General features: G+C 43.4%; 54 protein-coding genes (1 of these 54 running past the window's edge). 29 read left to right on the forward strand and 25 right to left on the reverse strand.

Features of this window, described 5'->3' with window-relative positions:
* Positions 1–601: 601 nt before the first annotated feature.
* Positions 602–1216 (forward strand): trimeric intracellular cation channel family protein, encoded by a 615-nt coding sequence (locus tag MHN30_RS18900; protein ID WP_039492969.1) that lies wholly within the window; start codon positions 602–604, stop codon positions 1214–1216.
* Between the two features lie 17 nt (positions 1217–1233).
* Positions 1234–2754, forward strand: a complete 1521-nt coding sequence (locus tag MHN30_RS18905) for a YifB family Mg chelatase-like AAA ATPase (protein WP_130165077.1) — start codon at positions 1234–1236, stop codon at positions 2752–2754.
* Between the two features lie 43 nt (positions 2755–2797).
* Here the strand turns inward: MHN30_RS18905 and MHN30_RS18910 are convergent, their stop codons facing one another.
* Positions 2798–3493, reverse strand: coding sequence for a response regulator transcription factor (locus tag MHN30_RS18910; protein ID WP_017219015.1), 696 nt, complete (start codon positions 3491–3493; stop codon positions 2798–2800).
* Positions 3494–3718: 225 nt separating this feature from the next.
* Positions 3719–6172 carry a prolyl oligopeptidase family serine peptidase gene (locus tag MHN30_RS18915; protein WP_130165076.1) on the reverse strand — a complete coding sequence of 818 codons (2454 nt, stop codon included), beginning with the start codon at positions 6170–6172 and terminating at the stop codon, positions 3719–3721.
* Between the two features lie 166 nt (positions 6173–6338).
* Between MHN30_RS18915 and MHN30_RS18920 the strand changes: the two genes are divergently transcribed.
* Positions 6339–7466, forward strand: a complete 1128-nt coding sequence (locus tag MHN30_RS18920; RefSeq protein ID WP_010605959.1) for a hemolysin family protein — start codon at positions 6339–6341, stop codon at positions 7464–7466.
* Here MHN30_RS18920 and MHN30_RS18925 read toward each other — a convergent pair.
* Positions 7450–8658: an EAL domain-containing response regulator gene (locus MHN30_RS18925; RefSeq protein WP_102055961.1), complete on the reverse strand. Its 1209-nt coding sequence runs from the start codon at positions 8656–8658 to the stop codon at positions 7450–7452. The genes MHN30_RS18920 and MHN30_RS18925 overlap by 17 nt on opposite strands.
* A gap of 210 nt (positions 8659–8868) precedes the next feature.
* Between MHN30_RS18925 and MHN30_RS18930 the strand changes: the two genes are divergently transcribed.
* Positions 8869–9879, forward strand: coding sequence for a site-2 protease family protein (locus MHN30_RS18930; protein WP_069020130.1), 1011 nt, complete (start codon positions 8869–8871; stop codon positions 9877–9879).
* A gap of 30 nt (positions 9880–9909) precedes the next feature.
* Here the strand turns inward: MHN30_RS18930 and MHN30_RS18935 are convergent, their stop codons facing one another.
* Positions 9910–11223, reverse strand: a complete 1314-nt coding sequence (locus MHN30_RS18935) for a short-chain fatty acid transporter (protein ID WP_239360754.1) — start codon at positions 11221–11223, stop codon at positions 9910–9912.
* A 220-nt stretch (positions 11224–11443) separates the two neighbouring features.
* On the opposite strand from MHN30_RS18935, the gene MHN30_RS18940 reads away from it, so the two are divergent.
* A complete protein-coding gene (locus MHN30_RS18940; RefSeq protein ID WP_010376621.1) occupies positions 11444–11671 on the forward strand; it encodes a hypothetical protein in 228 nt (75 codons plus the stop codon).
* Positions 11672–11674: 3 nt separating this feature from the next.
* Here MHN30_RS18940 and MHN30_RS18945 read toward each other — a convergent pair whose 3' ends face one another.
* Positions 11675–12619, reverse strand: coding sequence for an AEC family transporter (locus tag MHN30_RS18945; protein WP_239360757.1), 945 nt, complete (start codon positions 12617–12619; stop codon positions 11675–11677).
* 62 nt (positions 12620–12681) lie between these two features.
* Between MHN30_RS18945 and MHN30_RS18950 the strand changes: the two genes are divergently transcribed.
* A complete protein-coding gene (locus MHN30_RS18950; RefSeq protein ID WP_010376624.1) occupies positions 12682–13050 on the forward strand; it encodes a YacL family protein in 369 nt (122 codons plus the stop codon).
* 232 nt (positions 13051–13282) lie between these two features.
* Here MHN30_RS18950 and MHN30_RS18955 read toward each other — a convergent pair whose 3' ends face one another.
* The gene (locus MHN30_RS18955; protein WP_239360760.1) at positions 13283–13984 is read right to left on the reverse strand and encodes a 2OG-Fe(II) oxygenase; all 702 of its coding nucleotides are present in this window, start codon (positions 13982–13984) and stop codon (positions 13283–13285) included.
* A gap of 29 nt (positions 13985–14013) precedes the next feature.
* Here MHN30_RS18955 and MHN30_RS18960 point away from each other — a divergent pair, with 29 nt between their 5' ends.
* Complete coding sequence (locus MHN30_RS18960; RefSeq protein ID WP_045990510.1) at positions 14014–14412, forward strand: thioesterase family protein; 399 nt, start codon at positions 14014–14016, stop codon at positions 14410–14412.
* Here the strand turns inward: MHN30_RS18960 and MHN30_RS18965 are convergent.
* Together MHN30_RS18965 and uvrA are read right to left on the reverse strand one after the other, a co-directional pair.
* A complete protein-coding gene (locus MHN30_RS18965) occupies positions 14393–15487 on the reverse strand; it encodes a hypothetical protein (RefSeq protein ID WP_239360763.1) in 1095 nt (364 codons plus the stop codon). The genes MHN30_RS18960 and MHN30_RS18965 overlap by 20 nt on opposite strands.
* Positions 15488–15537: 50 nt before the next feature.
* Positions 15538–18360, reverse strand: a complete 2823-nt coding sequence (gene uvrA / locus MHN30_RS18970; RefSeq protein WP_010605951.1) for an excinuclease ABC subunit UvrA — start codon at positions 18358–18360, stop codon at positions 15538–15540.
* 180 nt (positions 18361–18540) lie between these two features.
* Here uvrA and MHN30_RS18975 point away from each other — a divergent pair, with 180 nt between their 5' ends.
* The 3 genes from MHN30_RS18975 to ssb all read left to right on the forward strand — a co-directional run bounded on the left by MHN30_RS18975 (position 18541) and on the right by ssb (position 21465).
* Positions 18541–19287: a transporter substrate-binding domain-containing protein gene (locus tag MHN30_RS18975; RefSeq protein ID WP_130165070.1), complete on the forward strand. Its 747-nt coding sequence runs from the start codon at positions 18541–18543 to the stop codon at positions 19285–19287.
* A 139-nt stretch (positions 19288–19426) separates the two neighbouring features.
* The gene (locus MHN30_RS18980; protein ID WP_039492994.1) at positions 19427–20794 is read left to right on the forward strand and encodes an MFS transporter; all 1368 of its coding nucleotides are present in this window, start codon (positions 19427–19429) and stop codon (positions 20792–20794) included.
* A gap of 17 nt (positions 20795–20811) precedes the next feature.
* Positions 20812–21465 carry a single-stranded DNA-binding protein gene (gene ssb / locus MHN30_RS18985; RefSeq protein ID WP_010376633.1) on the forward strand — a complete coding sequence of 218 codons (654 nt, stop codon included), beginning with the start codon at positions 20812–20814 and terminating at the stop codon, positions 21463–21465.
* 105 nt (positions 21466–21570) lie between these two features.
* Here the strand turns inward: ssb and MHN30_RS18990 are convergent, their stop codons facing one another.
* Together MHN30_RS18990 and MHN30_RS18995 are read right to left on the reverse strand one after the other, a co-directional pair.
* Positions 21571–22794: a M56 family metallopeptidase gene (locus MHN30_RS18990; RefSeq protein WP_130165069.1), complete on the reverse strand. Its 1224-nt coding sequence runs from the start codon at positions 22792–22794 to the stop codon at positions 21571–21573.
* Positions 22787–23161, reverse strand: a complete 375-nt coding sequence (locus MHN30_RS18995; RefSeq protein ID WP_130165078.1) for a BlaI/MecI/CopY family transcriptional regulator — start codon at positions 23159–23161, stop codon at positions 22787–22789. Before MHN30_RS18995 ends, MHN30_RS18990 begins: the two co-directional genes overlap by 8 nt.
* 374 nt (positions 23162–23535) lie before the next feature.
* Between MHN30_RS18995 and MHN30_RS19000 the strand changes: the two genes are divergently transcribed.
* Together MHN30_RS19000 and MHN30_RS19005 are read left to right on the forward strand one after the other, a co-directional pair.
* On the forward strand, positions 23536–23979 hold the full coding sequence (locus tag MHN30_RS19000; protein WP_130165068.1) for an energy transducer TonB: 444 nt from the start codon (positions 23536–23538) through the stop codon (positions 23977–23979).
* A gap of 910 nt (positions 23980–24889) precedes the next feature.
* Entirely contained in the window at positions 24890–26476 is a 1587-nt protein-coding gene (locus MHN30_RS19005) for an EAL domain-containing protein (RefSeq protein ID WP_130165067.1), read from the forward strand.
* 27 nt (positions 26477–26503) lie between these two features.
* Here MHN30_RS19005 and MHN30_RS19010 read toward each other — a convergent pair whose 3' ends face one another.
* Positions 26504–27409: a pyridoxal-phosphate dependent enzyme gene (locus MHN30_RS19010; protein WP_130165066.1), complete on the reverse strand. Its 906-nt coding sequence runs from the start codon at positions 27407–27409 to the stop codon at positions 26504–26506.
* A 299-nt stretch (positions 27410–27708) separates the two neighbouring features.
* On the opposite strand from MHN30_RS19010, the gene MHN30_RS19015 reads away from it, so the two are divergent.
* The 9 genes from MHN30_RS19015 to tldD all read left to right on the forward strand — a co-directional run bounded on the left by MHN30_RS19015 (position 27709) and on the right by tldD (position 40375).
* Positions 27709–29721: a formylglycine-generating enzyme family protein gene (locus tag MHN30_RS19015; protein WP_130165065.1), complete on the forward strand. Its 2013-nt coding sequence runs from the start codon at positions 27709–27711 to the stop codon at positions 29719–29721.
* Positions 29722–29788: 67 nt separating this feature from the next.
* Positions 29789–30832, forward strand: coding sequence for a rod shape-determining protein (locus MHN30_RS19020; RefSeq protein WP_010376642.1), 1044 nt, complete (start codon positions 29789–29791; stop codon positions 30830–30832).
* Positions 30832–31674, forward strand: coding sequence for a rod shape-determining protein MreC (mreC, locus tag MHN30_RS19025; RefSeq protein WP_010376644.1), 843 nt, complete (start codon positions 30832–30834; stop codon positions 31672–31674). Before MHN30_RS19020 ends, mreC begins: the two co-directional genes overlap by 1 nt.
* Positions 31664–32146 carry a rod shape-determining protein MreD gene (mreD, locus tag MHN30_RS19030; RefSeq protein ID WP_026001073.1) on the forward strand — a complete coding sequence of 161 codons (483 nt, stop codon included), beginning with the start codon at positions 31664–31666 and terminating at the stop codon, positions 32144–32146. Before mreC ends, mreD begins: the two co-directional genes overlap by 11 nt.
* The gene (locus tag MHN30_RS19035) at positions 32146–32712 is read left to right on the forward strand and encodes a Maf family protein (protein ID WP_130165064.1); all 567 of its coding nucleotides are present in this window, start codon (positions 32146–32148) and stop codon (positions 32710–32712) included. Before mreD ends, MHN30_RS19035 begins: the two co-directional genes overlap by 1 nt.
* 3 nt (positions 32713–32715) lie before the next feature.
* Positions 32716–34188, forward strand: coding sequence for a ribonuclease G (gene rng, locus MHN30_RS19040; RefSeq protein WP_010376650.1), 1473 nt, complete (start codon positions 32716–32718; stop codon positions 34186–34188).
* Positions 34189–34201: 13 nt separating this feature from the next.
* Positions 34202–38131 (forward strand): YhdP family protein, encoded by a 3930-nt coding sequence (locus tag MHN30_RS19045; RefSeq protein WP_239360765.1) that lies wholly within the window; start codon positions 34202–34204, stop codon positions 38129–38131.
* Positions 38124–38939, forward strand: a complete 816-nt coding sequence (locus MHN30_RS19050; RefSeq protein ID WP_193521902.1) for a carbon-nitrogen hydrolase family protein — start codon at positions 38124–38126, stop codon at positions 38937–38939. The genes MHN30_RS19045 and MHN30_RS19050 overlap by 8 nt, the downstream gene beginning before the upstream one ends.
* Complete coding sequence (gene tldD, locus MHN30_RS19055; protein ID WP_039492936.1) at positions 38936–40375, forward strand: metalloprotease TldD; 1440 nt, start codon at positions 38936–38938, stop codon at positions 40373–40375. The genes MHN30_RS19050 and tldD overlap by 4 nt, the downstream gene beginning before the upstream one ends.
* 277 nt (positions 40376–40652) lie before the next feature.
* On the opposite strand, the gene yjgA is transcribed toward tldD, so the two are convergent.
* Complete coding sequence (yjgA, locus tag MHN30_RS19060) at positions 40653–41171, reverse strand: ribosome biogenesis factor YjgA (RefSeq protein WP_010376654.1); 519 nt, start codon at positions 41169–41171, stop codon at positions 40653–40655.
* 136 nt (positions 41172–41307) lie between these two features.
* Between yjgA and pmbA the strand changes: the two genes are divergently transcribed.
* Positions 41308–42657, forward strand: a complete 1350-nt coding sequence (pmbA, locus tag MHN30_RS19065; RefSeq protein WP_130165061.1) for a metalloprotease PmbA — start codon at positions 41308–41310, stop codon at positions 42655–42657.
* Positions 42658–42718: 61 nt separating this feature from the next.
* Here pmbA and mgtE read toward each other — a convergent pair whose 3' ends face one another.
* The 12 genes from mgtE to MHN30_RS19125 all read right to left on the reverse strand — a co-directional run bounded on the left by mgtE (position 42719) and on the right by MHN30_RS19125 (position 52351).
* Positions 42719–44077 carry a magnesium transporter gene (gene mgtE, locus MHN30_RS19070; protein WP_039492930.1) on the reverse strand — a complete coding sequence of 453 codons (1359 nt, stop codon included), beginning with the start codon at positions 44075–44077 and terminating at the stop codon, positions 42719–42721.
* Positions 44078–44599: 522 nt separating this feature from the next.
* Positions 44600–44869, reverse strand: coding sequence for an HPr family phosphocarrier protein (locus MHN30_RS19075; RefSeq protein WP_010376658.1), 270 nt, complete (start codon positions 44867–44869; stop codon positions 44600–44602).
* A complete protein-coding gene (gene rapZ, locus MHN30_RS19080) occupies positions 44870–45736 on the reverse strand; it encodes an RNase adapter RapZ (RefSeq protein WP_010605937.1) in 867 nt (288 codons plus the stop codon). It abuts the gene before it with no gap.
* On the reverse strand, positions 45729–46187 hold the full coding sequence (ptsN, locus tag MHN30_RS19085; RefSeq protein ID WP_010605936.1) for a PTS IIA-like nitrogen regulatory protein PtsN: 459 nt from the start codon (positions 46185–46187) through the stop codon (positions 45729–45731). The genes rapZ and ptsN overlap by 8 nt, the downstream gene beginning before the upstream one ends.
* A gap of 1 nt (position 46188) precedes the next feature.
* The gene (gene hpf / locus MHN30_RS19090) at positions 46189–46476 is read right to left on the reverse strand and encodes a ribosome hibernation promoting factor (protein WP_010376661.1); all 288 of its coding nucleotides are present in this window, start codon (positions 46474–46476) and stop codon (positions 46189–46191) included.
* Positions 46477–46505: 29 nt separating this feature from the next.
* Positions 46506–48005, reverse strand: a complete 1500-nt coding sequence (locus MHN30_RS19095; RefSeq protein WP_039492928.1) for an RNA polymerase factor sigma-54 — start codon at positions 48003–48005, stop codon at positions 46506–46508.
* Between the two features lie 46 nt (positions 48006–48051).
* Positions 48052–48777, reverse strand: coding sequence for an LPS export ABC transporter ATP-binding protein (gene lptB, locus MHN30_RS19100; RefSeq protein ID WP_039492925.1), 726 nt, complete (start codon positions 48775–48777; stop codon positions 48052–48054).
* Positions 48777–49319 (reverse strand): lipopolysaccharide transport periplasmic protein LptA, encoded by a 543-nt coding sequence (gene lptA / locus MHN30_RS19105; protein ID WP_039492922.1) that lies wholly within the window; start codon positions 49317–49319, stop codon positions 48777–48779. The genes lptB and lptA overlap by 1 nt, the downstream gene beginning before the upstream one ends.
* Complete coding sequence (gene lptC, locus MHN30_RS19110; RefSeq protein ID WP_017219042.1) at positions 49309–49863, reverse strand: LPS export ABC transporter periplasmic protein LptC; 555 nt, start codon at positions 49861–49863, stop codon at positions 49309–49311. The genes lptA and lptC overlap by 11 nt, the downstream gene beginning before the upstream one ends.
* On the reverse strand, positions 49860–50411 hold the full coding sequence (kdsC, locus tag MHN30_RS19115; protein WP_239360766.1) for a 3-deoxy-manno-octulosonate-8-phosphatase KdsC: 552 nt from the start codon (positions 50409–50411) through the stop codon (positions 49860–49862). The genes lptC and kdsC overlap by 4 nt, the downstream gene beginning before the upstream one ends.
* Positions 50411–51382, reverse strand: coding sequence for a KpsF/GutQ family sugar-phosphate isomerase (locus tag MHN30_RS19120; protein WP_343224352.1), 972 nt, complete (start codon positions 51380–51382; stop codon positions 50411–50413). Before MHN30_RS19120 ends, kdsC begins: the two co-directional genes overlap by 1 nt.
* A 9-nt stretch (positions 51383–51391) precedes the next feature.
* Complete coding sequence (locus tag MHN30_RS19125) at positions 51392–52351, reverse strand: calcium/sodium antiporter (protein ID WP_010376669.1); 960 nt, start codon at positions 52349–52351, stop codon at positions 51392–51394.
* Between the two features lie 174 nt (positions 52352–52525).
* Between MHN30_RS19125 and MHN30_RS19130 the strand changes: the two genes are divergently transcribed.
* Genes MHN30_RS19130 through murA form a run of 7 tightly spaced genes read left to right on the forward strand, consistent with a single transcriptional unit; the run spans position 52526 to position 57183 of the window.
* Complete coding sequence (locus MHN30_RS19130; RefSeq protein WP_010376674.1) at positions 52526–53326, forward strand: ATP-binding cassette domain-containing protein; 801 nt, start codon at positions 52526–52528, stop codon at positions 53324–53326.
* Between the two features lie 2 nt (positions 53327–53328).
* Complete coding sequence (gene mlaE / locus MHN30_RS19135) at positions 53329–54108, forward strand: lipid asymmetry maintenance ABC transporter permease subunit MlaE (RefSeq protein ID WP_010376675.1); 780 nt, start codon at positions 53329–53331, stop codon at positions 54106–54108.
* 13 nt (positions 54109–54121) lie between these two features.
* On the forward strand, positions 54122–54667 hold the full coding sequence (gene mlaD / locus MHN30_RS19140) for an outer membrane lipid asymmetry maintenance protein MlaD (protein WP_010376676.1): 546 nt from the start codon (positions 54122–54124) through the stop codon (positions 54665–54667).
* Between the two features lie 2 nt (positions 54668–54669).
* Positions 54670–55356, forward strand: a complete 687-nt coding sequence (locus MHN30_RS19145; RefSeq protein WP_045987633.1) for an ABC transporter substrate-binding protein — start codon at positions 54670–54672, stop codon at positions 55354–55356.
* Positions 55343–55648 carry an STAS domain-containing protein gene (locus MHN30_RS19150; RefSeq protein ID WP_039492913.1) on the forward strand — a complete coding sequence of 102 codons (306 nt, stop codon included), beginning with the start codon at positions 55343–55345 and terminating at the stop codon, positions 55646–55648. Before MHN30_RS19145 ends, MHN30_RS19150 begins: the two co-directional genes overlap by 14 nt.
* A gap of 5 nt (positions 55649–55653) precedes the next feature.
* Positions 55654–55911, forward strand: a complete 258-nt coding sequence (locus MHN30_RS19155) for a BolA family protein (protein WP_039492911.1) — start codon at positions 55654–55656, stop codon at positions 55909–55911.
* Between the two features lie 12 nt (positions 55912–55923).
* Entirely contained in the window at positions 55924–57183 is a 1260-nt protein-coding gene (gene murA / locus MHN30_RS19160) for a UDP-N-acetylglucosamine 1-carboxyvinyltransferase (protein WP_017219046.1), read from the forward strand.
* Positions 57184–57244: 61 nt separating this feature from the next.
* Here the strand turns inward: murA and MHN30_RS19165 are convergent, their stop codons facing one another.
* On the reverse strand, positions 57245–57671 hold the end of the coding sequence (locus MHN30_RS19165) for a trypsin-like peptidase domain-containing protein (RefSeq protein ID WP_039492907.1). Its footprint extends 653 nt past the window's final position; 427 of the gene's 1080 nt are visible here — the last part of the coding sequence; its start codon lies beyond the right edge, outside the window; the stop codon is at positions 57245–57247.

Below are 57671 nucleotides of genomic sequence, written 5' to 3' on the forward strand. Positions count from 1 at the left end.
CCCCATGCCGAACTCAGAAGTGAAACAAAACAGCGTCGATGATAGTGTGGATTACCCATGTGAAAGTAGAACATCGCCAGGGCCAAATAAGAGAAACCCGTTGCAGTAATGCGACGGGTTTTTTGCTATTTGGGGTAAAGCACTTCCATGTAGCATCTCCCCTTCGCGGGTCCTTGCGCTCACTTCCTCGAACTGCGAAGCGGTGCTTCGGTTTCTCGTCACCCAAACTCAGAAGTGAAACAAAACAGCCGAAGGGTCGGCCCCGGTCAATGATAGTGTGGATTACCCATGTGACTCTCTATTTAAAAAATGAGAACATCCCACTTCGTAGCGAGCCAGGGCCAAATAAGAGAAACCCGTTGCAGCAATGCGACGGGTTTTTTGCTATGTGTGATTTGAAAATCTCGCGAGATGAACTCACTCCTACCACACTATCAGCACAGTACAACATGGTAGATGGTTTATCCGCAAGCATTCATCCTAAACATTTCATAAAATCACTTTTCTCACCACATTGAAAACTGTAAATATCGGCGATCCTACTACCTTTTGTGTGAGATCTTCGTTATGATTTTGCTTTTGTTTCACAACTAATTACGAAATGTCAGAACTCTATCATTGGTTTGATCTCTTGGGTGTTATGGTTTTTGCAATCTCGGGAACTTTAATTGCGCATAGTAAACATATGGATGGCTTTGGTGTGATTGTCCTTGCGACTGTAACTGGTATCGGAGGGGGAACATTACGAGATTTGATTTTAGATCAACCCGTTTTTTGGCTTCATGATACTAGCTATATTTACGCTATTTTATTTGCTGTCGCTGTGAGTATATGGTGGCTAAATCGGCATCAAAATATTCCAAGAACTGTACTGCAGGTTGCTGATGCTATTGGGCTTGCTTTTTTCGCTGTAATGGGAGTACAAAAGGCTTTAAGTATTGGGATGCCTGATACTACAGCCGTGATCATGGGCGTATTGACCGGGTGTTTTGGTGGAGTCATCAGAGACGTATTGGCCAGAGAAATCCCCCTTCTTCTAAAAGGAGAGTTATACGCGATCACCTGCATTTTTGGCGGGGTAGTCTATACTCAAGCAATTAAATTGGGCATGGCAACTGAATACGTAATGGTATTGTCCATGGCGGCAACCTTGTTATTGAGATTAGCAGCTATGCGATACCATTTGGTGTTACACGTATTTAACTATAAATATTAAGTAAGCAGGAGACATGGATGTCTTTAGCAAGAGTCTTCACTCGAGCACAAGTTGGTATTACCGCACCCGAGGTAATTGTTGAGGTACACCTTAGTAATGGTTTACCTGCCTTTAGTATTGTTGGGTTACCCGAAACCTCAGTTAAAGAAGCCAAAGAGCGCGTCCGTAGTGCCCTTGTTAATGCTGGCTTTTTATTTCCAGAACAGCGTATTACAGTAAACTTAGCACCAGCAGATCTACCCAAAGACGGTGGCCGCTTTGACTTTGCAATCGCACTCGGTGTTCTCGTCGCATCAGGGCAGTTAGATAGCCATGCTATTGCTGATAAAGAGTTTTATGGTGAGCTTGCGTTAAATGGTGAGCTGAGGACGGTCACTGCGATTTTGCCATCTGTTATTGCAGCAGCGAAGGAGGGGCGAACTGCTTACCTACCTACTGGTAACGATGCAGTTGCGAGCCTTGCCGCTGATGCTAATCGTGTTGCTATAAGCTGCTTGCGTACAGCATGGTTAGGCTTAAGCGGCCAGCAATCACTTAGGTTTAATCAACTCTACCCAGACGATCTAAATATACAAGCTTCAGGTGGGAGCTTGCTGGATATGGCTGAAGTGAAAGGGCAAGAGGGGGCGAAGCGAGTACTAGAAATAGCTGCGGCAGGTGGGCATAACGTTTTATTTCTTGGTCCTCCGGGCACTGGAAAATCGATGCTTGCTCAGCGCCTGCCCACGATAATGCCATTAATGACGGATAATCAGGCGTTAGAAACGGCTTCTATCTATTCCATACTGGGAAAAACAATCAGCCAATCAAACTGGAAAACAAGGCCTTTTAGAGCTCCACATCATACTTGCTCTGCGGTAGCCTTGGTTGGAGGCTCATCGAACCCTAAGCCAGGGGAGATATCATTGTCAAATAATGGTGTTCTATTTTTGGACGAGTTACCAGAATTTGATAGGAAGGTACTGGATTCATTACGTGAGCCGATGGAAACGGGCATGGTAACGATTTCGCGCGCAGCTCGGCAAGTTGATTACCCTGCAAACTTTCAACTGATCGCAGCATTAAACCCCAGTCCTACAGGTTGTTACACTGACAAAAGAGCGTCTCCAGATCAAGTATTGCGCTATTTGGCTAAGATTTCAGGCCCATTTTTAGACCGAATAGATCTACAGGTAGAATTACCTCGTCTAAAAACAGAAGAGCTACAATCCCAGAGTAATGGAGAGTCTAGCTCGACAATAAGGGCTAGGGTGGAACAGGCCTATAAAACAGCTTTAGCACGTCAGGGAAAATGTAACGACCAACTGAGTGTAAAAGAGCTAAATCATATCTGCTATCTTGCTGATGCTGAACGCTTATTTCTAGCAAAGGCAGCAGAAAAACTAAAGCTATCACCACGTTCATATCATCGAATAATCAAGGTTGCACGTACCATTGCAGATCTGAGCTCTACACCTAATATTGGCTTATCACATTTAAAGGAAGCGCTTAGTTATCGCGCGTTGGAGAGGTTGTTAGCTCAGTTAACACAGTATTAGCTATCGGCATTTCAATAGAGAGGGAGCGTATTATTGGTAAAGATTAAGCTGACAACATATAACCTTTACCACGAACCGTCACAATGCGTTTTTGCTCTTTTTCATCGCCGAGTTTTTTGCGTAGTCGGCCAACTAAGACATCAACCGTTCTGTCACTTGGGCTCCAATCAGGTTGCCCAATGTCTTCTGAAATACGCTCTCTGGATGTTGCCCTTCCTGCATTGGAAATAAGACAAATTAACACTTTATGCTCTGCTTCGGTAAGTCGAGACTCAATACCATGTTGATTGATTAAGGTACGGTTATCAGGGTGTAGTTTAAAGTCAGCATATTCGATAAACTCTTCCGATTCATCGTCTTTATTACCAACTAAACGTTTGTATAAGGCACGCATACGCAGTTCAAGCTCAAGCGTATCAACAGGCTTACAAACGTAGTCATCAGCACCTTGCGCAAGACCTGCGATTCTGTCGGCTTGAGAGTCTCGGCTAGAAAGCATGATGACACCAAGGTCTGATAAGGTATTAATCTCTTTCGCAAGTTGCAGGCCATCGGTGGCGGGTAAAACAACATCAACAATAGCAAGTGCAAATGGGTTTTGGGTTTGAGATTGAATAAGCTCAAGCGCAGTAGCCCCAGTATTGTCTACAGTGATACTGAACTCGGTATTTTCAAAGTGACTACACAGTCGCTTTGCTAAGAGTTCATCATCTTCAACTAATAAAACCTTTATGCTCATGTTTTCACTGTTAATTGTTGTTTAATTGTCGTTAATATAACACTGAGAGATCGCTGCTTGGAAGTGCATGAAACGAATTCTTACAACTCTGTATCTGGCACGTTAACCTGACAACCTAGTTCGATCAAGGGGAAACCTAGCTTTATTATTAAATTATATACAATGATGTGTTTGATTGCTGCTTCGCTAAACAAAAAGGCGACACAGAGTGCCGCCTAGCGTTGATTACTTACCGTATAGATGTTCCCACCATTGTGGCTCTTGCTTTAAATGTTTGTCGAAATAAGCCAGCATGGTGTTCCACCAATGGAAGCGCTTGTCACGAGCAAAAATTTGATGATCTGCGCCTTTATATTCGACCAATTCAACATCTTGGCCAAGGATCTTCAATGCGGTATACATATTGTGACTTTCACCTGGCGGCACATTGGTATCCGCGTCACCGTGAATTAACAATAATGGTGTTGTTACTTTGTCTGCATTAAATACCGGGCTATGTTGTGAATAAAGCGTTGGATTGTTCCAGGGGAAACTTCCTTTTGAGGCCTCGCCAGAATACAAATAACCCCACCAGCCTTGGCCCCAGTATGAAGTAATATTAGAAATACCAGCATGTGAAATAGAAGCTGAGAATAAATCAGTTTTTGTTGTCAGCAGCATAGTCATGAAGCCGCCGTAAGAAGCACCTAAATTACCTAAACGCTTGTCATCAACGAAAGGGTAGGCTTTCACAAACTCTTTGGTACCCATGATGATATCGTTAGCGGTGTGTTCGCCCCAAGCATTGACGTGCTCTGCTGAGAATTTCTGACCGAAACCTGTCGCACCGGTTGGTTGCAAGACATAAACCACATAGCCTTTGGCTGCCCATAAGTTAAATGGATAACGTCCAGTGAAGCCACGAGTCACTGGAGACGTGCCGCCGTAGTAATAAACAAGTGCTGGGTATTTTTTAGCTTTGTCTAAATCGTGAGGTAGATACACGCGGCCTTTAATCTCCACGCCTTCAGTATTAGTAAAATTAAACTCTTCTAGGTTGGCAATTTCTGCATTCTGGTATGCGATATTTGTTGAGTCCCAGAGCGTGTCAGCTCGCTTATCTGAGGTTGACATGGTTTTTAACTGTTGTGGAGTTGATGCTGTAGTTCCCGTGAATAAGATCTCTGGATTACGTTCACTCGACACAGAATAGTTGGCGACAACATCCAGCCCAGTGTTTAAGCGTTTGAAAGTAGACTTACTTTCGTCAAAGAGGAAAAGCTGTTGACGATCTTGGTCAGTCGCTTTTAGTACCACATCGCCATTACTGAGTACGGTAAAGCTGCCTATGGCTGGGTCAAAGTTTTTACTCAGTGCTTTTACATTGTTGCCTTTGCGATCTAACCAATAGAGTTGGCCATCATAGTTATTCGCGAGCATACCTTCAGGTAAGTTGCGCCCCGCACCTTCGGCAAAATCAGGACCTGCAGTTACATAAATACCATTTTTAGTGTATTGAGCGCCGCTAAATGTACGATACTGGCCAATGACACTTTGCTGATTGTTTGATAGATCAATTTCTATTAACTCTGTCAACATGTGAGGAGGCTGCGCGTAGTCTTGCTTATTACGCGTTGCTAAAACCGTGTTTGTTTGTGCGTCAAAGTCGGCCAAGCTATGGCTTTGTGCGCCAACTGTCACAGGATTAAGTAGCCCACTTTTGATATCAAGTAAGAAGATTTGCGACTGGGTGCGGGCATATGACCATCTATCTTCCAATCCTTGATAATGTTTAGTCAGTTTGCCTTCTTCTTTGCCGCTGTTGGTCCAAGCAAAAATAAGCGTGTCATTATCAAAAAACTCGATACTATTCGCGCCATTGAGCTTAGTAGCAACTTGAGTGCGTTTAAAGGTTTTTACATCAAGGATGTACGCTTTATTGTCTTCTAAATAGGTGAGTTTGCTGCTGTCATCACGCCATGCAAAGCTAGTTGCGCTCATGCCATCGAAACTGTAAAGCATGTCACCATCTTCATTGTATAAAGCTGTTTCGGTGATTGCTGCGTTGCCTTTTTCATCATCGTAGTGGCGTACGGTAGAAATGTAATATTCGCCGTTAGGTGCAAGTGAGATAACACTCACCGTTGGAGCATCAAACAACTGCTTTGCAGACAGCGCTTTGGTTTGTTTTTCTGTTAGCGTGATAACGTCATGTGCTGCTTCGCCTTCAAAGCTAAGATCAACTTTATTCCAGTCATTTACCTGCTCAGCGATAACGAGGATTTGATGATCGCCCTTGACGACATCAAGCTGAACCTCTTTAACACCGGAGACCGGCTCTCCATTTAGAAATATTTTGGCTTTCTCAATGCCCTCAAGCTTGAGTTTACCTGAGACAAAGCGTTCAGTAGTGAAATTAAACTTCAGAGCTTGTAGTCCAGGTATCGTTAATTGAGATACTTTATTCAGTGCTTGCCATTTGCTTTCATTATTGAATAGTGTTACCTGTTTGGCGTCTTGTTGTAATGATGGTAGCAGGTTTTCAATAATTGCATCACGATGGGCTGTATCCGCTGGCTTTATTGTTGATTCGCCAGCGATGGGACCCAAAAATTGTATTTTTGATTCGTCTAATGGGCTTGCTGAAAGTTGTGCTGAGACTGCCGTAAATAGTAGGGTGACGGCTGTACGTAATTTCATTTATTTGCGCCTATTGTAGGTAATTATATGATAAAACTATATCATAGTATTTTGAACTGGTTGTATTGCTGCGATAGACGTCCTAAATTTAATAGTCTGTGTTGATGAGCAACATAACGTATGCGGTTAAGCAAACACTTAGCGTTGAATAAAGAGGAGAATTTACTTGGTTTTATTATTAACCTACATGTTTTTGGCAATAGCTATCTCTTTTATCTGTTCGGTGATGGAAGCAGTGCTACTTAGTATTACGCCAAGCCATATAGGGATCTTAAAGCAAGACAATGATGCATTAGCATCGCGAGTTCAACGCCTTAAAGACAATATTGATCAGCCTTTATCTGCCATTCTAACGTTAAACACCGTTGCGCATACCGCCGGTGCTGCAGGGGTTGGTGCACAAGCTGCTGTGGTATTTTCAGATGCAGCTGTCGGTATAGCGTCAGCGGTGATGACGCTACTGGTTTTGGTGCTGTCGGAAATCATTCCAAAGACCTTAGGAGCGACTTATTGGCGCGGATTAACACCTATCGTTTCAAGTGTGTTGGTATGGCTAGTTCGAATATTGAAGCCATTTGTGTGGATGTCTGATCAGTTAACAAAAGTGATAGGCCGTAAAGATGATGAGGCTCACTATATTCGTCAAGAAATCGAAGCGATGGCGGAGATTGGCTCTGAAGCTGGTGCACTGCATCAGGACGAGACTGAAACCATTCGTAGTTTATTACGTTTTCGTCATGCCAAACTAGAAAGCATCATGACACCAAGAACGGTGCTATTTAAAGTGCATAAAGATATGACAGTACACGAGTATTTGTCTGAGCATGGTTCGGTTGCTTTTTCTCGGGTGTTGGTATTCGATAAAAACACAGATGACATCATCGGCTTTGTGCACAAAAATGACATTATGCTTGCTTATCATAGGCTTGGAGAAGAATATAAAATTGGTAAGCTATCTCGCCCTCTTTATACCGTACCGGAAACGCTAGCTGCGCCAGAGTTATTCAAAGCGTTACTGGCAAAGCGTCTACACATTGCGCTTGTCATTGATGAGTATGGCGATGTACAAGGCATAGTGACATTAGAAGATTTGCTTGAATCATTAATGGGAATGGATATTGTTGATGAGCGAGAGCAAACCACCAATATGCAAGCTGCTGCTAAGCAAAAGTGGCGAGAGCGCGTTGATAATCATGATAATTTGATTGAAGACAGCGACGAAGCTGAAGATGTGTCTGAAACGCAAAGCGACGGAGAGGAAACTGCCTCTCCAGAGGTTAAGGGTTCGAATTAATCATACGCTGCCAAGAGTGTATCCACCCGACTAGGTCTGTTAGTGGTTTAGGTTTACTGATTAAAAAGCCCTGCATTAACAGGCTATGCTTGTAGCGGTCAAGGTATTGTAGCTCTTCAATCCGCTCTATACCTTCAGCTACTATGTCTAACTGTTGATTTTGTGCGATGTCGATTAAGCTGTCGATAAGTACCTGTGAAAAGCGATCGGATTCCACATGGGTTATCAAAGAGCGGTCGATTTTGATCTCTGTAAACGGTAAAGATTTTAATTGCTGAATATTAGTAAACCCAGTACCAAAGTCGTCTAACGAAATATCAAACCCCCGGATCCGTAAGCGATTCATTGTTTCCAATTGGATAGACTGATTCATCGGTTGGTTTTCGGTAATTTCTAAAATGATATCACTAGGCTTTAAACGGTTTATTTCTAGAATAAGTGCCAGTTTATCTGGGCAGCTCAGATCATTTAATTGCACGGGTGATAAGTTGAACGCCATTTTAATCGGGTAATTAAGCTCAGACTTGATTGCTTTGAATTCATCCGTCGCCTTTTCAAAAAGCTGGAAGGTAATGATATTAATTAGATCGGTATCTTCGGCCACACCAATGAAATGATCTGGTAAAATAACCTGCTCGGTATTTTTAGACACGATACGAGCAAGCACCTCGACACTTTTTATCTTTTTGTCACCACGGTGAACCTTTGGCTGATAGTAAGGCGTAATTTCATTGTGACTAATGGCGTGCAAAAGATCACTTTCGGTTACCTTTTCAATACGGCTACGTTTAACAGTGGTATACGTCTCCATTTTTTTGAGCATGCGCTCGACATCAACCAATTGTACGGGCTTGGAAATATTGCCGATAAGATGTGCATTGGACTGTCTGGCAAGGTTGGTTGCTAGATCAATAATCTTTTCGTCCATTTCGGAAATAATAATAATGCCGCCAGAGAACCTTAGCTCTCCCAATTGGCGAATAAATTCCATGCCATCCATTTCGGGCATATTGAGATCTGTAAAAATGGCGTCAAATTGATGAGGAGTCTGCCGTATTTTTTCTACAGCATTCACCGCACTTGAGCAGGTTGTGACATGCTCAATGCCAAGCTCAGTCATAATAGCTTGCATTACGACGAGGATCGCGGGTGAATCATCTACTACCATTATCCGATGTTTTGCTAATGACATTAACAATTCCTTCGTATACCTTACCTCCTTAAAGTCTAGTACAAATAATTTAAAGTGCTCAAATCTCAAAATGCTTTAAAAGGTGATTTTTACTCAATTTGAAGCGCAATAATGACACTTTACCTGCATTTTTCTAATTCAGATTCCGACAGAACTTTATGAAGCGGACGCTTTTAGCGATAATGCCCCAAATGACCTTTGGATCTGAATATGAATAGAGTCGAGCTTTCGCTAGCGGACAAAGCGGTATCTATCTTTTTTAACCAACAACAAGTAGTACAGCTTTTTGTCGAGCAGCAAGCGATTACCTTTGAAGAGCAACATAATGGCATTTTCGCGACCATTGATGGACAAGCACTGGCGGTAAATACAGAGCAGTTACCTCAGGGATTACTTGGTATTGCAGTAAATGGAGCTGAGCTTCAGTGGCTCGAAGTGAGCACTGAAACACCTAAAGAAAAACGCAGCTTATTTGGTTTGGCAGCATTGGGCTTAAAGTTATTTAAAAGTGCAAAGGTGGTTAAAGCTGCCTTGGCTGGCGCATCCGTGGCAGGGTACGCATGGCTATTTTCTTGGCAGTTTGCGCTTATGCTTGTGGCTTGCTTAGTCGTTCATGAATATGGCCACGTCCGCGCGATGCGCTATTTTGGGATTAAAACAAAAGGCATCTATTTGATCCCTTTCGTTGGTGGCCTGGCTGTAAGTGATGATAAGATCACGACCCGCTGGCAAGACGTAGTTATTTCGTTGATGGGACCGGCATTTGGTTTGATAACCTCAATCCTTGGAGTGGTGTTGTATTATGCGACAGAGATGGAAATCTTTGCTGGTGTTGCAGTATTAAGTGCGCTGTTGAACTTATTCAATTTACTACCTATTTTGCCGTTAGATGGTGGGCATGTTCTAAAAAGCATAAGCTTTTCAATGCGCTCTTGGGTGGGGTTATTGGCGTGTATGGCAGGAGTATTATTCGGCCTTTGGATAAGTTACACCTTTGGCTTAATCTTACTGGTGATATTCATTTTGATTGGTAGTTTTGAAATCCTGATTGAGTGGCGTGGCCGTAATTACAGTCACTTATTACCCCTTGACCGATATGGGCAAGTGGTCAGCGCCATTATGTATATAGTTGTTATTACAGGTCATGTTGCGGTAATGATGCATTTTGCTGATTCAGAGAATCCAATCCTAAGCTTACCAATGAAAATTTTATCAAGTTAATTTGTGTAATAAGGTGCATTACGCACCTTCTTACAGGGGCAGCAACAATAAAGTTGCGATAATTACACCCGTTACCAGCAATTGTACTAGGCAAAACCCCATAATATCTTTGGCTTTAAGGCCTGCAATTGCAAGTACCGGGAGTGCCCAAAATGGCTGGATCAGGTTAGTCCAAGCATCACCCCATGCAACGGCCATCGCGACTCTGGCTATGTCTGCATTAAGCGCTTCTGCTGCGGGAATGATAATTGGTGCTTGTACCGCCCACTGACCGCCGCCTGAAGGCACAAATATATTTACAAGGCCTGCACTTAAAAAGCTCCACAGCGGTAATGTCCATTGACTGCTAATAGAAACAAATCCTTGAGATATTTGTTGTGCTAGTCCTGTTTCGACCATCATAGCCATGATCCCAGCATAAAAAGGAAACTGGATCACGATACCGGCACCACCTTGAATTGCTTGTTGTAGGCTATTGAGAATATTTGCAGGGGTTTTGTGTAGCAGCATGGCTAAGAACATAAACAGGGCTATGACGATATTCAATGTCAATGTGCCTGCATTAAAAATAAAGTAAAAGCCCAAGTAGCTAAGACCGATTGCTCCTCCTAACATACCAAGCCATGAGGCATTTTCTAATTTTGCAGCCGGAGTATTGTGGGTACTGATATCATTACTTTGTTCAATGAGCTTTTCTTTATCAACAATAACTGCGTCATCATCTTTGGGAAGCATTAGTTTATTTATAAGTGGTAAAACGATAAAAATACTGAGTACGATGAGTAGGTTAAATGGTGCAAAGATTGTCTCTGAAGTGGTAACAATACCTATGCTCTTTTCACTAAAGTGCCCCGGAGTTGCGATAGTCAGGGGGACTGAGCCTGATAGGCCTGCGTGCCAAACAACAAAACCAGAGTAAGCACTAGCCACTAACAGGCGATAATCAACTTTCACTTTTCGAGCGATGGCCTTTGCGAACAAAGCCCCGACTACTAAGCCAAACCCCCAATTTATCCAGCTGGCGCTCATCGCAACAAAGGTGGTGAGTATAATTGCTTGAGAGGGAGTTTTAGCTAGGCCTGCGATACGGTCTAGCGCTTTCGCTATTGGAGGGGTAACAGCAAGCATGTGACCACATAATAAAACTAACAACATTTGCATCGCAAAAGTAAGCAGCTTCCAAAAGCCATTACCCCATGCCTCAAGCACCATGACAGGCGTTGCTGGAGTAAACAATGTAGCGAGTACCATCACCAAAAAAGTGAGTAAAAGTACAATCACAAATGGATCGGGTAGATACTTGTCGACTAATTTTGTTAGCGGGGTGGTAAACTTGCCAAGCATAAGACATCCTGTTTTCATTATTATTTTATGTAAATCAAAGTGATTGAGTTACGCATCATAATATAGCTAAACTTTAAGCTAAAAGTTAGTGGTTTAGGCTAACTTATAGTGAACAGAAAACAATGAGCTTCATTGGTTTCCTTTAAAATCAAAGTGTTAGGATTGGCATGAAATCTGATATATTAAAAAGAAAGACTTTAAGTAACTAAGAGAGGTAACTATGTCTGGACAAGGTTCTGGTGGTAATGTAATTGCAGCGATTTGTAACGTCTTTTTCCCTGGCCTTGGTCAGTTGGTTCAAGGTCGTATATTGGCGGCTTTAATCTTCGCAATTGTTGTTGTAGGTGGGTATGCACTGTGGTTTTTATTGGTTCCACCTGTGATTGCAGCCGTTTTCCATTTGTGGGCTATTATTGATGCTGCTAAGTATACGCCGCCTAGGTATTAACGGTTATACCAAAAAGTATAACCACCCAGTCAGGCTGACCATACTCAGCACAGTAGACAGCACAACGGTAGCCGCAAGCGTTGCTTGTTGGCTGTCGAGCTGTCTAGCAACAAGATAGGCATTTACTCCTAAAGGAGAGGCACTCATTAAAGTCACCACCTGAACTTGCTGAGTTGCCAATCCTAAATAAGTGGCAAAGAGATAAACCAATCCTGGTAGTAGCGTCAGTTTTACTGCACTCAGCCATAGTGCACCGTGTAACTTTCCTCGCACGCCGTACTGTACCAAGCTCGCACCCAGAATAAATAGCGCCCCTGGAATGGCAGGTTTTGCCAACCAGCTAAAGCTTTCAAGTATTAAGCTTGGTAGCTTTAACCCAACAACGTTTAATATCAAACCACTCGTAATACTTATCACTATTGGGTTTAACAGCAGGGGTTTGACAATATCTACCTTATTTTTGTGTCTTGCTGCCAGTAAAAAAGTCATAAAAAACAGCATCGCACTGTGGAATGTAATAATCATAAATACCATGGCAGCGGCTTGCTCACCGAGCGCCATTAGGATAATCGGTAATCCGACTAACACGGTATTAGAGTAGGTGCCACTTAAGGCTAATGCTGCACTGTCTGCTTTTGAGCGATGTTGTGCCTTGAAAAGAAATAGGTATAGGCCTGCATAAGTCAGAGCGACTGGGAGATAAAAGGATAATAACAAGGAGCCTGTTGCGAGGCTTTTCAGATCTGCTTGAACCATACTGCTAAATAACAGCACAGGAATACATAAATTAAAGATAAAAGTACGCAAGCCATCAAGCTGATTGATGGCAATAAAGCTTATCTTTGCACTCAAAAACCCAGAAATAACGATAAAGATGAGAGGAAATAAGATCTCAACAGGCGACATGCGTTGACCAACAATCGAGTGGTTAAAAGGTAATTCTATCAATGAATGCTTAGCGGACGCCACTTAGGTATAATAAAAGAAGGTGATTTAGTTAAGAAGTAAAGATGGAATACCAGTTTATTCGTGACCCACTTTCTGGGTTTCGAGCTCGCTTAAATGACGAGCATGCGTTGATAGGTCGGTGGCTGAGCGAAGAGCTTGCACATGAGCGTATTGTCAGCCTGCTGACACAGCTTGAAAACCTGCCAAATCAAAAAGAAGAGCTTGTGTTGGCTGGAAAAGAGATCCGCGCCACGTTCACGCCGCAAGAAGCATTATTTGAAAGCCACGCTCTGTTTCATGAAAGTGATGACATAGCGCAGTACCAAGAAGACGCATTGGCTTTAGATGAGTCGGGTATGATGGCAGTGTGTGGCTATGAAGATTTTTTACCCATGCTGATAGAGTGGGCTGAATTTACCAAAGCTAAATAACCTGAGCTGCGTAAATTCGCCTTGCCTACAGGATGTAGGTACCTTAGCGAGAGCAGGACGCGGAAGCGGAGTTATCCCCAAAACTCTCTGGCTAGATAAGAAGATAGTTTAAGGTGATTAAAAAAACAGTGAGTTAGCTCATTCCTTATCCAAACCTCAGGTTAAATAAGTTCTGTGGGGCTTGTTGATCTTGCATGCTTGAGTTCAACAGCCCCTGAAGTATAGAGATAGCTTATTTGGGTGTACCATAGAGTTGCTCTGCTCTATTAAATAACACCCACGAAGTGAGTATATACTTATCATTAGAAACCGGAATATTGCCTCTATGTGTATGTGTAAAATACCCTGGCGCTATCACCATAGAGCCTTTTAGTGGGGCAATTTTACGCTGCTGATAATAAAACTCGGTCTCGCCACCTTCCTCGACATCATTAAGGTAGAACATAAATAACAGCACTCGGTGTAAGGCTTCATTATGGTCATGTTGAGGGTAGACTTCGCTGTGCCAGTAGGGGTAGCCGCCTTTATTTATTTGATAGCGCTGAGCTTGGATAGCGCCCAAACGAAACAGCTGTTGAGCAAGGACCGGGAGTTGTGGCTTGCCGACTTCTTCAAAGTTATCCGCAGTGAGATCGACAGGCTCACCAGTTTTGGGGTGATACACTTTAAGTCCAAATGCACCGATGATCATAAAGAAATGCTCTTCAAGGTATTCAAATAAGTGCTTTGCCGTAACCTGTTGAATGTGTTGTAACTGTTTGGCATAGTCAGGATAGGAATTTAAATAAAGGTCGTGACTGACTTTTTTACTCAAGTCGACACCACCAGACGTAGTCCCCTGTTTTAAATGTGGGCTTTGATCGAAGGTCTTTACGAATTCATCGCAAAAGTCTGAACTGAGTGCGTTATCGTAAACGCGAATAAAATCACTCATGTTTTTCCCTAGTTTTTATTGGAGTTATTATGCTGTCTGAAAAGCTTATGCCGCGTTTTTGCGACACAGATGTGCTTGGACATATCAACAATACCGTACTCCCTGTGTGGTTTGAAGCCGCGCGCACACCTATTTTCAAAATATTTACACCAGATTTAAATCCAAAAGAGTGGAAATTGATTGTTGCTAAAGTCGAAGTTACCTTTAAAGGAGAGCTATTTTATGGTCAGGAAGTCGAAATAAAAACGGCTGTTGAACATATCGGCAACAGCTCATTTGTGATTTTGCAGCAGGCTTGGCAGCATGGAGAGTGCTGTGCTGAAGGTAAAACCATTATGGTGCGATATGACTTTGCGGTTAAGCAATCTCAACCGCTGAGTCAGCAAGAGCGCGATGCGCTAGGCACCTTTATGGTTGCTGCGGTTTAAACTGATGACCAATTGCCGCTGAGATACAAGGCTTTACCGTATAGGTATAGCCGTATTCTGCGGCGTTATCCGGCATTATCTCTAAGATCTCATAATCATTTAATTCAACAATATTACTGCCTTCGCTATGTTCACAACGTGAGTTTCCGTCAGACTCAAAGCGAAAGATAAAGTAAGCCAGTATTTGGTTAAGCACATCGTTATAGTTTTTGCCTTGCTCATGCAAATCGGGGTTGGGATCGTTATTAATAGATACCGTTAACGACTCCGGCTCATCTGCCGTGGGCTGTGCTTCATCTTGTTGTGGAGTATCGCCACTCATGTCGGCCACTTGTGGTTGAGTTTCCGATGCTCCTTCGTTTTCTTCTGCGGAGTCTGCTGAGCGCGATTCTTTCGCGTTGGCTTGGAAAGAAATTCCGTCCTTATCTACTTTGAAATCAGAAGAAAACTCAGTAAATGCGGTTGAAGCACCTGATTTAGCGATGCCAAGCACCAAGAACGCCAATAAAACAAAACACATGATCAACCTGATGATCGCTGTTGTTGCCGGATAACGATAGTGATTCTGATGCCAAAAAGGCTTTATACGTAATGGTTTAAGCAGGAAAAGTACAACGACATAGCAGGTCATAAAGAGTTGCGCGAGAATTAATAAGAAGGTACTGGTAATAAAAAACCAAGTAGGTAACGACAGCAACACACTCAAATTATGTGTGTAAGGGAAGTTATCTGTGCTGACGCCAGTTAAATCATTGATACGGCCATCAGCTTGCACTAACACAAAGTTAGCGATAAAGGCGTAAAATAACAGTATTAGTGCTTTACCTGGCACACTTTCCCAAAAGGTCATGATCCTTGGCCAGAATTCATAACATAGCGCGGTTACTGTGGTTATTAAGATCAAAAAAGCGGTGAAGTTATTATCTTCAGTTTCACTCAAGCTGAACATAAAAATGATAAAACTGACCAAATAATAGCGTTGAGCCAGCGTTAGGCTTTGCCAAAATTGGCCGATGGAAAAGCGCAATCTTGCTAGGTATGCGGTTAAGTTTTTTGGCGCGAGAAGTTGGTGCATAATAAATGAATTTGTAATTATTATGCACCAATAATAGAGACTTTTAGAAATTAAGACAATAAGGGCTTAAGGTACTTACCCGTATGCGAAGCCGCAAAGTCAGCCACCGTTTCAGGTGTACCTGAGACGAGTATTTGACCACCTCCTGCTCCTCCCTCTGGACCTAAGTCCACAATCCAGTCCGCGGTTTTGATGACGTCTAGATTATGCTCGATAACCAGCACCGTATTACCATGATCGCGCAGACGATGTAATACTGCGAGTAGCTGCTGAATATCATGGAAGTGCAGACCTGTGGTTGGCTCATCGAGAATGTAAAGTGTTTTACCGGTATCTCGTTTTGATAGTTCACGAGCGAGCTTAACACGCTGCGCTTCACCACCGGACAAAGTCGTGGCGGCTTGCCCTAAGCGAATGTAGGAGAGGCCAACGTCCATTAAAGTTTGTAGTTTGCGATTGATCGCGGGAATTTTATCAAAAAATTCTCGAGCGTCTTCAACGGTCATTTCCAACACTTCGTGGATATTTTTACCTTTATACAGCACTTCCAGTGTTTCACGGTTATAGCGCTTACCAGTACAGACATCGCAAGGAACATAGACATCCGGCAGGAAGTGCATTTCTACCTTGATCACCCCATCGCCTTGACAGGCCTCACAGCGACCGCCTTTAACGTTAAAACTAAAGCGGCCAACCTTATAACCGCGTGAACGCGACTCTTGCGTCCCCGCAAATAGTTCACGGATAGCAGTAAAGATCCCGGTATAAGTTGCAGGGTTTGAACGTGGTGTGCGACCGATAGGACTCTGATCAATATCGATAACTTTATCGAAGTGATCTAGCCCATGAACTGATTCATATGGTGCAGCTTCTTGCGTTGTTGCACCGTTTAATTCCTGATGGGCAAGCTTGAATAGGGTGTCATTAATGAGAGTAGATTTACCCGAACCAGATACCCCAGTTACGCAGGTCATGAGCCCAACAGGCACTTTTAAGTCGACACTTTTTAGGTTGTTGCCCGTTGCGCCTTTAAGCTCAAGCCATTTGTCATCACATTGATGGCGTTGCGCTGGAACTTCAATACATTTCTCGCCACTGAGATATTGACCCGTTAATGAGTCTTTACTTTGCATTATCTCATCGCGAGTTCCCTCAGCGACGACATAGCCGCCGTGTACGCCGGCGCCTGGACCGATATCGATGATGTGATCGGCTGCACGAATGGCATCTTCGTCGTGCTCTACCACAATCACGGTGTTGCCAAGATCTCTTAAGTGCGTGAGTGTTTTAAGTAACCGGTCATTATCACGCTGATGTAGACCAATTGAAGGCTCATCCAGTACGTACATTACCCCCACGAGACCGGCGCCAATTTGGCTTGCAAGACGGATCCGCTGAGCTTCACCGCCAGATAAAGTATCAGCGCTACGCTCCAAAGAGAGATAGTTTAGGCCAACATTGATCAAGAAAGATAAACGGTCACGGATCTCTTTGAGTATTTTGTCCGCAATTTGTGCTTTTTGACCTGTGAGTGCTAAGTCGATAAAAAATTGACTGGCTTCGCCGATACTCATCGTTGTTACAGTTGGCAGATTGGTCGAGCCGATAAATACATGGCGCGCTTCTTCGCGCAGGCGTGAGCCATGGCAACTTGGACACGCTTGGCTGGTTTGATATTTGGCGAGCTCTTCTCTTACTGAACTGGACTCCGTTTCCCGATAACGGCGATTCATGTTGTTTAACACGCCTTCAAACTCGTGATTGCGGGTGATAAGATCGCCTCTGTCATTACGATACTTAAACGCGATTTTAGTTTTGCCTGAGCCTTCTAAAACCACTTTTTGAAATTTACTCGGCAGATCCTGAAATGGCGTTTCTAAATCAAATCCATATTGCTCGGCAACCGAGCTTAACATCTGAAAATAGTAAAAACTGCGTTTATCCCACCCTTTGATTGCACCGCCAGACAAGCTTAGTTCTGGGTTTTGCACTACACGTTTGGGATCAAAGTACTGCTTTACCCCCAAACCATCACAGCTTTGGCAGGCACCTGCGGGGTTATTGAAAGAAAACAGTCGTGGTTCAAGTTCGCTCATGGCATAGCCACAAGTTGGACAGGCAAAGTTGGCCGAGAAGATCAGTTCGTCTGCGTCGCTATCATCCATATAGGCGATTTGCGCAATGCCATCAGCCAAATCAAGCGCGGTTTCAAAAGATTCGGCTAACCGCTGCTCAAGCCCTGCTTTGACTTTGAAACGATCCACCACGACTTCTATGGTATGTTTTTTCTGTAACTCTAGCGTTGGTGGATCTGAGAGATCGCATACCTCGCCATCAATACGCGCACGAATAAAACCTTGGCTTGCAAGCTCTTCTAACAGTTTTACGTGCTCACCTTTACGGTTTTTCACCACCGGTGCAAGTAGCATAAGTTTGCTACCCTCTGGTAGCGCCAATACAGTATCAACCATTTGGCTGATAGTTTGTGCGGCTAACGGTAAATCATGCGTAGGGCATCTCGGTTCACCCACTCGTGCAAAGAGTAATCTTAAATAGTCGTATATTTCGGTAATGGTTCCCACGGTTGAGCGTGGGTTGTGAGAAGTCGACTTCTGCTCAATGGAAATCGCGGGAGACAAGCCCTCAATGTGATCCACATCTGGTTTTTCCATCAGCGATAAAAACTGCCTCGCGTACGCAGACAAAGACTCAACATAACGACGCTGGCCTTCTGCGTATAAGGTGTCAAATGCTAAAGACGACTTCCCTGAGCCAGAAAGACCCGTGATCACTATCAACTTGTCTCTTGGAATAGTGAGTGAAATGTCTTTTAAATTGTGGGTGCGGGCACCCCTAACTTCTATTTTATCCATACGACCCTTGTGTTTTTTCGTGCGCTGTACTGAGTACGCGATACTAATCCACTAAATTGAAACCTGGATCAGTCAAAGCATGATGTGAAGTGAACAGATTACCGCATCCCGAATACAAAATTAAGTTATCTCTGCTAAACGAACTAAACTTATTAAACCGATCAACTTGGGATATTGATTTTGTATCGACTTTTATTGCTTTTGGCGCTGCTTTGCCAAAATGTCTTCGCCTGTGAGCTGGTGGTGCGGTTTGAGAATTATGCGGCGCAGTCTAAATTAAATGACGACCTTGTCTGGCACGGTATGGACGTTGATTTCGCTAAAGCCTTGTTAGATGAAGCGGGGTGTAGCTATCGTTTCGTAAGTATTCCTTGGGGTCGGGCGCTGAAGCTTTTAGAGGAGGGCGATATCGATCTTATTTTGAGCGTCACAAAAACACCGGTACGTGAACAGTTTGCGCATTTTATTGGTCCTCAACGAATGGAAACCATTGTTTTTGCAATGAACTCAGGCGAGCCTCATCAGCTTGACTCACTTGAGTCGTTATTCCATCTGTCAAAGCCCATCGCTATTCAGCGTAATGCTTATTACGGTGAGGCGTTTACAGCTCGCCTTGCGCGTCGTACCGACAGTGAAACACAATTTATTTATGTACCCGACAATCAGGTAAAATTGAATTTGCTCAAAAAAGGACGGATCGCAGGGTTTTTAGAAGAAAAATTCAACATCCTGTATCAAAGTAAAAATAACCCTGATTTTGAAAAGTTTGCAATTAGCCCGTTGGTTATTAACGAAAACCCAGTATATTTTGCCTTTAGCAAGGCACGCACCTCGAGCGAGCGTTTGCAGCGTTTGAGTCAAGCATTTGAACGGGTTAAACGTAGCGGAAAATTAGCTCAGATCACGGCCAAGTACGGCGTCAACTAGCGCTTTTTTCTCTCGAAGTAAGCTGCTCAAATTCATGATGGTAACAATCGCATTGCAAAGATCCGTTCGCGCTAGTGTAAGTTAAGAAAAGAGTTTGTTAAACTTGCGCGTGATTTTCGATAGTGATGAATACCGCCTTATGTCTAATGACTCTTTAAACCCAACTGAAAAGCGCGCCGCGATTTCTCTTGCTGGCGTTTTCGCTTTCCGCATGCTTGGTTTGTTCATGCTGATGCCAGTGTTAGCTGTTTACGGCCAGTCTTTACAGGATGTCTCGCCACTGTGGATTGGTTTGGCTATTGGTGCTTATGGTTTGACTCAAGCTGTACTGCAGATACCTATGGGTTGGTTGTCTGATAAGTTCGGCCGCAAGCCAATCATCATTGGTGGGTTGTTGGTATTTGCATTAGGATCCGTTATCGCGGCATTAGCGGATTCAATCTATTGGGTGACATTTGGTAGAGCCCTACAGGGCATGGGCGCGATTGCAAGTGCGTTACTTGCGCTTGCTGCGGATTTGAGCCGTGACGAGCAGCGTCCCAAGGTTATGGCGGTCATTGGCATGTGCATTGGTATGAGCTTTGCTGTAGCCATGTTATTAGGACCAATGATTGCAGCGTCTTTTGGTATCGCAGGGATCTTCTGGCTGACGGCGGTATTGGCAATTGTAGGGATCGCTATCATTACCTTTATGGTGCCAAATGCGGTAAATAAAGCCCCAAAAGGTGACACAATTGCAAGCTTTGCAGATATTCGTCGCTTGGTGCAAAACCCACAGTTACTGAGGCTTGATCTTGGGGTGTTGCTATTGCATTTGACGCTGACTACAATTTTTGTAGCCTTGCCTGGCCAGTTGATCCGTGATGGCCTTGCAGCAGATAGGCATTGGCAACTCTATATTCCGGTATTTTTACTCGCCTTCATTTTGATGGCACCGATGATGATAGTGGCGATCCGCAAACAAAAAGAAAAGCAGACATTCTTGCTGTCTATTGCAATGTTAGTGGTAAGCTCGGTTACTTTGTATTGCTTTGTGGATTCACTTTGGGTGATCGCAGGTGCAATGCTGGTCTATTTTATTGCCTTTAATTTTCTCGAAGCAACTATGCCTGCGTTGGTTTCTCGCATAGCTCCAGCAAACCAAAAGGGATCGGCGATGGGAGTCTTTTCATCTGGCCAGTTTCTTGGCGCATTTATAGGTGGTGCTTTGGGTGGTATCTTGGCACAAAATTTTGCGGTCGATACGATATTTGCCGCAACGGCCATTATTGGGGTAATATGGTTTGTTATCGCATGGGGCATGCAAGTGCCACCTAAGAGCAAAGCGATCAGCTTAGTTTCTGCTGTAGAAAATGAGCAACAAGCGACGGAATTGGCAGACCAATTGGTTTCATTACCTGGGGTACTTGAGGCCACGGTAGTGAGAGATGAGAATCGTAGCTACCTAAAAGTAGATGATAAAATTTTTGATTTGAAGCAAGCCAAGCAAGTGCTGGGCTTGTCATAGTGTGAGGAGACAATGCCATGGCACGTGGTGTTAATAAAGTAATTTTGGTAGGTAATCTGGGCCAAGATCCTGAAGTTCGCTATATGCCAAACGGTAACGGCGTGGCTAACATCAGCATTGCAACTACGGATAGCTGGAAAGATAAAAACACCGGTCAATTGCAAGAGCGTACAGAATGGCACCGTGTGGTGTTGTTTGGCAAACTTGCGGAAGTTGCGGGTGAGTATTTAAGAAAAGGCTCGCAGGTGTACATTGAAGGTCGTCTACAGACTCGTAAGTGGACAGATCAAAGCGGCCAAGAAAAGTACACAACGGAAATCGTGGTGGACATGGGTGGCCAAATGCAAATGCTAGGTGGCCGTGGCGAGCAGCAGGGTCAAGGTGGCGGCCAGTACCAAGGTGGTCAACAGCAGCAAAATAATTATGGCCAGCAAAGCTATAATCAAGCGCCTCAGCAGCAATATTCGCAGCCACAGCAAAGCCAGTCAAACCAGCAGCAAGGTGGATTCGCACCACAGCAATCGCAACAGAATTCTCAGCAGTCTTCTGGATTTGGTGGCCAGTCTCAAGGTGGTTTTGCACCACAACAGAACCAAAACAATGGTCAATCAGGTGGTAGCTCAAATCCTATGGAGCCACCAATTGACTTTGATGATGATATTCCGTTCTAATTCAAGACAAAATATTAAATGTTGAAAAATAATCTTAAAAGCCGCTATTAAGCGGCTTTTTTGTGCGACTTTTTGATAGGGCAAGTGAAAGCGGTAAAAGGTTTGCTATAGCTCGGGGGTAACTAAGATTCCTTCTATACCTTCTTTTTCTAGCCTTAAGGGAGTGCTTTCTTGCCGTCTAAACTCAACTTGCACTTCGATTTTATCGATTTCGCTGTAAGGTTTAGTGTAGCGCCAAGTTTTTATTGCGTTGAGCACTTCTTTGTCAAAAGCACCACTAGGTTGAGATAAATTGATCTGAACATTTTCTGTTTGGCCATTTTTATTTATTGAAAAGGATGCAATTGCAAATCCTTCTATATTGCTAGCTGCCGCCTCTTGAGGATAAATAGGGATTACTCGCATAATTGGTTTTATCAAGCTATTCCCAATGTTTTCTATTGTATTTACAGAGCTTTTCATTAAAAAGTAAAGAAGTAGTACAAGAAATATCGAAGGTAATAAATAATACTTGTTTAGCTTTGAACTAGAAGTTATTTGGTTAAAACGAAAGCTATAAATTTCTCGATCAGAAAATGCTGAAATTATTCTAGAATTTTTATTTTCTTTAGTTTGTGAGTACAATAGAGCTTCTAAATAACTGAGCTTTTGTTTTTTAGTCGCGTTGGTCAATACTTGTTCATCACAAGATACCTCTTGACATAAGTAAAAGTATTTTCGTGCATACCAGACAATCGGGTTAAACCAAAACGTTGAGTGAATCAGCATTGCTAGTAAATTCCAATACAAATCTCCCCGTTTTATATGCTGTAATTCATGTTCTATAATCATCAGTTGTTGTTGCTTACTATAATCAGTGTGAAAGGTTTTAGGTATAACGATGAACTTCGAGAAAAAACCTGCGCTAATTGGAGTGCTTAGGCGACTTGAGTAATATGCATTAACATTTACAGGTAGTAGTTTTTTCAATGAAAAGCATTCATTTATATCAAGGTGTTTTAAAAATAGAAAATGACTAGTAAGGTAATTTGATATTGAAAAGAAAAAGCCAATTGACCATATTGACAATAACGGTATTGAAATTTGTTGAATAACTTGATTATAATTAGTGAGTTGCTCTTGATAGTTGAGTAATTCTTGGTTGCCAATTGTTGTTTCATGCAACTGAGTGAAGTCAATATAACTAAGCAGCAAGCTCAAAGGAATAATTAGCCAAAACAAGTAAACAACACTCGCGTTAAGTTTCTTGAAGCCCATTTTCTGAAAAAAAATCAATATCAGTAGCAGCGGGGTTATTACAAATGTTTGTTCAATGAGCCAGCTAATCATTGTTGTTTTCCCAATCTGAAATTATTTTTTTCAATTCATCTACATCGTTTTGTGAAAGCTTTTCTGATTTAGCAAAGCTTGCAACTAAAGGTGATACTTTTCCGCCAAATAGTCTTTTTAAAAAATTATCACTTTCTTTGATGATATACTCATCTTTGACTATGAGAGGGGAGTACAAGTAATGACGACTGCACTTTTCAAATTTAATCGCTTCCTTTTTCACCAGCCTTCCAAGTAAAGTTTTGACGGTTTTCTCGTGCCAAGAACCTTGCTGGTTAAGCCTCTCTATAACAGCTTTTGCTGTACACGGGTAGTTAGCCCATATCGCGTTTAATATTTCGAACTCGGCTTTACTTACTTCCATCAATTTATCACCTATAGAATTACGCATGTAATTGTTCTGGGTGAAAATTACACATGTCACCAGCTATTGCAAGCAATAAGGTCAATGTTTAACTATAAAATAATTGGATAGCGAAGTGCTTTGTCAGAATTTGATCCAAATAAGGCTTAACTGCGTCACTTTCCTGCTCGGAACGGTCACTAATAATTTCATAGTCAATAGTCTTAGTGCACATACCGGGCTTAATTATTGTCAACTGAACATTTGACAATCTTGATTACGCGTGTAATCTTTGTTTTAATTACATGTGTAATCGTATTTTGCTGCCAAACACAGAATGAGAATTAAATTTAAATGGTAGCTGTTTTTAAATTACTTTTTATTGTTAAGGAATAAATATGAAGGCATGGTTAAATTATACTATGAATGGAATCGCCAGATCTGGTCATATTATCTCTGCTGGGATTTTACTAATATTCAATTTAACGGCTTTTCAAAGCTTCGCGGACAATTCTAAATCCACTGGTACAGCAGAGGTATCAGTAATTAAAAGGGCTTTACCTAGTTACCCAAAATATGCTGTAAAAAATGGTATAGAGGGCACAGTTTTAATAAACTTCAGCATTGAAAAAGATGGGAACGTGTCTGATATTCAGGTAGCTGCATCTGATCAGGACGGGCTTTTTGATGCTACTGCAATTTTGGGTGTTCAGAAATGGGTCTACACAAAACCTTTACAGAAAGTCCGTAATAATTATGTGGCTATCGAATTTGCACTTACAGATAAACCAGCAACATCACAATTTAGTAACGTTGAAAAAATCCAAGTTAGAGGGGAGTGATACTGTTTTAGCTGAGCAACGATGAAACGAGTTGTAGATGGCGGTAGAGTAAGAATATAAGTAAAGATAGAAGATAGCGTAACCAGAGTGAGAGCATACCTTGTTAACTACCATTAACCAAAGATAAGCTCTGCCCTGGGCGCTTTAAGGTGCTGACACTGAAATGTGTGATGGCAGATAACTATGCTGGCCTTGCAGTTCTTGTTAGCACTGAAAAAGCATTTGAAGGCATAGGTAAGGTAGGAGCTTAACTGCTCAGTTGAGTTTCAAAGCGATATATTAGGCACTTTAGAGTGTGTTAAATATGCGCCTTTTGAGCAAGATAAATCGAAAAACGAATTTTCACGCTGTCAGAAAAGTTCTACTCAGTGATAAAGTGATTCACGGACTGGGGGGATGGTTATAAAAAGTATTCAAATTTAAAACACACCGCTCAATTGGTTGATTGGGGAATAGAAACTCCTATTTCAGTGTCAGTTGTTTAGGTTTGCCGGTCAGAATGCGATCAATTTTCTTACACAGAACAAATATAGGTTGTTTTCATTGGGAATTCGATTTCATAAGGTGTACGCTATTGCCTAAAAGAATCTCGCTAAAGTCACTATTGATAAAGGGTTTTCGTACTGTACGACTCCTGAATTTATTTAATTATTTTTAGATGGTCGCTCTGAATAAGGGTTTAATAATCAATCTTTTTGCCATATGCTGAGGTTGTTGCTTTTAGTACTCCATTTGGTTTGCCTCATTGGTATAAAAGCTAATCGGCAAGTCTATGGATCGAAAAATCTTAATCATTTCTAGTTTATGCTCAGGCGCTTAACTTTTCTATGTCAATAAAAGCCTTACCCAGCTTGAGTTTTGCACTATTTTGAACAACACTTCAGTTATCTTTCCACCCAATAAAAACATTATGCCAATTCAGCTGTTAGATGGATTTAGTCGTCAGTATCAAAAAAAGCTAGTCGCGGTAAGTTTGGCGGTGTTGTTGTGTCTAAATTTCCTTCTTAATCATTTACTGCACCTTCAGGTTCACACGCAAGGCGAAGAAGCCGCGGCTGAAATTTCGCAGCTATCAGCTGAAGCTTTTGCTGCGGGAGTAAGTGAAATAGCTACGAAGTATGGTTTTTCATTGTTACCTGTTGCGAATGCAGAAGAGCACCAATTTGTTGCCAATGACCAAACTGTTACCTTGTACCATGAATCTATATGGATAAGTCATGGATATATATTGATATTTTTCAATTTGTTGTCAATTGGGCTGGTGTTATTCGTACACCGGTGGTGGTTTTTATACGGTAAGGCTGAGTCTACCTCACATGCGCAAAAGCCTGTGGCTTTACCAGCCCCCGCTCCTGAAGGGCAGTATGCATTATTTGCGTTAATCCATTGGCAGTGCAGTACGCCTAAAGAAGTTGATCTGCAGTTACATTTTCAGCTTGCGCTGGTTAAAGGCGTTGGAGAGTTTGGGACGGTGGCAGTTAAATATCTAGCTTCTGGGGCATTAGCCGTGACAGTAAAGCAGATAGGGGCGACTAAAGGTATGGATTTGGCAAAGCAAATGCACGAAATCGTTTTTCGAGTATTGCTAGAGTTTCGGGGGGATTTATCTCGCAGCAAAGTGAAACTTGGCGCTTGTTTTTATCAGGAAAATAAACAACAGACACAGGTTTATCAGAGCGCAAAATCAGCGCTTTCGATCGCGCAAAATCAAGTGTGGCAACATACTCATCTAGTTCATCTCACAGAGTTATTGGCAAAACGCCTTAACGAAGATGGTGAGGCTTTGCTGAGTTATCTGAAAGCCGGACAGTTTTCCTTATTCTTCCAGCCGTTGTTCGACTTTTTAGCCGAAGACGTAATTGTAAGCGAAGCGCTACTAAGAGTGACTCACAAAGAAATGGGGCGAATTTCGGCCAAGCAGGTGATGCAACACCTTTATACCCCAGAGCAATTTCAGTTTCTGGATAGAGCGATAGTGAAGCAGGTGTTGTCTGTTTATGAGCAGGAAAGGAGTTTTGGTAAGGTAAGTATTAACTTACATATCTCGAGTTGGGTGGATAGCCAGTTTATTGATTGGCTAGAGGGGCAGCTCATTGCGTCTCATAGTGGTGCGGCAATAGGCTTTGAACTTAGCATAGAAGAGGTCTATCAACATGGAGAGCGTTTGCTAGCAGCTTTTGATAGGTTGAACCGACTTGGATGCGATATTTATTTGGATAACGTTACGCAGGCTCTGACGCTAGGACGCTCACCGCTTGCCGAGTTGGTAAAAGCTGTCAAGCTTAGCTATGAGCTGGTACACGGCATTGAAAAGTCTGCGTATCGTAAACGCACAGTAAAGCAAATAGTCGCTCAAGCAAGAAGCTTGGGTATCCCAGTATATGCAGTGGGGATTGAAACCATTGCTGAACTGAGTTGCATCAAGGGGCTTGGAGTGAAAGGGGCCCAAGGTCATTATTTCTCCGCACCGTTACAACAGCTCGCTGATATTCACTAAAACGCTAACCGCATGAGCTGATCAGGTCTACTTTTTATTTGCCAGATATCTCAAACCATCTAATCCTTGTAAGCCGCCGGTATGGATTGCGGTGATCACACTGCCTCTTTTGAAGTATCCTTGTTGAGCCAAAGTGAAAATGGCGTAAAACAGTTTACCAGTGTAAATAGGCTCAAGAGGCAAACGATATTTTACCTTCATTTCATGACAAAATCTCTGCAATTCAGGTGTAGCCTTGGCGTAACCTCCGTGGTGAAAATCATGGAGTAGCTGCCATGGCGCGCAGCGCTGAGCTGTGATTAATTCATGTATTTCCTGTGCTAGGTATTCAGCACCTTTTAGTACCGTAACACCTAAAACCTGCGTGTGGTTAGGTAATCCCGAGATTAGTCCTGCCACTGTGCCGCCACTACCTACAACCGTCATGACATAATCACTTTGAGGTAAGGAATGCGCTAACTCTTCAACGCCTTGCAGTGCAAGTGCATTAGTGCCGCCTTCTGGTATGAGATAAGCATTATCAAACTTGGCTTGCAGAGTTTGAATGTATTCAGGTTGATTTCTTTGCCGATATTCGACTCGACTCACGGGATGAAGTGTTAGCCCGCAAGCGCTTGCCATTTTTAGTGTTGGGTTGTGCCGGTCAATCTCTGGGCCTCTAACAATTAAGTGACCTTTGATTGCGAAAAGTTTGCACGCCATGCTAGTAGCATATAAGTGATTGGAAAACGCCCCGCCAAAAGTGACTAACTCTTCAAGGCCAGCTTGCTTTAGGTGGAGTATGTTGTATTTTAGCTTACGCCATTTGTTTCCTTGGATCACAGGATGGAGCAAATCATCACGTTTAACCTGCAACGTTAAACCGTATTTATCCAATGTCGGGTGGTGAATAGTTTGGATTGGTGACTCGGCGATATTGGTGATGGTTTGCATGATGAAATCAGTCTGATATTTTGCACACTATAATAAATAACCCGAGCGTTTCACTCCAGAGGTTGTGATACATCCTTGATTACCTATCTGCTATTTTGGACTCGAATTAGTAACACATCGCGATGTTAGAGAAAAATAGACAAAATCTCAGCTAAAAACTGGCAAGACGCTGGTTAATAGTTGTAAACTCAGATATTAATTGTGCAAAGCTTGTGTTTTACTTTGTAAGTACATAGCATAGAGCCCTAACTATAAGAAATAACAAGACCAAACAATTGCCGCTGTTGGGAATGGAACATATGCGAATTGCTCCTTTAACTTTTATTGTCTCGGCCTCGATCCTGGCCATGGGTACTGTTGCTCAAAGCGCTATGGCGCAAGATACTGCGACGGTCACTGCCATCGAGTCTGAATTGTCTAATAAGCAAAGCGAATTAGACAGATACTCGGTCGTTTTAGAAAAACACCTAGCTGAGGAAACGCGTCTGCAGTCTCAACTTGAGTTATTGAGAAAACGTTCAGGTGAGTTAGACAAAGAAAAAAATCAGGCCTTAGATGCAATGAATGAGTTGTATCGTCGGCTAATTGATGATCCTTCCATTGATATTTCCTCTGCGCAAACGCGTTATCAGCAAGCAGTGGCAGATCACAAGCAGAATAAAGAAGACATTGCGATGCAGATTGCGGCGATTGCATCACAGCGTAAAGATATTGAGCAAGTCCGTGTAACTAAGCACACCTTAGTAAATACGCTTGAAAACTTAAAAGATCAGCTTGGCACAGCGCGAGTAGAGCGACTACGTAATGAGTTTACTCGTGAAGGTACGCTAGAGGTAGACCACACGATTAACTGTAAGCGCACAGAAACCTTGGCGGCTTGTGAACAGCGTGGTCAGCAAATGGGGCTTCAAAAAGCAACTAAGCGCTTTATTGATCAGATTTTTGCAAACCTAACCGAGAGCCGTGTTGTCGAGCCAAAACGCAATATGGCTGGCGCGCAGGTTCAAGTGGTGAGCAGCCATGTTGTAAATAGTGGATTTAGTGGACAAGGCAACTACAACGTTAATCTCAGCGTAACGATGCGTGGTGATGTAAATAGCAGCCGCTTATGTAACCTGCTGAGCTTAGACAATCGTTATTGTGCTGAGTATGGCACTCCGCTTGCCGTAAATTATCAGTCGAACTACTCGACAGTCTACAGTGATAATCAACTGACTTTTTCGGACGAGCAAAGTGATCCGGTTGAAGTTGCGACTATTACAAAGCAGCCAGTCGTGGAGACCCCTCTTGTAAAAAAGTCACAAACGGCTGATAAAACAGTCGAGTTAACTTTAAGATCAAATGTTTACGACGACGAAGTATTTATTAATGGAGTCAGCTACGGCGCGACAAAAACGACAGTAGCAATTCCTGCCGGATTTTATGATGTTGAGATCCGTAAATTAGGTTATGAACCTTATAAAGCACGCATTAACCTACGAGCTGCACAAACCATTAATGCGAAATTGGTGAAGAAACGCCAATCGGTAACGTCTGTTGTAACGAAAAAGCCTGAGCCTGAAGCGCAACAAGTACAAGTGGTCGCAGTAGCAACCAGCGAAAATGAGCTAGCTATTATCCCCGCGGGCACTTTTAAAATGGGCGACCTGACGGGTAATGGTTTACCAAATGAGCGTCCCATTGTTGAAAAAGTGTTGAGTCATTCATATGCCATGCAGAGCACAGAGGTTACAGTGGCGGCTTTTCGCCGTTTTGCACAGAGCACTGGATATAAAACCTTAGCTGAACAAGGTAAAGGCTGCGCATACTATAAAAATGGCGAACCGGTTTGGGAGCTTGAATATAATTGGGAAAACCCAGGTTACGAGCAATCAGATAATTTTCCCGTTGTGTGTGTTGCCTATGACGATGCCAAAGCGTATGCCAACTGGTTATCTGGCGAAAAAGGACAACAATTTAGATTACCTAATGAAGTTGAATGGGAATATGCGGCGCGTGCAGGCACTGCATCTGAGTACCCATGGGGTAATGAAATCGGAAGAAACCTAGCTAATTGTGGTTGGTGTGGCAGTGAGTGGTCTAATAAAAGTCCTTCACCAGTTGCCCAATTTTCACCGAATAGCTATGGCTTATATGATACTGTAGGAAACGTCTGGGAATGGACGCAAAAGCGTGCTTCACAGAGCGATGTTACAGTGCGTGGCGGTGCATGGAACTTCGCGCCGAGTTTGGCTCGAGTGTCAACTCGCTTAGCGTTAGCGCCAGATTTTAGAGCGAATTATATAGGTTTTCGACTTGTTCGAGAGCGATAAGTAGTAAATTAAGAGCAGCAGGTGATGCTGCTTTGTTTGACAGAATTCTGAAAGGTCACCCAGCCTCATGTTTAAAAAATTACGCGGATTATTTTCTAACGATCTCTCTATCGATTTAGGGACGGCAAACACACTTATTTATGTAAAAGAAGAAGGCATCGTACTGAATGAGCCATCGGTGGTGGCGATTCGTCAGGAGCGAGCAGGTGGCCCAAAAAGCGTTGCATCAGTGGGTACTGCGGCTAAGCAAATGCTAGGTCGAACGCCGGGTAACATCAAAGCTATTCGCCCGATGAAAGATGGGGTGATTGCAGACTTCTATGTAACAGAAAAAATGTTACAGCACTTTATTAAACAGGTGCACAATAATAACTTTATGCGTCCGAGCCCTCGTGTACTTATTTGCGTACCTTGTGGCGCAACGCAAGTTGAAAAGCGTGCTATCCGTGAATCCGCAATGGGTGCCGGTGCGCGTGAAGTGTACTTAATTGAAGAGCCAATGGCTGCTGCAATTGGTGCTGGTCTACCAGTATCTGAAGCAACGGGTTCAATGGTTGTTGATATCGGTGGTGGTACGACCGAAGTGGCGATTATCTCACTAAATGGTGTTGTTTATTCGTCTTCAGTACGTATCGGTGGTGATAAGTTTGATGAAGCGATTATTAACTATGTACGTCGCAATTTCGGAAGCCTAATTGGTGAAGCGACGGCTGAGCATATCAAACATGAAATTGGCTCTGCTTTTAAGAGCGAAACGCCGATTGAGATTGAGGTTCGCGGCCGTAACTTAGCTGAAGGGGTACCACGCTCTTTCACACTCAATTCGCATGAAATCCTAGAAGCGTTACAAGAACCTTTGATGGGGATTGTAAGTGCAGTAATGGTTGCGCTAGAGCAGTCGCCACCAGAGCTTGCCTCTGATATTTCTGCCCACGGCATGGTATTAACAGGTGGTGGCGCATTACTCAAAGACTTAGATCGTTTGTTGATGGAAGAAACTGGTATTCCAGTGGTGGTTGCCGATGATCCATTAACTTGTGTGGCAAGAGGTGGTGGTAAAGCGTTAGAGATGATAGACATGCACGGTGGTGACGTATTTAGTTACGACTGATGAATTTATTATTTGGCCGAACCGTACCTTTACAACTGCGACTTACTGTCGCAGTTGTGCTTAGTATTATTCTGATCATTGGTGACCGTTATACGGTTGGTGGGACTATGGTGCGAACCAGCTTAAACACTTTGGTTAGTCCGCTACTGTACGTCGCTAACATTCCCTATGAAGCGTTCAACTTGGGCCTGAAAAGTCTCAATACCAGAGAAAAGCTGCAACAAGAAAACCAAGCACTCAGAGAAAAACAATTAATACAGAGTGAGCAATTACAGCAACTTCAGTTTTTGCAAAAAGAAAATCAAGAATTGCGCGCCTTATTAGGTGCTTCGGCTAGGGAAACCAATCAACGTTTAATATCTCAAGTGTTGTCTGTTCATTCCAACCCTTATAGTCACCAGGTGGTGATTAATCGCGGTACTATTGATGGGATCAGCGAAGGGCAGGCTGTTATTGACGAAATGGGCATTGTTGGGCAGCTCACTCAAGTCGGTACAACGACCTCAAGAGTGCTGCTTATGACAGATACCACCCATGCGACACCGGTCAGAATATTGCGTAATGACGTTCGCACTGTGGTAGAGGGGACGGGTAAAATCAATAATGTTCGCCTTGCTCATGTACCGCATAGCATGGATATTCGCATTGGTGATGTGTTGGTCACTTCCGGGCTTGGTGGTACTTTCCCTGAAGGCTATCCAGTGGCTGTAGTTACTGAGATTGACAGAGACGAAGGCCTACCATTTGCACAAGTACAGGCAGAGCCGATTGCACAACTAGATCGCATTCGCTTACTCGTGGTGTTAGGTAAACGTAGCCAAGAGGCAATTAATCATGAGTAAACATAGCAACTTATTGATTGCATTGAGTGTCTTTGTTGCGTTAATCATGGCACTTATGCCATTGCCTTTTTCACTAGAACCATTTCGTCCTGACTGGGTATTATTGGTGCTGATGTACTGGTCTTTGGCCGTTCCTCACCGTGTGAATATTGGTTGGGCTTGGATGACTGGCCTGATTATAGATTTAGCGATGGGCGCGCCACTCGGGGTGAACTCGTTGACCTATTCCATTTGTATTTATATTACCGCCAGCAACTTTCAGAAAATTCGTAATTTCTCCATCTGGCAGCAAGCAGTGCTGATCGGGCTATTTCTCGCGCTCTATCATTTGTTACAATTTTGGCTTAATCATTTCTTGCTTGATATCTACTTTAACCCGCATTATCTCTGGCCTGCAGTTACGGGTATGGTGTGCTGGCTGTGGATATTCCCACTGCTGAGAAAATATCGTAGACAGTTTAGGATCAGATAATGTCTATTTCTTTATATTTAGCTTCGGCTTCTCCGCGTCGCAAAGCGCTGCTTTCTCAGCTTGGCTATTCGTTCGAGCAATTTAGTGTTGATGCTGATGAAAGTCCGCTAGACGGTGAAACCGCACTACAGCTTGTGGAACGTTTAGCGTGTTTAAAAGCGCAATCAGGTGTGGCGCTAGGGTATACCGACAGGCCGGTTCTTGGCAGTGACACTGTGGTTGTCATTGACGGAGAAGCGCTTGGTAAGCCTCGTGATAAAACGGATTTCAAAGCGATGATGCAGCGTCTTTCTGGTCATACGCATCAGGTGATGACGGCGATTGCACTTGCAGATACAAGCAAAGTACTGAGCGATGTGATTGTGACCAATGTGACTTTTAAAACGCTCAGTGAAACTGAAATTGATGCCTACTGGGACACCAACGAGCCGCAAGATAAAGCGGGTGGTTACGGGATCCAAGGGGTAGGTGGACGCTTTGTAACTGAGATCCAAGGTAGCTATTTTGCAGTTGTCGGCTTACCTTTATATGAGACAGACGAATTAATTCAACGGTTTTTAAAATAAAATATGAGTAGCGAACTACTAATCAATGTCACCCCAAGTGAAAGTCGCGTAGCCTTAATCGAAAATGGGGTGCTGCAAGAAGTTCAAGTTGAACGGATCGGTAACCTCGGCATCGTCGGTAATATTTATCTTGGCAAAGTAAGCCGAGTTCTTCCTGGTATGCAGGCTGCTTTTGTGGATATCGGCTTGGAAAAAGCGGCGTTTCTACATGCGTCAGATATCGTGAACAGCGCTTCCATCGAAGAGGGGGTGGCAGAGTCCCCAGTTAAGAAAGTGCAGGATATTCGTGAGCTGGTTAAACAAGGCCAGTTCATTATGGTACAAGTAGTCAAAGATCCGCTTGGCACAAAAGGCGCCAGACTGACAACGGACATCACTATTCCCTCACGCTATTTGGTGTTTATGCCAGACGCGACGCATGTGGGTGTGAGTCAGCGTATTGAAACTGAACAAGAGCGTGACCGGTTAAAAGAGATCGTTGCACAATATAATGACGAAAACGGTGGTTTTATCGTTCGTACCGCTGCCGAAGGTGCTTCCGAAGCCGAATTACAGCATGATGCGGAGTTTTTGAAAAAGCTTTGGCAAAAAATTGTGACCCGCCGCCGTAAAACGAGTAAAGCAAAAATTTTGCACGAGGATCTTACCTTAGCATTTCGCACCTTGCGTGATTATGTTGGTGAGGACATGGAGCGTATCCGTGTTGACTCAAAGTTAACCTACCAAGAGCTAAAGCTTTTCACTGAAGAGTTTGTTCCCCAACTCGCTAGTGCACTTGAGTATTACCCCGGTGAACGTCCCATTTTTGACTTGTTTGATGTTGAAACTGAGATCCAAAAAGCACTACATCGAAAGGTTGAGTTAAAGTCTGGTGGCTACCTTATCATTGACCAAACGGAAGCAATGACAACGGTTGATGTTAATACCGGCGCGTTTGTTGGCCATCGTAATCTCGAAGAGACGATTTTTAATACCAATGTTGAGGCGACGTCTGCAATTGCGAGGCAACTAAGGTTACGAAACCTTGGTGGTATCATTATTATCGACTTTATTGACATGGTATCTGACGAGCATAAACGCCGAGTATTGCACTCTTTAGAAACTGCGTTGTCTAAAGACCGAGCGAAAGCCAATATCAATGGACTCTCTGCACTTGGGCTTGTAGAAATGACCCGCAAGCGCACGCGCGAGAGCCTAGAACATATTCTTTGTGATGTGTGTCCATCTTGTTCCGGTCGTGGTTCACTAAAAACGGTCGAAACCGTTTGCTATGAGATCCTACGGGAGATCGTGCGTGTGAATCGTGCTTATGATGCCGACAAGTTTATGGTTTACGCCTCGCCAGCGGTGAGCGAAGCCTTGATCAACGATGAGTATCATAATTTAGCTGAGCTTGAATTATTTATTGGTAAGCAGGTTAGCATTCAAACTGAGAGCTTATATAGCCAAGAGCAGTTTGACGTAGTAATGATGTAAAGGGTAGCTGTTCATGCAGGCTAAGGCCGTCTGTTTTTTCTGTCTGCGTAAAGCGTGGCAAGTTTTTGCGATCACTTTAGTGACACTCGCGGTGCTGGTGTCTGCGCTAAAGTATGCCTTACCCTATGCAAATGATTATAGAAGTAACATCGAAGCACTGATCCAAAAGCAACTGAATGTTGATATTAGTATTGGCCAGATCAGTGCGAGTTGGGAGGGCAATGGGCCTGCCCTAGTGTTGGAATCGCTCTCTTTTAAAGATAATAAAGACTCGCCAATTTCCATTAATATCGCCAAAACCTCGTTGCAGCTCAATGTATTTGAGTCGGTACGACAAATGCAGATCGCATCTAACTATTTTGTACTGGAAGGGTTTGAAGCCGATATAGATCTGAGTAAGTTAAACGCGGCTCAAGATCAAGGTGCTTTTGAGCAACAAGCATTAATTGAAAGCCTTTTCTTAGGTGATGTTGGGCATTTTGCGGTGCAAAACAGTCGTCTAAATATCACCTTTTCTAGTGGTAAGACTCACAGTTTGCTATTGAAAGATTTAGTGTGGCAAAATTCTAGCGCATTACATGAGGGGGCGGGAGAAATCGCATTACCCGGGTTTTCTCAAGGTCAGTTTAACGCTCGTCTTTCTTTATCAGGGCGAAAGCTACGTGAATTGGCGGGGAATATCTATGTATCTGCGGATAAGGTTAATCCGGTTGATTGGCTAGAAGAGCTTATCACCTTAGCGCATCCAGACCTAAAAGCAGACATCAATGCTCAGCTATGGTTAGGCTTTGAACAAGGTATATTGCAAGATATCACCGTGGATATCAAACCCAGTACGTTGACTTGGCAAGAAGATGAAAATCAGCGCACGTTGGCATTAGACGATGCGCAATTTCTGTTAAAGCCAGATCAGCAAGGTTGGTGGGTGCAAAGTAGTGGTATCCAGTTTAGTCGCAATCAAGAAGCGCTTGCTCCTATTTTATTTGAAGCGAAATGGCATAAAGATAACAAGACCTTTTGGCTAAAGGATATTAACGCCAACTTTTTAGCTGAGTTAGCACAACTTGCTAAATTCCCTGGACGAGATTTGTTGTATGGTATGAATCCCAATGGTCAACTGAGCGCAGCGAAATTCAGTCTAGGTACTAATAATGCTTTTTCGGCATGGGGGGTCATTGAAGAGATAGCTTTTGAGCCATTTCATGGGATCCCTGGAATTTATGGTACCCGATTAGAGGTGAGTGCGACTGATGAGCAAGTTAGGCTCAATTTAAGTGCTGAACAAACTGAATTGCTATCAAAAGAGACCTTCAAAGATAATATTAAGCTCCAGCAGCTCAGTGGTGATGTCTATATTCGCAATCAACAAACGCAAGGCTGGCAAGTTTCCAGTCCCAACTTTTGGCTTAGTAATCAAGACGTAGCGTTAGCCACAGAATTTTCCTTGCAGTTATCAGATGACCCTCGGCTTGATTTATATGCGGAGCTACTCGGTGGGCGTGGTGAAATCGCTTCACAGTACTTTCCTGTCAGTATTATGCGTAAAAGCTTAGTCGATTATTTAGAAGCAGGGATCCAAGGTGGTCAGCACTTGCAGACTCAAGTCTTACTGAGTGGGGCGCTTTCACAATTTCCATTCGCTGATAAGCAAGGTCAGTTTGAAGTTAAATCACGTTTGAATGAGGTTACTTTTGGTTTTGCGCCGGATTGGCCTAGCGTTACTTCAGGTGATGTCACACTACACTTCGAAAACGAAAGAATGGATATCTACGCACACCGTGGGGAACTTGTTAATCAAAGTATTGATGAGGGTGTCATTGTGAGTATTGCGGATTTAAATCACGCTGATGTGCTGACTGTTGATATTAATCACACCACAGAAGCGAGCACGTTACAGCCTTTCTTTGCGGCAACACCGCTCGCAGATCCGCTCGCGAATATATTAGATATTGTTCAAGGTAAAGGTGATGCAAAAGGGGATGTGCAATTGGCCGTCGACCTGCACTCAGGTGCCGTACATGCTAAAGGTGACATCTACCTAGACAACAATCCTGTTTTTTTGGCAAAGCCTGGGATGCAATTACAGCAAGTGAAAGGTGTGGTTAGCTTCGATGATGACACTATCAAAGTGAATAATTTGTCTGCTAAGTGGCTGGACATGCCCCTTTCGTTAGACTTATCAGGGAGCGGAGATAAGCAAAATTATCAAGTAACGACCAAGGTCAGTCTTGAAGCAGGGATTGAGCAACTGCAACCGCACGCAAATGGAATTATTGACGGCTACTTTGAAGGCAATAGCGTGCTGAGCACTGAGCTTATCCTTAATTTTTCCGATGCTGGATTTAACTATAAAGCCAAATTTGCGAGTGATTTACGGGGGATTGCAAGTCACTTACCCGATCAATTCGCTAAACCCGCTGATCAAGCTAAACTGCTAAGTGGCACTGTATTAGGGGATGATATTTCGAATCTTGTTACGGCAAGCCTAGATAATCAATTGTATTTTAATGGCATCATTGATAATGGATCCGGTGCGATGCGTAATGCACACCTGATAATTGGCAGTAAAGATGAAGGCTTAAATACATCCGGTTTTGATATCACAATCAAACAACAAGAAGTCGAGCTGCTGCCTTGGTTACCACTGATCAACCGCATTATCAAAGCGCCAAGTTCAGGTTCCGACCCTACATTTCTACCAGCACTGAATCAGGTAAATGGCTCTTTCTCAAAAGTAACGTTCTCAGAGATCCCTTTCCATGATGTTGACTTTACTATGGCCGCGATTGACGGCGCGATGCAGCTTAAAATCAATAGTAAAGAAATGCGCTCACAAGTGGCTATTCCAGCGTCAAACTCAAGTCGGCCTATTCACATTAATAGTGATTATTTACGTCTAAATTTACCTAAGACAGAGCCGCAAGCGCAAGAGACAGTGGAAAAAGACGTTCACTCATTAGATTGGTTGTTGAGCTTACCTGCAACCGAATTTGTATGCAGTGACTGTAAAGTCGGTGAATATCAGTTAGATCAGGTCAATATGTCGTTGTTTGGAGATGGTAATAGACTCAATATCTCAGAGTTAGTGATTGACAAAAAAGATCATAAACTCAATGCCAGTGGCCGCTTTGAGCAAGGTAAAACGACGCTAAGTGGCGCGTTAAACAGCGATGATTTTGGTGAACTAACGGATGAGTTTGATATTACTTCGACTATCAAAGATTCCCGCGCCAACATTGATTTTTCCCTCAATTGGCAAGGTGCGCCATACGAAATGGATTTACCTAGCCTAGGAGGCGAGTTGACTTGGCGCTTAGGTGAAGGTCATTTGGCAGAAATAAGTGATAAAGGGGCACGCGTCTTTTCTCTACTGAGTTTGGACTCTTTGATCAGAAAGCTACGCTTGGACTTTAGAGATGTGTTTTCTAAAGGCTTTTTCTATAACAGTATGAGTGGTTCGGTACAACTAACGAATGGTATTGCGATCACTGAAGATTCAAAGCTCGATGGCGTGCCTGCAGATCTAACGATACGTGGCTATGCTGACCTCAATACTCACGAAATTAATTATGATTTGGCCGTCGCACCACAAGTCACGTCGAGTTTACCTGTGATTATGGCATGGGCGGTGAACCCTGTGACGGGATTAGCTGCGCTAGCATTAGATAAGGTTATCCACTCCGCGCGAGTGATCTCTGAGATTAATTTTAAAATCACCGGAACGATGCAAGAGCCAGTGGTTACCGAGGTTGATCGTAAGAGTAAAGAAATTGAGTTACCCAAACCGGTTGTGCCTCCTAGTGAAGAGGCTATGCCAGATGGAGTTGATAAGAATACAAGTAAAGAAGCATCAGCATTGAGCTCAGAATCACATCCAAGTGCTACACTTAAGCAAAGTGAGCAACCTCTTGTGTCGCAAAATAAGGAAAGTGGTAATGACTAAGGTGATTGCATTGCCAATGTGCTCGGCTAAAGCACCCCAAGCAAATATAGAGTACCTTAAAAACCAGCTGGCTAAGTTAGTGATTGAAGAGCCAACCTTAGTCTGTTTGCCTGAAACTTGGCTGGCGTTTTGCGACAATGCGCAACAGAGTTGGGAATACGCGCAGCATAATGAAGCACTGCTTGGAGAACTTTCAGCGCTGTGTCAACAACATAACATTTGGTTGGCGGCAGGTACCATCGCGATACCAAGTCAGAACGATAAATATTTGGCTGCGAGTTACTTATTTAATTCGAGTGGTGAAATCGTAGCACGCTATAATAAGATCCATCTGTTTGACGCCGATGTGAGTGACAAAACTAAACAATATCGAGAGTCTGAGCGAACAGAGTCTGGACAGGATGTCGTGGTAGTGGATAGTCCATTTGGCAGAATTGGATTAAGCGTATGTTATGATCTGCGCTTTCCAGGTCTGTTCCAAATGATGAGAGCGCAGGGAGCTGAGCTATTTTTAGTCCCGAGTGCTTTTACCTGTGCAACGGGCAAGGCACACTGGCAGCCATTATTGCAGGCGAGGGCGATAGAAAACCAATGCTATGTAGTTGCAGCCGCGCAAGTAGGCTGTCATGAAAATGGCCGAGAAACCTATGGACACAGTTTAATTGTATCGCCTTGGGGTGAAGTCTTAATCGACTCTGGTGCGAGTTTAGAACCCATTTCACAGCAGCTAGATAGCGCGTTTCTTGATTCGATCCGGCAAAAAATGCCGGTTGCGGATCATAACCGATTTAAAAGTGAGTTTTTATGAGTAATGTAGAGCAGAATTTACTGACCAATAGCCAGCTGACACGTGAGCAATTATCACAGACTCTCGAGTATATTCATCAGCACAAAGTAAATTATGCCGATCTGTACTTTCAATCAAGCTACCACGAAACTTGGGTGCTGGAAGACGGCATAGTCAAAGACGGCAGCTACAACATCGAACGTGGTGTTGGTGTGCGTGCAGTGAGTGGTGAGAAGACTGGCTTTAGTTATTCTGATGCCATCAATATTGAAGCGTTAACCAAAGCAGCAGAAGCTGCGCGTAGCATCGCGCAAGCTGGCGAAAGCAGTAAAGTCCAAGTATTTAGCGATGTAAAAGCACCCATTCAATTTCAACCAGCACAGCCAATTACCAGCATGAGTGATGCGGATAAAGTGGCTTTACTAAGAGAGATTGAACAGTGCATTCGCGATTTAGCGCCTGAGGCGCAGCAAGTAGTCAGTTCGCTGTCTGCGGTATATGAAGAAGTGTTAATTGCCGCAAGCGACGGCACATTTGCAACCGACATTCGCCCGTTAATACGTTTAAATTGCTCGGTACTGCTTGAGAAAAATGGTCGCAGAGAGCGTGGCAGTGCCGGTGGTGGTGCGCGTTTAGACTATGGTTACTTTAAAGAATTAGTAGACGGTGCACCGAGATGGATGCAGTTTGCCAAAGAAGCAGTGCGCCAAGCACGTGTGAATCTTGAAGCCATTGATGCACCAGCAGGTGCGATGCCTGTGGTGCTCGGTTCTGGTTGGCCGGGCGTTTTGTTACACGAAGCTGTTGGACATGGCCTAGAAGGTGATTTTAATCGTAAAGGTGCCTCTGCATTCAGTGGCAAAATAGGTGAACAAGTCGCTTCGAGTCTTTGTACTGTGGTGGATGATGGCACGATAGCCGACCGTCGCGGCTCTTTGAATGTGGACGATGAAGGTACGCCAGCGGCATACAACGTACTGATTGAAAATGGTATTTTGAAAGGCTATATGCAAGACAAGCAAAACGCGAGCTTAATGGGCGTGGCGCCTACAGGTAATGCGCGTCGTGAGTCTTATGCCCATTTACCGATGCCGAGAATGACAAATACCTACATGCTTGCGGGTGAGCACAGTCAAGAAGAGATCATTCGTAGCGTAGATAAAGGCATTTTTGCTAGTAACTTTGGCGGTGGTCAAGTGGATATTACCTCCGGCAAATTTGTATTCTCAGCATCTGAAGCATACCTAATAGAGAATGGTAAGATAACTCAGCCAATTAAAGGCGCAACGCTTATTGGCAATGGCCCAGAGGTGATGAAAAAGGTCTCTATGGTAGGTAATGACCTTGCGCTTGATAAAGGCGTTGGAGTATGTGGTAAAGATGGTCAAAGCGTCCCTGTGGGAGTCGGTCAACCGAGTTTGAAGATTGACGAAATTACTGTCGGTGGTACGGCGTAATACTACCTACGATAATTATTAATAAACCTGAGGTTTGGATAAGGAATGAGCTAACTAATTGTTTTTAAACATACATTAAATTATTTCCTTATCTAGCCAGAGAGTTCTAGGGATAACTAGACGAATTTACGCACCAATAGCTGGCTATTGGAAGTGAATTCAACGCAGTTAGCGCAAAAACTGGCTGCTAGAAAGGCATTAATTATCCGAAGCTCAGATTAATAAGCAAAAAGGCGCATCAGCGCCTTTTTGTATTGTATCAGAGCACAATATAGCGTTACGGCATAATTGCTTCTTTTAAATACTGAAACAGCTCTTTGTAGGCTTTGCCTGGCTTCTCGGCTTTTACTTCTTTACTTGCTTGGCGCGCCATCTGGCGCATTTTTTGACGCTCAAGTTCAGGATACTTATCCAATAGCTCATTAATCTTGCTATCTCCTTTGGCAATCACTTCATCGCGAATAAGCTCAATCTTGTTCAGCAATACGTCTGCTTTATTGTTCTTATTTAGCATCAAATCCATCGCAGCCTGAATCTCTTCGACATTTGGAGTACTACGCAATGTCTTGGCAATGTAGTTCATATGACGACGGTAAGCATCTGTTTTAGCACGGATCCTATCCGCAACAGTCATGGCCTCTTTAAGCTCGTCCGTTAGAGGTAACTTCTCACGCTGCTTCTTGGCAAGCCCTGCAATTTCACAGCCTAGTTCATGCAACTCTAGCGCCTCGCGCTTTAGCTCGCTTTTTGAAACGTAAATAATCTCTTCTTCGGTCGTTTGCTCGTGTTTAGCCATTGTTCTTGTCTATACTAGTAAATATTAAGGTCTCTAACATTAGAGTATACCACAATTGATCACTACAATAGTTAGTAGCTGTGATAGCATATTAACTAATATGTTTTAGTTAGACGAGCGAGCGGATAAGGTATCTATGACTCAACCTCAACAACACCCTATATATAATCAAATTGATGATGTGAAAAATGCAGTTGCCGATGTGTTAGCGCATGCTAAAAAACTAGGTGCAACCTCGGCAGAAGCAGCGATGTCTAGTACCTCTGGTCTGTCTGTAAGTACACGAATGGGAGAGGTTGAAACCATTGAGTTTAATCAAGATGGTGGTCTTGGTATCAGCGTGTATGTGGGTAATCATAAAGGCTCAGCATCAACAGCGGATCTGAGTCCTGAAGCCTTGCGCTCAGTGGTTGAAAAAGCCGTAGATATTGCTCGATTTACCTCGGATGACCCCTGTAATGGTGTGGCTGATAAAGCCTTGCTAGAGATGTCACCAACAGATTTAGATCTTTTCCACCCTTGGCAAGTTTCTCCCGATGAAGCCATTGAGCAATGTATTGCTGCGGAAAAAGCCGCGTTAGAATTCGACCCTCGAATCGTCAATTCTGATGGCGCGAGCTTATCGAGTCACCAAGGGATCCGTGTATATGGCAATAGCCATGGCTTAGTAGCAGGGTTCCCACGTACCAGACACAGCCTGAGCACCATGGTGATCGGTAAAGAAGGTGAGCAAATGCAGCGGGACTCTGCATATGCCTTATCTCGCGTACACACAGAGCTTAAATCCCCTGAAGAAGTTGGTTTAGAAGCTGCGCAATCTACGCTAGCAAAATTAGGCAGTCGCAAATTATCGACGCGTAAAGTACCAGTTATTTTTCGAGCGGATATCGCGAACAGCTTATTTGGGCACTTAGTGTCAGGTATTGGTGGCGGCGCGCTATATCGTAAGTCTAGCTTCTTGTTGGATTCTTTAGACACACAAATTTTTAATCGCTGCGTAAATATTGAAGAGAAGCCACATTTACTAAGAGGGCTTGCTTCGAGTCCTTTCGATAGCGAAGGTGTAAAAACCATCGACCGTGAAATTATCACAGATGGCGTGCTTAATACTTACTTATTGGCAAGCTATGCCGCACGCAGAATGAATATGCAAGCGACAGGTCACGCAGGTGGGATCCATAACTGGTTAGTAAAACCAACACACGACGATTTAACCAGCCTACTTGCGTCGATGGGCACTGGCTTGTTAGTCACTGAACTAATGGGACAAGGTGTTAATACGGTAACTGGTGATTACTCAAGGGGAGCAGCTGGCTTTTGGGTTGAAAATGGTGAGCTTCAATATCCTGTAAGTGAAATTACTATCGCTGGTAATTTAAAAGATATGTTTATGGGGATTGAAGGCGTTGGCGGTGATATTGAATGCCGAGGCGCAGTACAAACCGGCTCTATACTACTCAATAATATGCAAATAGCGGGCGAATAACTCCCTTCATCAGCTCAAGAAATGCTGGTTTTGACCAGCATTTCCCGCCATTTCGACACTGTTACACTAATAACCAAGTTGCGGTGCCAAGGAATGCAAAGATCCCGACAATATCGGTAACCGTTGTTAGTACCACACTACCAGCTAGTGCTGGGTCGATATTCATTCTCTTTAGCATAATTGGAATACTGGCACCCGCGATACCTGCTGCGACTAAGTTCATAAACATTGCGAAGGCAATAACTGCACCGAGTGTAAAATCCCATTGCCATACAGCAATAACCCCAGCGATCAATACTGACCACAGCACGCCGTTTAAGGCGCCGATCGCCAGCTCTTTACCCATTAAAAACTTTTGGTTAGTCTGGTTAATATGACCAAGGGCAATACCACGAATCACTAGGGTTAGCGTTTGGCTACCGGCAACGCCACCCATACTTGGTACTATGCCATTTAACACTGCGAGAATAGGTAAAATATCCAGAGTACCTTCGAAGAAGCTTGCAACAAACGCAGCCATCAATGCGGTTAACAGGTTAATCCCAAGCCAAATAGAGCGGCGCTGGCTACTTTTTAGAACTGGCGCAAAGGTGTCTTCTTCATCTTCAAGACCTGCCATACTTAACAAGCTGTGCTCAGCATCTTCACGGATGACGTCAACAACGTCATCAATGGTGACACGACCAAGCAAATGAGCGTTATCGTCAACTACAGGAGCCGAGATCCAGTTATGACGCTCAAAAAGCTGCGCCACTTCAGACTCATCCATGGAGATAGGGATCGTTTCCTTATCTTCATCCATCAAGTCTCGAACCATACTGTCAGGAGACTTAGTTAATAAGGTATTGACAGGCAGCGTGCCTAAAAAGCAGTTATCTTTATCAACTACATACAACTCGTCCGTACCGTCTGGCAATTCGCCTTTAAGACGTAGATATCTAAATACAACTTCTAAGGTAACATCGGGTCGAATAGTGACCGTGTCGGTGCTCATTAGCGCACCGGCCGAGTGCTCTTTGTAGGACAATGCTTGTGTCGCACGTTCTCTATCTTGGCTATCCATCGCACCGATAACGTCTTGGTAGACGGTATCAGGCAGGCTTCTTAGGACATCACCAAGGTCATCGTCGTCCATGTCTTCTGTAGCGGCAGCAATTAGCTCCGGCTCCATCTGGGCGATGATCCCAAGTCTTACGTCCTCTGACAGTTCCTCTAAGACATCCCCTTGGATATCTGGGTCAACGAGCTGCCACAGCATAGAGCGAACTTTATGAGGAGATGATTCTAAAAGCAGTGCTGTGTCACAAGGAGCTGTTTCTGCGAGCATACGCCTAACTTGAACAAACTGACCACTGTTTAAGGCTTTAGTTACCTTTTGGAGTTGTTCCAGTGTGTAGTCTTGTTCAAATACTTCAGGCATAGGCATCCTTTTTGATAATAATGTTGGCTAACGTGATTTAGTTAACCTAATTCATTTACTTTATCGCAGAAACCAATTTCTTAATTTGAATTTTATTCGTGTTGTTTCTGCTGGTGGGTTGCTACCGTTAATACACGTCAAAGGTGTACGCAACGATAAAGTTGGATTTTCTCGGCAACTCGCTTTACTGCACGAAAGAAACCTAAATTGGTATTACAGTGTAACTCAGTTTATTGAGAACTACCAAGGTTTACGCTTAATTATGAGAGACTTATTATACCAATTCGCTTAATTAAGTGATCTATTTTGAAGCGAGAAAATCTTGTCGATAACACGGCGAAAATTTTGCTATTTAGTTGTTCAAAATGGGAGATTTTTAACACAGTTAGCGTCAGATTTGCTCCTTCAAACTGAGTAAGTATTAAGACTAATTGGTATTAGACCTGTCTGGTTACGGAGGGGGAGATTAGCAGGGAATAAATGAATCAGACCTTAGTGCTATTTTGGTGCTAGTAGCCCAAGTTACTCGGATTCATTAAATTTATTTTCTATTAGTCCGCCAATGGCGTCTAGTGCATACTGAGCATCAGGACCTTCACAAACCACTCGGACTTCTTTCCCTTGGCTGCTTTCAAGTAACAACAGCGCTAGTACGCTGTCAGCAGCTGCACTTTTGTCTCCTTGATATAAGGTCACTTCGGCATCAAATTGGGTCGCTAATTGTGCAAGAACTGTTGCCGCTCGGGCGTGCAGGCCGAGTTTATTCTGGATTAAAAACGTATCTTCTAACATTTAACCCTCTTGCTCACGGTGGCGGATTTTGACGTTTGGATGGGTTTTAGCAAAACGCTCGCCAATGGTTTGCGCTAAGTATACCGAGCGATGTTGCCCACCTGTACATCCTATTGCAATCGTTAGATAACTGCGATTGTTACGCTCTAAGTGTGGTAACCAAGTTTGTACAAAGGTTTGGATCTGCCAAGTAAACTTTTGCACTATGCTGTGACTCGACAAATAGTCTTTGACTGGCTGATCTAAGCCAGTTAGCGGCTTAAGCTCAGGCTCCCAATGTGGATTGGGCAAAAAGCGCGCATCAAAAACGTAATCCGCTTGTTTTGGGATGCCGTGTTTAAAGCCGAAAGATTCAAAGGTAATAATGAGTTGTTTGTCTTTTTTACCTAAGATTTTTTCACGGATATCTTCTGCAAGTTGATGAACGCTCAGGCCTGTAGTATCAATGAGAAAATCGGCGCGAGTGATCAATACGTCTAACAATTCCCGTTCTTTCTTTATTGCAACATCTAGTGGAAGATTATGCAGTGAAAGAGGGTGCAAACGGCGTGTTTCTGAGAAGCGTTTTATCAGGGTTTGATCGTCACTGTCTAAATAAAACAGGGTAGGTTTGGCAAAGCCTGGTAAGTATTCAAGAATGTCGTTAAACTCGTCCTGTTCTTTAGGTAAGTTTCTGACATCAATACTGACTGCTATTTTATTATAATTGTCCGAAACGCTGCGGACTAAAGACGGCAGCAAATTGACCGGAATGTTATCTACACAATAGTAGCCTAAGTCTTCCAATACTCGAAGCGCTACAGATTTACCAGAGCCTGAGCGGCCACTGATAATGATAAGCTCGAGTCCTTTTTCTTCATCACTCATCAAGTTCACCTTGGATCACTGCATATAACTCATCGTCACTTTTTGCTTGCCTAAGCATTTTGCAGAAAGACTTGTCTTTGAGTGTATCAGCAATCGCCGCTAAGGTCTTCAGGTGCTGTTGATTATCACCTTCGGGTACGATGAACGCGACAAAAATATCGACAGGCTGCTTATCTATGGCTTCAAACTGGATCCCTTGCTCGCTGACAAGCACCATTGCAAGGATTTTATCCAAACCTTCAAGTCGACCATGGGGAATGGCAATGCCTTTACCGATCCCTGTGCTGCCTAATTTCTCTCGCGCCATTAAAGCGTCCAAGATAGCATGCTGACTGGTATTTGGAATTTGGCTATGAGCCAGTTCGCTGATGTATTCTAAAATACGTTTTTTGCTATTAAAAAGGACCGCAGCTTTACTGCAGTCCTTGTTCACTAATTCACTTAATTTCATCTTAGTGTCGAGTGAGCTTCTCTTTGTGTTTAATAACTTGACGATCTAGCTTGTCGATAAGGCCATCAATTGCGGCATACATATCTTGATGCTCTGTTGATGCAAATAGCTCGCCGCCGTTTACGTGTAATGTTGCTTCTGCTTTTTGTACTAGTTTCTCGACATCAAGGATCACATGCACGTTATTGATATGATCAAAGTGCCTTTCTAGCTTCGCAAACTTGTTGGTGACATAGTCTCTTAATGAGTCAGTAATTTCTACATGGCGACCAGTTAGATTTAGTTGCATAAGCATTTTTCCTTCTTGGGTTTTACGTCTTATATCAAGCTTTTACGCTGATTTGACGGTGGAATGGCTAGGGATTCACGATATTTTGCAATCGTACGTCTCGCTACCTTAATTCCTTGCTCAGCTAAGATATCTGCAATTTTGCTGTCACTCAATGGCTTCGCGGTATTTTCTGCAGCTATCAGCTTTTTGATAAGTGCTCTAATTGCTGTAGAGGAGCACTCACCTCCATTTTCTGTACTTACATGGCTAGAGAAGAAATACTTCAGCTCAAATATTCCCCGAGGTGTATGCATGTATTTTTGTGTTGTCACACGGGAAATTGTGGACTCATGCATCTCAACCATTTCAGCAACATCATTTAGCACCATAGGGCGCATTGCTTCGGGGCCATGTTCAAAGAATGCCTGTTGTTGTTGCACAATGCAATTGGTAACTTTTAATAATGTATCATTTCGGCTTTCTAAGCTTTTAATAAACCACTTTGCTTCTTGTAAATGTGAGCGAATAAACTGACTATCCGTACTGGATTTCGCCGTTCTAGACATCGCAGCGTAATGGTCGTTTACTCTTATTTTAGGCATAGCATCAGGATTTAGCTCTACGACCCAGCGACCTTTTACTTTTTTCACTGATACGTCAGGGATCACATATTCAGGCTCTTCATGAATAATGCTTGCCGCTGGTTTTGGGTTAAGGCTATGAATTAACGTCATGACCTCTTTGAGATCGGCTTCTTTAAGGCGCGTTTTCTTAGCCAAAGTTCGATAGTCACGGCTGGCAAGCAAGTCGATATGCTCTGTCAGGATCATTTTCGTTTCGGCAATCCATGGTGTATCTGGGGCGAATTGATTTAGCTGAATACACAAGCATTCCTGTAAACTGCGCGCTGCGATACCGACAGGATCGAAAAGCTGAATACGTTTGAGCACGGCTTCGACTTCATCCAGCTCGATAGGCTCTTCGCTACTTTCATCATTAATGCTTTCTAAAATGTCTTCGCAAGACAGTGTTAAAATGCCTGACAGGTCGACCGCTTCAATAATCGCAATCGCAATCGCTCTATCTGTTGGACTAAATGGTGTCAGCTCAAGTTGCCACATGAGATAGTCGTGGAGAGATTCAGAGGTTTCCCCTTGATAAACATTATCGTCATCGGGAAGTGGGCCTGAGCTTGCAGCGGGTGCTGCGCTCATATACTCATCCCAAGTGACATCCATGGCAAGGTCATCACTGACAGTGTCTTTGCTCATGGCGGTATCTGAGTCTATTTCATAGTCACTAACCTGCGCTTCATCGCTTGAATCTTGATTGTCGTCAGCACTGCTCTTTTCTTGGCTGTGTTGGTCAGCGTTTTCGCCGTCAGTATTATCACCTTCTTCCACTTCCAACAATGGATTGCTGTCTAATGCTTCTTGTATTTCTTGTTGCAGATCCAATGTACTAAGCTGCAGCAAGCGAATGGCTTGTTGCAGTTGTGGAGTCATTGTAAGTTGCTGCCCCATGCGCAGCTGTAATGATTGCCTCATGTATCTCTAACAATCCTTTTTAACAGTTATTAATACTACGTCTTAACTATAGCTTGAATTGTTCGCCTAGGTAGACATCTCTTACGGTTTGATCTGCCAAAACATGTTCTGGCGTGCCTGCAGCGATTAACTCACCATGTGAAACGATGTAGGCTTTTTCACATACGTCCAGCGTTTCTCTAACGTTATGATCGGTGATTAGCACACCGATACCGCGGTTTTTTAGGTGCTCTATGATTGTCTTTATATCTAACACCGAAATAGGATCAACACCAGCAAAAGGTTCATCTAACAGGATAAACTTAGGATTAGCGGCTAAAGCGCGAGCAATCTCTACGCGTCTTCTTTCGCCTCCCGACAATGCCATGCCCTGTGAGTCGCGAATGTGTTGAATATTAAATTCGTCAAGTAACTCGTTTAGTTCAGCTTCTCTCTCAACTTTAGATAAGTCTTTTCGAGTTTCTAAAATCGCCATCAAATTTTGATAGACCGTGAGTTTTCTAAAGATTGAAGACTCTTGCGGTAGATAGCCAATACCAAGTCGCGCGCGGCTGTGCATCGGTAGCAAAGTGATATCTTCATCATCAATCTGAATAAAACCTTTGTCGCTTGGTACTAACCCTACAATCATGTAGAACGTAGTGGTTTTACCTGCACCATTTGGTCCTAATAAGCCTACAATGCTGCCAGCCTTAACACTTAAGCCAACATTTTTGACGACTTCACGACCTTTATAACTCTTTGCTAGACCAGTTGCTTTGAGCTCGCTCATTAATTGTTACCTTCTTCCTGCGCTTTTTTATCTTTTGCGTCTTTTTTGTCATCAACAGGAACAAGGATGGTTCTTACCCGAGAATCTTCTTGGTCTGAGCGCTCAGCACTGATCAATTGCTTTTCAATGTCATAGGTGATGACTTGCGCATTGATTTTTTGCCCAGTTTGATTGATTTCCGCATCGCCAGAAATGACTAAGGTGCCTTTCGCAACGTCGTAACGAATTTCGTTTGCTTTGGCTTCTAGCAAATTACCATCAGGTTGACGTTCGCTGAAAATAGCTGGGCTGCCAGTTGCAACAAGCAGTTGCTTGTTAGTACCAAGCTCCGCGCGGCGGTGGACTTCTAGGCGATCGGCATTTATTTTTCTGTTGCCATGAATAATAACAACATTCTGTTCAAAAATACCGATGTTGCTTTGCAGTTGAGCTTGCTGACGGCCAGCATCAATAATGACTTCATTTTGTTCTGCAGCATTTGCTAAAGTAGAACTTGCAAGCAAGCCGATGAAAACTAGTTTGTTAATGATTTTACTGGTCATAATAAATTGTCTTTGTGTGGTTGATGAGTTCGATCACTTGCTTTTGTAGATCCGCATGCAGCCCTTTACCCGTGATCCTAAGACTAGGACCGGTGATAACGACAGGGTGTTCCGATTTCATCAATTTTTGCTTAATTTCAACTCTTACATTATCGGCATTGATATCGGTGATCATGGCGTTAGGCGTTAAATTTTTTGCCAGCACATTGCCTTCCAGTATCAAGGTATTGTTTTCGTACAGTGTTGCTTCTAATGCACTTATTTGCCAATTCTGCTCACCGTTATATAAGGTGAAAATAGGCTTTTCAAAGTGACTAAAGCCAAGATCTTGATACAACTCCATCTTATCAGCAGTTACTTGATAGTTTAATAAGCCATTTTCACTATAGGTCGTTTGCTGAAGCGTGGTTGCAACATAATCGGGCTTAGCTAACGGTTCATCTTCTTTTGCTGAGTCCGCCTCTGATGGATTAAACATGGGCGACCACATCCATACCATTAAAGAAGCGAAAACAATGAGTAAGATGACACGTAATACGGTCATGTACTTGATCCTTTGGAAGTCAATAAGTGATTTTGGCTGAGCATTAGAAGATCAGTCAGTTCTCTCACTGCACCAAAACCACCAGGCATCAAGGTCGTGTAATGGGCGATATGTTTAACAAGAGGATGTGCATCATTGACGGCAACGGCAAAACCGACTCGTTCCATTACGGGTAGGTCTGGACCATCATCACCAATATACGCAATTTCGTCATCACTAAGGTTGAGCTTAGTCTTCAATTCATCATATGCCACTAACTTGTTTTCTTGGCCTTGGTAAATATAAGTTACATTTAAACTAGTCATGCGTTGCTGAACTATTTGTGAATGCCTACCAGTGATAATGGCGACTTCGATACCACTATCAATTAAGGCCTTAATACCAAACCCATCTTTGGTATTAAATGCTTTCAGTTCTTCACCATTATTACCAAGGTATATACGGCCGTCTGAGAATACGCCATCAATATCGCAAATCAATAATTTGATTTGTTTTGCTTTTTCCCAAGCTTTAGGTGAAATCGTCTGATATAAATCTTCAAATTGCATTACAGCACTCCCGCTCTAAGTAAATCTTGCGTATTCAAGGCGCCAACCGGGATGTTGTTTTCGTTTACCACAATCAAGCCATTAATTCGTTTGGTTTCCATGATATTGAGTACCTCAGCTGCGAGCATATCGGCGCGTGCAGTCGTACTTTTAGCCGTCATTACTTGCGTGATTGGGGTGGTGTGAATATCGACCTTTTGTTCGATAATACGGCGCAAGTCACCATCGGTAAAAATACCCTGTAATTGCGAGCTTTCATCTACGATTGCCGTCATACCTAAACTTTTAGCTGACATTTCAAATAAAGCTTCTTTAATTGTGCAATGACTATTGACCATAGGGATTGCATCCCCTTGATGCATGATATCAGCAACGGTTAGTAGTAGACGCCTTCCTAAACTACCGCCAGGGTGAGAAAGCGCAAAATCATCAGCCGTAAAGCCTCTGGCTTCAAGTAGCGCAACCGCCAACGCATCGCCCATCACTAGCGTAGCTGTGGTGCTGGCCGTGGGTGCAAGTCCTAATGGGCAGGCTTCTTTCGATACTCTAACACAAAGGTGAACTGTCGCATTACGAGCCATTGTAGAGCTCGGGTTGCCCGTCATAGAGATTACCGGGGCACCTAAACGCTTAATCACAGGTAGGATAGAGATCACCTCTTGGGTTTCCCCTGAGTTGGAGATCATCAAAACCACATCGTCTTTGGTGATCATACCCAAGTCGCCGTGACTTGCTTCACCTGGATGAACAAAAAATGCGGGGCTGCCAGTACTTGCGAGTGTCGCTGCGATTTTGTTACCGATGTGGCCTGATTTACCCATGCCAATCACGATGATGCGACCTTGGCAGCCAAACATAATTTCACAGGCTTTTACAAATTGTTGATCAACAAACTGTTGCACTTCTTCTATTGCTGCAAGTTCAGTAGCAAAAACTTGATTTGCAGAGTCAATAAATAGGTTCGTTGTCACAAGGCTTCCTTAAATGATGTAGTAAATATAACCGACGAAGCTTGCGACAAGTATGCCACCTTCCAAGCGGTTGATGCGGCGCTGACCTGTTAAGCTGAGGCTCATTAGGATAAGCAGCAGTGTCGCGCCAAGCATAATAAATATATCACGTGACGCAATATTGGCGTCGAGGACAGATGGGTTAATGATCCCAGCAATGGATAGCACGGCCAATATATTAAAAATGTTCGAGCCAATAATATTACCAAGCGCTAGATCGTCTTCTTTTTTAAGTACGCCAGCAACACATGCCGCAAGCTCGGGTAAACTAGTACCAACGGCGATAATGGTTAATCCTATTAGCAGGTCACTCATGCCAAAATATTTGGCGATATCAACCGCAGCGCCAACGAGATAGTCTGCGCTAATAGGCAGTAAAATCATACCCACGATTAACCAGAAAACGGCTTTTTGAGTTGGAATATTATTTGGCACTTCTTCACAGGCTTCACTGACAAATGGGTCATCATTATCTCCACCACCACGCTTGGTGATAATGATAAGTGCAAGAAGAAAAGCGGCGAAACCGACTAATAACAAAACACCTTCTACGAAACTAAAGTGATTATCACTAACGATATACCAAGCAGCCAATGAAACGATGACTAACAGCGGCATTTCGCGGCGCAAAATACCAGAGCCTACGGAGAGTGGTCTTAATAACGCGGTGAGACCCAAAACGAGTAAGATATTGGCGATGTTAGAACCTATGGCATTGCCCACGGCGGTGTCTGTTTTATCTGCAAGAGCGGCTTGCGCAGCAACCATCATTTCTGGTGCTGAAGAACCCATGGCCACGATAGTTAAACCAACAATTAATGTTGGCACACCAAAGTTTCGTGCAAGAGCGGCCGCACCAAAAACAAAGCGGTCAGCACTCCAAACCAGTGCAATAAAGCCAAGAATGAGAATAACAAACGATAAAACCATGAACCTCTAGCCAATAGGATTAAAATTTCGATAGATACTACCAAAAGCGCTCTGGAAAGTATAAGCAAACCGTTACATTTCACTACTTACAAAATTTTACCAAAACGATTTTCCATCTTGTTTGAAAAAAAAGTATCATACTTGGATGAATATAGTCTGGATCTGGAGAGCGACTTGTCGCAGTCAATTGTAGAAATCAAGGATGTAACCTTCTCTCGGGGTGAAAGGATCATCTACAAAAACATGAGCTTTTCCGTACCAAAGGGTAAAATTACCGCAATAATGGGACCGAGTGGCATTGGTAAAACCACCATGCTGCGTTTAATCGGTGGTCAGCTTAAGCCTGATAGCGGTGATATTCTTTTTGCTGGAAACAGTATCCCTAACATGTCACGAGCAGCTTTGTATCAAGCTCGAACGCGCATGAGTATGTTATTTCAAAGCGGTGCTTTGTTTACCGATATGAGCGTGTTTGACAATGTGGCATTTCCTCTACGCGAGCATACCGAGTTATCTGAAGAACTAATCCGTTTAGTGGTGCTGATGAAGCTTCAAGCGGTTGGTCTTCGTGGTGCAAAAGATTTAATGCCGGCAGAGCTCTCTGGCGGTATGGCAAGACGCGCGGCTTTAGCGCGTTCTATCGCACTTGATCCTGAATTAATTATGTACGATGAACCGTTTGCAGGTCAGGACCCGATCTCCATGGGTGTTCTAGTTCGCTTGATTAAGTCCCTTAATGAAGTGTTGGGATTATCGTCGCTGATAGTCACTCATGACGTTACTGAAGTGCTGAGCATTGCCGATCACGTCGTTATTATTGCTGAGCAAGGTGTGATTGGTACAGGAACCCCTGAGCAGATGCTTGAACATGAATCGCCATTAGTGCAGCAGTTCTTACAAGGCCTTGCGGATGGGCCTGTGCCATTCCACTTTAAAGCGCCTGATTATCAGCAAGCGCTGTTGCAAGGAGAGTGAGTATGGTCGACTTTTTACAAAAACTAGGCCACAAAACCCTCAGCCGTTTTGCTGCACTTGGCCGTGCCACAACAATGCTTTTTGGTGCGCTATGTAGCTTACCTAATTTCCGAAAAGGCACGCCGCTGTTGATTAAGCAACTTTACATGGTTGGCCATCAATCATTGTTGATTATTATGGTGTCTGGTTTATTTATCGGCATGGTATTGGCATTACAAGGCTATACCGTGTTAGTTGGGTATGGCGCTGAAGATAGCCTTGGACCTTTGGTTGCTTTGAGTTTACTTAGAGAGCTGGGCCCTGTGGTAACCGCACTCTTATTTGCAGGACGTGCAGGCAGTGCGTTAACTGCCGAAATCGGTTTGATGAAGGCTACGGAACAATTATCTAGTTTAGAAATGATGGCGATAGACCCGCTTAAACGCGTGGTTGCTCCTCGTTTCTGGGCCGGTTTTATTAGTATGCCGTTACTCGCATTGATATTCTCTGCGATCGCTATTTTAGGCGCACACTTGGTGGGGGTTGATTGGTTAGGCGTAGATTCAGGTAGCTTCTGGTCAATTATGCAATCGCAAGTGTCGTTTCAACAAGACATCTTAAATGGTCTTATTAAGAGTTTCGTATTTGCACTATTAGTAACTTGGATCGCGCTATACAAAGGCTATGACTGTATTCCCACTTCTGAAGGAATAAGTAAAGCGACGACAGAGACGGTAGTACATTCTTCACTGGCTGTACTTGGCTTTGACTTTGTATTAACAGCGGTTATGTTCTCAAGTTAAAAGGTTTTAAAAAATGAATACACGGAAAATAGAAATTTTAGTTGGGTTGTTCGTGGCATTGGGCATTGCTGCATTTGTTATGTTGGCGCTAAAGGTAGCTAACTCAGGCTTAAGCGGCAATGGTGAAACTTACACTTTGCATGCTAAGTTCGAAAATATAGGTTCGTTGAAAACCCGCGCCCCAATTAAGGTGGGTGGGGTTGTGATTGGTCGTGTTGATGGAATTCACATCCATCCACAAGAGTTTGTGCCGGTAGTTTCAATGAGTTTAGATAAAAACTACGAGTGTCAGTTTTCCGATACGTCGTCGGTTTCGATTTTGACTTCGGGCATTTTGGGAGAGCAATACTTAGGTATTTCTCCCGTTATTGCTGCTGAATCTGCGAAACAAAAATGTCTTGGTCAGGAGGTAACGAGTGAAGATAGCGTTGATCTTGAGTCTCTTTTTGGTGTGGAAACAAAAGCGCTAAAAGACGGTGATATGATCACAGATACAAAATCGGCACTGGTATTAGAAGAGCTAATTGGTCAGTTCCTATTTAATCAAGGGAGCGAGTAAATATGTTAAAAAACATCTATGCAAAATGTCTGACTTTGCTTGTAGCATTGATGGCTACCGCATTGGTTCAGGCGAAAGAAGTGGACTCAAGCGATCCTTATAAAATGGTGGAGCAAGTTGCGGCGCAAACTTTTCAGCGTGTTACGAAAGAGCAAAACATCATTGAAAAAGACAAAGAACACTTACGCGTTATCGTAGAAGAAGAGCTCTTGCCGTACATTGATTACAAATATGCTGCGTATCGTGTATTAGGTTCTTATATTCAAAAGGTTCGCAACATTGAAAGTAAAGAGGAGAAAGCTGCTGCTGTCGAGCATATTAGAGAGTTTATTGAGGTATTCAAAAATTACCTGGTAGCGACTTATGCTGGTGTATTTACTCAATATAAAGACCAAAAGGTAGAGTTTGGTGAGCATCGCCCATTTGAGAATGAAGGTGTGGTGGTTGTTAAGACCAAAATTGTAGAGCCTGGTAAGCCTGATATCAAAATTGATTTCAAAGTTAGACGCGGTCAAGACGGTGACTGGCGTGCTTTTGACATGATGGCGGAAGGCATTAGTTTACTCGATGCCAAACAATCGGAGCTACATGGTATTTTACGCCAGCAGGGTATTGAGCATGTGATCCAACTGTTAGATAAGAAGAGCAAGCTTCCGGTGCAATTTAGAGGAGATGATGGTGACGCCTAGTATTTCATTCACCGAAAGTAAAGGTGAAATCGTGTTAACTGGTGAACTTACGAGAGCGAGTTTACCAAGCGCACTGAAACAGTCGACCATCGTTCAAGTGTTGAAAAATGCACAATCAACCGTCTATTTTAACCTTTCTGAGGTGACAAGGGTTGACACCGCGGGCTTAGCTTGGTTAATTCACTCTTTAGGTCAATTGAAACAGCGCGACATTCGTCTCGAGCTGAAAAATACGCCTGAGCAACTGCAAAATTTAATGGAGTTGGGGCAGGTGACAACCCTATTTGAGTGAGTCTAATGGAAACAAATCAAGTCGAAACTTTATTGAGAGATGCACTATCGCTTGACGAGATCATCGTTAAAGCTAATGGTAGTCACTACGAAGTCATTGCTGTTGGAACGTGTTTTGACGGATTAAGAAGGCTGAAAAGAGAACAGCTGATCTACGGCCCACTGATGGATACTATTAAAGACGGCACCATCCATGCTGTTAGTATTCGTGCATTCACACCTGATGAATGGCAAAAAGAGCGCAAATTTATTCTTCCACAATAACGGAGTGCCGCAATGGATCAGTTTGTTATCCAAGGTGGCACCACTTTAGCCGGTGAAGTCACTATTTCAGGGGCTAAAAACGCAGCCCTACCTATTTTATTCGCTGCTCTGCTTGGCGATGGTAAAAGTCGTTTTTCTAATGTACCGCACTTACGCGATATAGGTACCACTGAAGCCTTATTAAAAACACTGGGCGCTGAAGTTGAGTGGGACGGCGATATCTTAGAAATCAACGGAGCAACGGTAAATAGCGTGCTTGCACCTTATGAACTCGTTAAGCAAATGCGTGCGTCGGTACTGGCGTTAGGCCCATTAGTCGCAAGGTTTGGTCAAGCGCAAGTATCCCTACCGGGAGGCTGTGCTATTGGTGCTCGTCCAGTCGATCTGCATATTTCAGGCCTTGAGAAAATGGGCGCCAAGATCAAAGTTGAAAATGGTTATATCCATGCGGTAACCGAAGGTCGTCTTCGGGGCGCCGAGATCTTTATGGAAACCGTCAGCGTTGGTGCTACTGAAAACTTACTGATGGCTGCAACCCTCGCCGATGGTAAAACTGTGATAGATAATGCTGCGCGAGAGCCAGAGATTATTAACTTAGCTGAATGCTTAGTTGCCATGGGTGCCAAGATCAGCGGTGCAGGTTCGAGCCGAATTGAGATAGAAGGCGTTGAGCGTCTTAATGGTTGTGAGCATAAAATCCTTCCTGATCGCATCGAAACAGGGACCTTTTTGGTTGCTGCGGCAATGGCAAAAGGCGAAGTGCTGTGTAAAAACACGGATTATCATAGCCTTGAACCTGTGCTTGAAAAGCTACGCGCCGCCAATGCGATTGTGGAGGTAAGTGAAGACAGTATTTATGTGGATATGCGTCAACGCGCTTTGAAAGCCGTTAATATCAAAACTATGCCACATCCTGGTTTTCCAACAGACATGCAAGCTCAGTTTACCGCATTAAATGTGGTGGCTGAAGGGAGCGCGACAATCACAGAGACTATCTTTGAAAACCGTTTTATGCACGTACCAGAGCTACAGCGTATGGGCGCGAATATTCGTTTAGAAGGCAACACTGCAATCTGTGGTGAGACTGAGTCGTTATCTGGTGCGCAGGTAATGGCAACCGATTTACGCGCTTCAGCGAGTCTTATCCTAACGGGTATTGTGGCAACAGGCGAAACCATAGTCGATCGCATCTATCACGTTGATAGGGGCTATCAGAAGATAGAAGATAAGCTAAGTCGGTTAGGTGCAAATATAAAACGCCGTAAAACCTGAGCTTAATTAAGCGAATTGGTAAAAAACAAAAAAGCGTCCCTCTGGACGCTTTTTGCTTTGCTTAATACAGTCCTGTTTCGAGTTCAGCGACTTCCACAGTAATGGTGAGGCGCTGACCACCTCTGAGTACTTCAAACTCGAGTTTAGTACCAGGCGCAGTGTTGCCAATCGTCTTCAATGTCCTTTGCGGATTAGTCACAGGCTCTCCACCTACTTTAACCACAATATCATGCTCTTTCATGCCAGCTTGCCATGCGGGACCTAGCGGGTCTAATTCGCTCACAGCAAGGCCGACAATTGGTGTGTAGAGATCCGTTACGCTTTTACCTGTATTGTCAACTGGCGTGCCTCTAAAGCCGAGGTAGCCTCGGATCACTCTGCCATCCATAATGAGTTTATGCATGACGTCCATTGCAAGATCATAAGGGATCGCAAAAGAGATACCTTGGATATCAATATTCAAACGCGTGCGAAATTGTGCAGAGGTA

Origin of the sequence: Pseudoalteromonas sp. OF7H-1 (genome assembly GCF_022347825.1) — a bacterium.
GTDB classification, from domain to species: Bacteria; Pseudomonadota; Gammaproteobacteria; order Enterobacterales; family Alteromonadaceae; genus Pseudoalteromonas; species Pseudoalteromonas maricaloris.

Bases quoted from the DNA above. Each gene is read 5' to 3' on its own strand.
- MHN30_RS18950 (WP_010376624.1), top strand. From the start codon at position 12,682: ATGGAATACCAGTTTATTCGTGACCCACTTTCTGGGTTTCGAGCTCGC.
- MHN30_RS19050 (WP_193521902.1), top strand. From the start codon at position 38,124: ATGACTAAGGTGATTGCATTGCCAATGTGCTCGGCTAAAGCACCCCAA.
- MHN30_RS19005 (WP_130165067.1), top strand. From the start codon at position 24,890: ATGCCAATTCAGCTGTTAGATGGATTTAGTCGTCAGTATCAAAAAAAG.
- MHN30_RS19075 (WP_010376658.1), bottom strand. From the start codon at position 44,869: ATGTTAGAAGATACGTTTTTAATCCAGAATAAACTCGGCCTGCACGCC.
- MHN30_RS18940 (WP_010376621.1), top strand. From the start codon at position 11,444: ATGTCTGGACAAGGTTCTGGTGGTAATGTAATTGCAGCGATTTGTAAC.
- mlaE (WP_010376675.1), top strand. From the start codon at position 53,329: ATGGTCGACTTTTTACAAAAACTAGGCCACAAAACCCTCAGCCGTTTT.
- mlaD (WP_010376676.1), top strand. From the start codon at position 54,122: ATGAATACACGGAAAATAGAAATTTTAGTTGGGTTGTTCGTGGCATTG.
- tldD (WP_039492936.1), top strand. From the start codon at position 38,936: ATGAGTAATGTAGAGCAGAATTTACTGACCAATAGCCAGCTGACACGT.
- MHN30_RS18960 (WP_045990510.1), top strand. From the start codon at position 14,014: ATGCTGTCTGAAAAGCTTATGCCGCGTTTTTGCGACACAGATGTGCTT.
- MHN30_RS18925 (WP_102055961.1), bottom strand. From the start codon at position 8,658: ATGTCATTAGCAAAACATCGGATAATGGTAGTAGATGATTCACCCGCG.
- yjgA (WP_010376654.1), bottom strand. From the start codon at position 41,171: ATGGCTAAACACGAGCAAACGACCGAAGAAGAGATTATTTACGTTTCA.
- MHN30_RS19125 (WP_010376669.1), bottom strand. From the start codon at position 52,351: ATGGTTTTATCGTTTGTTATTCTCATTCTTGGCTTTATTGCACTGGTT.
- kdsC (WP_239360766.1), bottom strand. From the start codon at position 50,411: ATGCAATTTGAAGATTTATATCAGACGATTTCACCTAAAGCTTGGGAA.
- MHN30_RS18990 (WP_130165069.1), bottom strand. From the start codon at position 22,794: ATGATTAGCTGGCTCATTGAACAAACATTTGTAATAACCCCGCTGCTA.
- MHN30_RS18910 (WP_017219015.1), bottom strand. From the start codon at position 3,493: ATGAGCATAAAGGTTTTATTAGTTGAAGATGATGAACTCTTAGCAAAG.
- MHN30_RS19000 (WP_130165068.1), top strand. From the start codon at position 23,536: ATGAAGGCATGGTTAAATTATACTATGAATGGAATCGCCAGATCTGGT.
- hpf (WP_010376661.1), bottom strand. From the start codon at position 46,476: ATGCAACTAAATCTAACTGGTCGCCATGTAGAAATTACTGACTCATTA.
- lptC (WP_017219042.1), bottom strand. From the start codon at position 49,863: ATGACCGTATTACGTGTCATCTTACTCATTGTTTTCGCTTCTTTAATG.
- lptA (WP_039492922.1), bottom strand. From the start codon at position 49,319: ATGACCAGTAAAATCATTAACAAACTAGTTTTCATCGGCTTGCTTGCA.
- ssb (WP_010376633.1), top strand. From the start codon at position 20,812: ATGGCACGTGGTGTTAATAAAGTAATTTTGGTAGGTAATCTGGGCCAA.
- MHN30_RS18935 (WP_239360754.1), bottom strand. From the start codon at position 11,223: ATGCTTGGCAAGTTTACCACCCCGCTAACAAAATTAGTCGACAAGTAT.
- MHN30_RS19150 (WP_039492913.1), top strand. From the start codon at position 55,343: ATGGTGACGCCTAGTATTTCATTCACCGAAAGTAAAGGTGAAATCGTG.
- murA (WP_017219046.1), top strand. From the start codon at position 55,924: ATGGATCAGTTTGTTATCCAAGGTGGCACCACTTTAGCCGGTGAAGTC.
- MHN30_RS19095 (WP_039492928.1), bottom strand. From the start codon at position 48,005: ATGAGGCAATCATTACAGCTGCGCATGGGGCAGCAACTTACAATGACT.
- ptsN (WP_010605936.1), bottom strand. From the start codon at position 46,187: ATGAAATTAAGTGAATTAGTGAACAAGGACTGCAGTAAAGCTGCGGTC.
- MHN30_RS18900 (WP_039492969.1), top strand. From the start codon at position 602: ATGTCAGAACTCTATCATTGGTTTGATCTCTTGGGTGTTATGGTTTTT.
- MHN30_RS19045 (WP_239360765.1), top strand. From the start codon at position 34,202: ATGCAGGCTAAGGCCGTCTGTTTTTTCTGTCTGCGTAAAGCGTGGCAA.
- MHN30_RS18905 (WP_130165077.1), top strand. From the start codon at position 1,234: ATGTCTTTAGCAAGAGTCTTCACTCGAGCACAAGTTGGTATTACCGCA.
- MHN30_RS19155 (WP_039492911.1), top strand. From the start codon at position 55,654: ATGGAAACAAATCAAGTCGAAACTTTATTGAGAGATGCACTATCGCTT.
- MHN30_RS19145 (WP_045987633.1), top strand. From the start codon at position 54,670: ATGTTAAAAAACATCTATGCAAAATGTCTGACTTTGCTTGTAGCATTG.
- lptB (WP_039492925.1), bottom strand. From the start codon at position 48,777: ATGAGCGAGCTCAAAGCAACTGGTCTAGCAAAGAGTTATAAAGGTCGT.
- uvrA (WP_010605951.1), bottom strand. From the start codon at position 18,360: ATGGATAAAATAGAAGTTAGGGGTGCCCGCACCCACAATTTAAAAGAC.
- MHN30_RS18980 (WP_039492994.1), top strand. From the start codon at position 19,427: ATGTCTAATGACTCTTTAAACCCAACTGAAAAGCGCGCCGCGATTTCT.
- rng (WP_010376650.1), top strand. From the start codon at position 32,716: ATGAGTAGCGAACTACTAATCAATGTCACCCCAAGTGAAAGTCGCGTA.
- mgtE (WP_039492930.1), bottom strand. From the start codon at position 44,077: ATGCCTGAAGTATTTGAACAAGACTACACACTGGAACAACTCCAAAAG.
- MHN30_RS18965 (WP_239360763.1), bottom strand. From the start codon at position 15,487: ATGCACCAACTTCTCGCGCCAAAAAACTTAACCGCATACCTAGCAAGA.
- MHN30_RS19020 (WP_010376642.1), top strand. From the start codon at position 29,789: ATGTTTAAAAAATTACGCGGATTATTTTCTAACGATCTCTCTATCGAT.
- MHN30_RS19035 (WP_130165064.1), top strand. From the start codon at position 32,146: ATGTCTATTTCTTTATATTTAGCTTCGGCTTCTCCGCGTCGCAAAGCG.
- MHN30_RS19015 (WP_130165065.1), top strand. From the start codon at position 27,709: ATGCGAATTGCTCCTTTAACTTTTATTGTCTCGGCCTCGATCCTGGCC.
- rapZ (WP_010605937.1), bottom strand. From the start codon at position 45,736: ATGAGTGATGAAGAAAAAGGACTCGAGCTTATCATTATCAGTGGCCGC.
- MHN30_RS18955 (WP_239360760.1), bottom strand. From the start codon at position 13,984: ATGAGTGATTTTATTCGCGTTTACGATAACGCACTCAGTTCAGACTTT.
- mreC (WP_010376644.1), top strand. From the start codon at position 30,832: ATGAATTTATTATTTGGCCGAACCGTACCTTTACAACTGCGACTTACT.
- pmbA (WP_130165061.1), top strand. From the start codon at position 41,308: ATGACTCAACCTCAACAACACCCTATATATAATCAAATTGATGATGTG.
- MHN30_RS19010 (WP_130165066.1), bottom strand. From the start codon at position 27,409: ATGCAAACCATCACCAATATCGCCGAGTCACCAATCCAAACTATTCAC.
- MHN30_RS18930 (WP_069020130.1), top strand. From the start codon at position 8,869: ATGAATAGAGTCGAGCTTTCGCTAGCGGACAAAGCGGTATCTATCTTT.
- MHN30_RS18915 (WP_130165076.1), bottom strand. From the start codon at position 6,172: ATGAAATTACGTACAGCCGTCACCCTACTATTTACGGCAGTCTCAGCA.